Here is a 57671-nt window from a genome sequence, read left to right as displayed (position 1 = left end):
TAATCAGCAGTTAAATGCTGACACCCACAACAATGGTAAATTAGATGTACACAGAATAGTAATGCTTTTGGGTTACAACTTCAACGAAAAAACCCAATTTATTTCGGAACTGGAATTTGAGCATGTAAAAGAAGTATATGTAGAACAAGCTTTTATACAGCACAAACTAAGCAATGCTTTTCAACTTAGAGGCGGTTTGATGCTCATCCCTATGGGCATTGTAAACGAATATCATGAGCCCAACACTTTTAATGGCGTAGAGCGCCCCTTAATTGATAAATACATTGCACCAACGACCTGGCGTGAAATCGGGGCCGGCTTCACCGGCAATATTTTACCAGTATCAATGCGCTATCAAGCCTATGTGGTAGGCGGATTTAACGGCTATGACAGCAGTGGTAAGTTCAGTGGCAAAAATGGCCTTCGCAAAGGCCGTCAGAAAGGAGCTGAAGCCTACATTAGCTCACCCAACTTCGCCGGTAGAATTGAATACTTTGGCATTCGTGGTCTCAACATTGGATTATCGGGCTATTTTGGCAATACACAAAGTACCCTTTACGATGGGATAGACAAAAACGATAAAGATGCCCTTGCCAAAGCAGACTCATCGGTGGTTGGTATGGCAATGATTGGCCTGGATGCACGCTACACTTATGGTGGGCTACAGTTACGAGGCCAATACTACCACACATCACTTTCAAACACGAAACAATACAATGAATTTACAGGTAATGACTTAGGGAGCGCCATGTATGGCTACTACCTGGAAGCTGCCTACAATGTGTTTAAACATCTTGACGGCGTAAAGACTGGGCTGATTCCTTTTGTACGCTACGAAGCTTATGATACCCATAGTAAAACAGCGGGTGATTTGCTACAAAATAATGCCTATGATATTAAGGCAATTACTACAGGATTAACTTTGAAACTAACACAAAATGCAGTGTTAAAAGCAGACATGCAATTTGTTAAGTCAGCTGCAGATAATGAATATGCAAAGACGTTTAATGCCGGATTTGGTGTAATGTTTTAAAAATTATGAAACAGTCAGTATTAGTTATTGCATTATTAACCCTAAGCTTTGCAGCTTTAGGGCGTGGAGATATTAACTACAAGCACAGAGCCATCCATAAGACGCTTGTGAAAAGCTTAAACCTGAGTAATCCACAATTAACAGAATTGACCTTGACGAAAGATGACGCAGCGAGCATGGAAGGTAAGTTTTTTAATATTTCCTGCGACAATCCTGATGCTGAAATTAAATACATGTACATTGGTCGTGTGAACAGCTGCCGTGCAGGCGGCTGCTCCATGCCCAACCCCTTGTCGGAAAATGGCCCCTCGGAGTACTTTGATTACCTGGTGGTATTCAATCGAAACGGTGAAGTTAGAAGTGTTAAGGTCTTCAATTATCAAGCCACCCATGGCCACGAAGTAACTGCTAAAGGGTGGCTTAAACAGTTTATAGGCTATCACAAGGATGATAAGGAATTGGAAGTAGGTAAAACGATCGACTCCATTTCAGGTGCCACCATATCAGCCCACGAAATCACGCGTGACATAAGGGAGAAAACACAAATAATCAGTAAACACCTTCCTTCCTCCTAGTATTTAAAGTTAATGCTCAGCTGTAAGGCCTCAGGCTCCTCATGGGCCTCTTTAAAGTTAGAAACAGTAAGCCCCAGGAGCCGTATCGGTCGGTTTAATGGGGCTTCACTAAGCAAATCTGCAACCAGTGCATCTAACAGCTTCTTATCGATGACATCATCAATCGTTTTTGAACGACTGATCTGTTCAAAATTATCAAACTTCACCTTAAGGGTTAATGTTTTTCCTTGCTTGGCACTTTTAAGCAAACGCCCCAATAAACCTTCTTTGAGCCGACTCAGTTCCATTTGTATCTGCTGGTCATCTACCAGGTCTTTACTAAAAGTATTTTCGATGCCTACCGATTTACGCTCACGATGCGGCCTGACCGGGCGCTCATCTATCCCACGTGCAATATCGTAAAAATATTGCCCGGCCTTCCCAAAGTAATGCATCATACGCGGCAAATCAAAGCGCAGCAGATCCCTGCCCTTATGAATATCGAGCTGATGCATTTTCCAGGCTGTTTTCTTTCCCACCCCAAAAAACTTTTCGATGGGCAACTGCTCAATAAAAGACTGCACACCTCCGGGCTTAACCACAAAAATTCCGTTGGGCTTACGCTGGTCGCTTGCCACCTTGGCCAAAAACTTATTCACACTCACCCCTGCAGAGGCTGTTAACTGCGTTGTGTCAAATATCTTCTGTTTTATCTCACGCGCCACCTGCGTAGCCGATTCAATCCCTTTCTTATTGGTTGTCACATCCAAAAATGCCTCATCCAACGATAGAGGTTCAACTAAATCAGTATATTCAAAAAAAATGGCACGTATCTGTTGCGATACAGCTTTATACACCTCAAAGCGATGCTTTTGAAAGATAAGCTTAGGACAAAGACGCGCAGCTACTTTGGATGGCATGGCCGAACGCACACCGAATTTCCGTGCTTCGTAACTGGCTGCTGCAATCACTCCCCGCTCACTATTGCCACCCACAGCAACCGGTTTCCCTCTTAATTCAGGAAAGTCACGCTGCTCAACGGAAGCAAAAAAGGCATCCATATCGATATGTATAATTTTTCGTTGCAACATCTCTTCTATCCGACGGCAAGTTAATATTTATAATGCGAACCAATGACTCCCATTTGCAGCACTCTTGACCATTGTGAGAAAGCTCACTCAAAAAAAAATCGACAGCATTCCACCAAATAGGTGTATCTTCGCAGCCACTATGAACAAGACGGTTGACTTAACAAGAGGGCCTATTTTCCGGCAACTACTCACCCTGGCGCTCCCCATTATAGGCACCTCACTTATGCAGATGGCTTATAACCTAACGGATATGATCTGGCTGGGTCAGTTGGGTAGCGATGCCGTGGCCTCAGTTGGCAGTGCCGGATTTTATATCTGGCTGGGGATGTCTATTTTACTTGTCACGCGCATTGGCGCCGAAGTGGGTGTCTCACAGGCTATTGGGCGAAAAGAGACAGAGACTGCAGCTCGCTTTGCCCGTCACTCCCTCTTTTGGGCATTGCTGTTATCGACCACCTTAGTGCTTATTGTTCTGGTATTTGCTCCACAACTCATCGGAATTTTTCGCTTATCGGCTATTAAGGTTGAAGTTGATGCCATTGGCTATTTACGCATCGTATCTCTGGGCTTCCTCTTTACTTTTATCAACCCCACCTTCCAAGGTATATACAACGGTGCAGGCAATAGCCGCCTTCCTTTTTATTATTTACTGGTAGGACTGGGACTTAACATGTTGCTCGATCCGCTAATGATATTTGGCATTGGTTTTTTGCCGGCAATGGGTGTGGACGGAGCTGCCTGGGCCACCGTTATCGCTCAGTTGGTTGTATTTATCATCTTCATCATCCGTTTTGTGTGGATGAAAGAAATAATGGATCCGGATTTCAAACGCTTCCGCCTAAACAAAGACATATCGCTGAAAATTTTCAAGCTGGGCACCCCGGTAGCTGCCGAGAGTGCTCTTTTTGCCTGCTTTGCTCTTATACTGGCACGCATGATTACCAAGTGGGGCGATGTGCCCATTGCGGTACAAAGTGTGGGGGCTCAAATAGAAGCCATCTCATGGATGACCTCATCGGGTTTTGCAACAGCCTTGGGTACCTTTACCGGCCAAAACTTTGGTGCCAACAACTGGCATCGCATCAAACGCGGATATTACACCACGCTGGGCATCGGCATTTTCCTGGGCACACTGGTCACCGTTGCATTCATAATTTTTGGCAGGGAAATATTCGGCCTTTTCCTGCGCGAGCCAGATGCCCTGCAGATGGGCATCACCTACCTAAAGATACTGGCTGTTTCGCAGGTTTTTATGATTATTGAAATCATCACTCGTGGGGCTTTCAATGGTATCGGACAAACGGTGCCGCCCTCTATTGTAGGCATCGTATTCACCGGTGCCCGTGTGCCTGCCGCCATGGTGCTATCCTTAGAGAAGTACCTTGGCATGCTCGGCATATGGTGGGCCATCAGCCTGTCAAGCATTGCCAAAGGGCTGGGTCTCATGGCCTGGTACATATCCCTGTTACATCGTCCCACCATACCCCGTAAACCTCGCAGGAAGATGCGCCTGTCGCTCCTACCCACCCGCCAGCGGCAGCAGATAAAAATTGAAGAGATTGATGAACCCTAAAATGGATACAACGCAAAGAACAATGAATAACAACTGGCTAAAAGATAAAACACGACAGGTAGAAATAAAAGTATCGGCAGATGGCTCACACACCTTGTTTGTGCCTGAGCTTGATGAGCATTATCACTCGGTGAATGGCGCTTACAATGAGTCGATGCACGTATTTATTGAGCCTGCTTTGCTCCATTGTAAAAAAACAGATATTAGCATTTTGGAAATTGGCCTGGGAACCGGACTCAATGCCTTTCTTACAGCTCTGCATCAGGGTGAAAAAAAAATCTTTTATCATGCGCTGGAAAAATATCCAATCAGTACAACTGCTGCTACCCAACTAAATTTTGCCAGAGAAGCAGGCGAGCAGCAAATACTCACAAAGCTTCATGAGCTTCCCTGGAATGCAGTAGGGCAGCTAAAGCCACAATTCAGCCTACTGAAAGATGAAGCCGATTTAACCACCATTCAGCTGTGTAGAAAATACGACCTGATATATTTTGATGCCTTTGCACCTGAGAAACAACCCGAGATGTGGAGCGAAGCCATTTTTCAACAACTGTATGACGCACTAAACCCAGGCGGCATACTCACTACCTACTGTGCCAAAGGCGTGATACGACGTACTATGCAAAGCATTGGTTTTACGATGGAGCGCCTGCCCGGCCCCAAAGGCAAACGAGAAATGCTGCGGGCCACTAAACAATAGATGCTGACGACCTGAGACACAATAATAACTTCACCTTTTAACCACTATGGGGCACTACTCCATCGAAAGGGGAAGTGCAATGCCCCCAACCCTTCTGAATTTTAGATGGTACTAATAGGCGGAGTACTCTATCAAATTTTAAATGCATTTACCCCAGAAGATGGTGCACCGCCTACCTTCTATTTCTTCAGTATCTTATGGGTTTCAATCCGTCCGTTAGCATTGATCATCACCAGGTAATAACCTGCGGGCTTCGCCGACAGATCAATCATACTGTCATTCCCTGGCAGCACATTATTATTTTCATATACCTTACGTCCGTCCAGCGACAATACGGTAATACTTGCCTGATGCACCATATCTTTAGACATCACGCGGATAACTCCATTGCTTGGATTTGGTACAGCTTTAAAACTGAAGTCGGCTTTATTTTTTATAATATTACTGGTAGTTGCGGGCTTAAAAATACACACCTGACCGCCACTGGCAGTCAATGCCATTTGAAGTCCCTCACCCGTCAGCCGGTTGCTGCCCAAAAGCTCATCCAAACTGGTTTGCTCCTTGACAATAGTTCCTCCCATCGCATCGCGGTAAATGGTAACATCATATGCTTTGCCGGCATCTAAAAAGTTAAGCGGTACGCTTACATTCCGAGCACTATTATCAGCAATGGTTCCCAGGTACCAGGTGTCTCCTTTTCGGCGTGCCATCGATACAAAATCACCCATGCGTGCCGCAGGCACCTTAAAATCATCCCACACCACAGGCACCTCCTTAAAAAACTCGACCTCTACGGGTACATGATAAATACCGGGCACGGCATACCAAAAAAGGTGCTGTAAGGGACTGTAATACATTACACTTAACGCCAGCTGATGCCCCCGTGTGGTACCCAGCACTTTGGGTCGATTATAATTCGGATCGTTTCCTTTGTAACATATCGTATAATCGGCTGCCCCTGCTAAAAAACGGGTAAACGGCAACAGGGTGGTATGATCACCGGTATTAGCCGTCCACTCATTACCCCGTATTCCCTCTACCGTTAGCAAGTTAGGATATTGAAAAGTAGCACCAGTAAACCTGAACTCATCGTGCACATTAACCACCATTTTGCGGCGGGCAGCTTCTTTGGTAATATCATATACCTGCTGTGTGCCGGTGGCTGAGTAACCATCCATAAAACCCAGCTTCAGCCCCTTGACGCCCCAACTCTCGTAGAGATCAAACATCGTCTGATTATTATAATGATTCCAACCCACCTTATTAATGTATAGAATAACGCCAATACCCTGGCGATCCGCATAGCTGCACACAGCCTCCATATCAATGGCATCAATCACATCCAGCGGATTAGAGCGCGGATCTTTCTCCTTAGACTCACCATATCCCAAGCCATACCACCCGGCATCAAACATCATGTATTGCATATTCATCTCCTTACAAAAATCGATGGAAGCAATGCCCCCCTCCGTAGTTAACTCCCAACTGCGAAACACCTTACCGGGCTTCACCCAATCCCAACTCTGGCCATCTGCATCATCGGGCGATAAGCCATACAGCATTTCCTTATTCTGAAATAAATCTTCAGGTGTGCTGGCAATGACCAGATAACGCCAGGGGCAATCAAAAGGCAGAGTGTGTTTTTTACTACTGCTGAGGAAAAAAGACTGAAGGCGATTATTACCGTGTCCTCTAAGGCCGATGCGCGTATAATTATCATTGTCCGACTCATTGATGCTCACACTCACTTCATCACTAATCAAAGTCAAGGGTATCAAGGTGCGTGAAAAGCCACTTAAAGTAGAGGCCTTTGTGAAAAATCGTTCGTTATAAGGCTCCACATAGGCAGTAAAATGCCGGGCAAAGTTAAACTGCGTTGCCTCTGCACTAATCGATAAAGATGAGAGCGACTCACTCTCGGGGAAAATATAACGAAAAGCCAGCCCCTCGTTAAAAGCCCTGAACACCAGTTCAAAAGAAACACCTTTACTATTTGTCAGGGAAAAAATGGCCTCGTTATAATATTTGCGGTAGCTGCTTTTTTCACCTATGGGAAGCGACAATACCTCATCAACCGAATGACGCTGCACCTCTTTGAGGATCAGGCCACTTGCCAGGCTACCCATGCTACCCATAGTAAGATCCAAAACGGAAGGCTGTATCAGGGGGGATGCTCCAAAATCAGCCTCATACTGAATTTGATCTTTAGCAATATTAATTCTTAGCAGTACCATCCCATTGGGTGATGAAAGCGTATGGGGCTGTTCATCGGCTCCTAAGCTCTTTAAAACAGGAATAAAAGGCACATCAACAGTATGTTGTATCGTATCATCAACGGTATGATGAAGTAATGACGAGTTAGATACCTGAGCAGTGCTTCCTAAGCAAGCGATAATAAACAAGTTAATTGCAATGCTAAATTTTATTGTATCCATAACGTATTAAATATTACACCATCATTAGCGACTATAGCCTTTGAGAATGTAATAATAATAAAACCAAACTGTTAATAAAAACAATTCTACACTATCCTAATTTGAACGATTACTATATTTGTATTTTCTATCAATTAAAACATCATTCAAATTAAGGTACTATGAAAAAGTTATTCTTACCCTTGTTGGTACTTTCAGGACTCATAGCCTGCCAGCCAAAGACCACCTACACGAGTAAAGACCCCAACATCCGGGAAAAAGTAGAAGAATTTATCCCCTTTAAACTAACTACTGATCTATCGGTATTAAGTGAAAAGGAGAAGCAGATGCTGCCATTGCTCTTTGAGGCAGCACAAATAATGGACGATTTGTTCTGGCAACAAACATGGGGTAACAAACAGCAGCTGCTGAACAACACACAGGACGAATACCTGAAGAAGTTTATGCTAATCAACTACGGCCCTTGGGAGCGACTAAACAATAACAAATCCTTTGTTGAAGGTATTGGTGAGAAACCCGAAGGTGCTCAGTTTTATCCGGAAAACATGACCAAGGAAGAATTCGAAGCCTTTGAGCACCCTAATAAATCGGATTTATACACAATTATTAAGCGCGATGAATCGGGTGAACTGGAAGTAGTACCTTACAGCGAAGCCTATAAAAAAGAACTCAAGCAGGTTGCTGATTTATTACGAAAAGCAGCTGCCCTGGCAGAAGACCAAGGCTTGAAGAAATATCTGAGCCTGCGCGCCGATGCCTTGTTAAACAACGAATATCAACCCAGCGATATGGCCTGGATGGACATGAAATCAAATACCATTGACTTTGTTGTAGGTCCCATTGAAACCTACGAAGATGCGTTGTATGGCAGCAAAGCCGCCTTTGAAGCTTACATACTGATTAAGGATAAGGAATGGTCGGATAAGCTAACACGCTTTGCCGCACTGTTGCCACAGCTTCAGGAATCGCTGCCAGTAGATGCGGAATACAAGAAAGAAGTACCGGGCACCGATAGTGATTTGGGTGCTTATGACGCCCTTTATTATGCCGGCGACTGCAATTCGGGCAGTAAAACCATTGCCATTAACCTGCCCAACGATCCGCAGGTACATATCGAAAAAGGAAGCCGAAAGCTACAATTAAAAAACTCCATGCAGGCTAAATTCGACCATATACTGGTACCCATCAGCAAGGTGGTGATTGCACCGGAACAGCAGAAGCATGTTAAGTTTGATGCCTTTTTTGAAAACACCATGTTTCATGAGGTGGCGCACGGGCTGGGCATTAAGATGACTCTGGATGGTAAGCAAAGCGTGCGTGAAGCAATGAAGGAAACCGCCTCATCGATAGAAGAAGCAAAAGCCGATATTCTGGGCCTTTATATGGTGACGAAACTGGCCGAGATGGGCGAGCTGCCCAACAAAGATTTGATGGATAACTATGTAACCTTTATGGCCGGTATCTTTCGCTCGGTGCGCTTTGGTGCTGCCAGTGCACATGGCAAAGCCAATATGATGCGCTTCAACTATTTTAAGGAGCAAGAGGCTTTTAGCTATGATAAAGCCACAGGCTACTACTCCGTTAATTTCGATAAGATGACGGAAGCCATGAACAAACTATCAGCCGAGATATTAGTGATGCAGGGCAATGGCAACTACGATAAAGCTAAAAAAATGCTGTCAGAAATGGGTACTATCCGTCCCGCTTTGCAAGCTGATCTGGATCGCATAGCAGCTGCCGGCATACCCCGTGACATAGTGTTTGAGCAGGGCCCTGCCGTTTGCGGATTATAGATAAATCAAAATAACATAAGCTTAAAAGGGCTTGTCTCAAATTTAAGGTTGAAACAAGCCCTTTTTGAATTTATTCAACAAACGCTTTAGCTACTCAGCCAGCGGTTGAGCTTATGCCAGCTGCCGGCATTGTGCACTTCCGCAATACCCTTTTGCAGCAAGGCACCTTTGGCCGAGGCACTGCGCATACCCGATGCACAGCATACCACAAGGGGTGCATTAAGCTTTTTCAGCTTTTTGATGGCAGCATCACTCAAGCGCTCAAGGGGAATATTCATCGACCCATCGACACTTCCATAGTTAAACTCCTGCGGCGTGCGCACATCAATAATTCTGCCCCCCCGCTCAATGGCATCAAGCACAGCTTCCTTCCTTTTCCCGAATAAAAAATCAAATAAGCCCATAATTCCCTTTTACAGTTACGTTAATAATCCATTAAGCATGAGACATCATGGCCGCAATACCACCCCCGTTTCTAACATTGGTATAACCCCGCTGTTGCAGCACCTGCATTGCATACGCCGAGCGGGCACCTGAAGCACAATACACAATTATTTCACGATCGGTAGATCCCAAATCACCTTTACCGGCCATAATATCATCCAGCGGAATATTCACGGCATCAGGGAAAGCACCCGTTATAAACTCACCGGGTGTGCGCACATCCACCACTAGGCGTGCAGTCTCATCGCGATCTATACCCTGATTACTTTCCTGCTCCAAGGCTTCCGCTCCTACCTCAAGACTCTTAGCTTCCAGAGGCAAGATACTTACTTCAATATTTTTAAAGCCAACAGCCATGGCATAACGCTGCAAAGAGGTATGTCCCCCTGATATATTATAGACCGCATCAAAACCGGCACCTTTCAAGGTACGCAAGGCCTGATGACCTTTTTTACCCAGCTCATCATAGACCAGTATGCTTGCCTCTTTGGGAATGGCATGCAGGTGCTTCGACAGCATTTCCAATGGCAGGTGGTGCGCCCCCTTCAGGTTACTTTTCTGAAACGAGAATACATCGCGCACATCCAGCACTACCAGCGGTTTATCCAATACAAAATCATCAAGCTCCGAAGCCAGCAGACTAGGACTGTAGCCCGACATCTTATTTTCAGCTGCATAAGCCGCCATGTTCATAGCATCGTTGGCCGTACCGATGGGCGGCGAATAGGCAAAATCCATATCGGCAATTTCACTCACCTTAATTTTAGCCGCTGCCGCTGTTGCCAGCACATCCAAACGCTTGTCGGCTCCCTTATAACCGGCTGTCTGTCCACCCAGCACCACACCTGTCTGACGATCATAAATCATCATCACACTAACGGTTTCAGCACCCGGATAATAAGCCGTATGATGTTCCTTATGCACCACCACTGCATCGGCGTCAATACCGGCGGCTCTGGCCTGCTTCAGCGACATACCGGTAATACCTGCTACCGCCTCAAACACACGCACCACCGAGGTGCCAATGGATCCTTTATAGGCATGTTGGCCACCCAGTGCATTTTCAGCAGCAATACGTCCCTGCCGGTTGGCTGGCCCGGCCAAGGGGATACGTACTTTCCGGCCACTCACACGGTGCTCAATCTCCACCATATCTCCTGCAGCGTAAATATCGGCATCCGATGTTTGTAGATACTCATCAACCAACAAACCGCCCGCTTCACCAATCTCCAGACCGGCATCGATGGCTAGCTGCAAGGTAGGACGCACACCGATGGACAGCAGCACCATATCGGCCTCGAGGCTATTCCCGTTATCCAGCTCAACAGAACTATCGTTAATCTTAATCACACCGGTTTCTGTATGTACCCCCACACCATATTCTTTTAATTCGCGGGTGATAAAACCAGCAGTTTCGGCATCCATCAGCGACATAACGTGTGGCATCTTTTCCACCACATGCACTTTCAGGCCGCGCTTCACCAATGCTTCCACCATTTCAAGGCCAATAAAGCCACCTCCCACAACCACTGCTGTTTTAGGTGCTTCATGCTTCAGGTGATGATCAATCCGATCCATATCACCAAGGGTCCACAGACTGAAAACATGATCAAGACCCGCGCCCGGCAGGTCAGGCTGTATGGGGCGTCCGCCCTGCGCCAGAATCAGCTTGGTATATTCATATCGCTTTTTGCTTCCATCACGCGTGTCCTGGGTGTACACCATGTGCCCCTCTTTGTCGATGGCAGTAACCAATGTGTGGACATACACATCCACGTTGTATTGTTCCTTAAAACTTTCAGGACTTTGCAGAATGAGGCTGGAGCGATTTTTTATATCTCCGGCTATATAATAAGGTAATCCACAGTTGGCAAATGAAACATCGGGACCGGCCTCCAGCATAGTAATTTGTGCATCAGGCGATAAACGCCTTGCTTTTGCTGCCGCAGTGGCACCGGCAGCTACCCCTCCGATAATTACAATTTTTTCCATTTTGATGACTATTTAAGTTTTTTGTTTCCTGTTATTAACAGGGGCAAAACTAATGTCATCAAAAAAACTGTTTTGTGCCTATTGTCACATAGCTCCGCACAGAACACAGGCAAGGGGTTAAATCACAACTTAAGCAGTTCTATTTTATTGCGCGACAAACGTACCTTACCCAGGCGTTCCAGCTGCTTGAGCAACCTTGACACCACCTCGCGCGAGGTATGCAAATCATCAGCTATCTCCTGATGGGTACCCAGCAAAGTAGTGGTATTGCGCTCCTCAGATAACTGAATCAAATATTCCACCAACCGCTCATCCATCTTTTTAAAAGCTATACTATCGATGGTTTGCAGGAGTTCTTCAAAACGAAGGCGATAGGATTGCATGATAAAACTGCGCCATCCTGCATATTTACGCATCCACTCTTCGAGGCATCGGATAGGCACCATCAGCGCCGTTACTCGCTCTATCACGGTAGCACGCACCTCGCTCCGTGCCTGCTCCATACAGCACGACAAGGTAGAAGCACAAGTGTCACCGCCATTCAGGTAATATAGTAGCAGCTCATTACCGGCATCATCCTCACGCACTACCTTTATTACTCCTTCGAGCAGCAAGGGCATGGCCACCACCTGATCGCCTATCTCAATAAAATTATAGCCGGCCTCCAGAGTTTTTGTTGTACAGTAGCGCTCCATCTCAGCCAGTAAGGCCGGATCTATCAATACCGGAAAGTTATTTTTTATGGTTGCTTCAATATTCATCAAATCCGTATTAGTAAGGGGTGAAGATAAGTGTCAGCACACAAACCCACAAGAGGGCACCATGCTGTATGAACTATGGATACGATGCTTATCATTGAAATTAAAATCATATTATTCCAATTATTGATTATCTAATTTATAAACCGTCAGGCGCCCCTGCCCCCCCTTTCCTTCCGATGCAATAAAAAGATCGCCATCGGGCGAAAAGCATATACCCTCGGGTTGAGGCAGCAATCTCACATCGAGGAAAACCAGATAGTCGGATACTTGGTTTTGCCCCATCACCAAAAGCAGACTGCCCCGTGCCGACAACACAAAGTATTGCCCTGTATGCGGATGCACGGCAATGCCCGATGGCGCGAATCGCTGTAGTCGCCAAAGCAGATCAGCCTCAATTCCGTCTCTTTGTGCACGAACATACAAATCCTCCACATCAATAATCAACGCCGGATCGGCATCAATTAGCCTAGAATCCAGATCATAACGATAAACCTCCTTCTTACCTTTTCCGCTCAGGGCTTCTCCTTTGGCTGCAATCAACAAGCTACGGGTTGCCTCCTCATAGCACAAACCTTCAACATCATTCTTAGCATAGAGTATAGTTTCAATGGCCTTCATCTCTGCTTTCTGTCGATGATAGCGATACAACTTGCCATTACTCTTCAACACATAAATACACTCACCGGCGATAGCCACGCCTTCATAATCTCCTTTTTTATGAAAATTATAGAGCGAATCGGTATGCCCCGTGCTCTTGTTAATCTGATAAATTACCCCCTCCTCATCATTCACTGCCAATAAAGCATTCTGTGTTGTATCATATTCGAGCCCCGATATTTCATTGAGTACTTTTGGCAAAAGCCAATGATCGGCCGGACGTTCAAAAGCACTGGGGAGATGCGCATCCGCTTGTAATTTCCATACTTGACTACCAACCTGCGAACAGGCAGTAAGAAGGAAAAGAGCAGGCAAAATTTTTAGGAGAATAGTCATGATTAGTGTCATTGTTTTCCTTAGAAAGATAAGAATTACTTGCGAAATGCAAACACCTTGCGCGACGACAGCCCTTATCCATTACATTATTTTCTCAAAAATCATTTTCATCCTTACTATCGTAGTAAATCTTGCCTAACTTTGCAGGCCCAACAAGGCATCTATTTAATTACAATCAATCAATGCAAATTCCGCAACAATACAAATTTATCGTAGAGCTGGGAAAGGCTTTACACGTCTATGGCGTTCCCTCATATAAGTCAGAGATGTACCTCACGGAGATAGCCGAAAAAAAGGATATAAACGGCAGCTTCATGGATTTACCAACATGGATTAACTATGTATTTTATGAAGATGAGGAAAACACCTATAACCATGTTGAGCGAGTTAAACCAGGTGAAATTAACCTGGGCGGTTACTCGCGTGTCGTTGAAATCACCAATGATGTGATTGATAATAAACTCAGTTTTGCCGAGGCCAGCTTAGCCATCAAAAAGCTTAACAAAGCAAAGATTGGCTATAATACCTTTATTGAACTGATTGGCTTTATGATAGCCGCCGCTTCATTCTGCATTATCCTTAACACCAACTGGTTGTCGGTAGCCGTATCGGGTGCTTTGGGCGCTATTGTTTATGGCATAACCGTCTGGTCGCGCTACTCTAGTTATCTGCATAGCACGGTAGAGTCTATGATCTCGTTTATGGCTACCCTAACCGCCGGCCTTTTATCCAAGGTGCTGCCCGACCTGAACATTTCCATGACGGTACTATCGTCCATCATCATTTTTGTGCCTGGGTTATCGCTTACCACAGCCCTTGAGGAAATCACCTCGCGCAGCCTGGTATCGGGCACAGCCAAGCTGTTCGACGCATTGGTATCCTTATTTAAACAATTTTTTGGAGTCGTGCTGGGGCTGGCAATCCTTCCCCTTTTCACCGACCTGAACCCACACATCGAAGCCGGTAACATTCCCTCTGGGGTTAATTACATTGCCATCCTGTTTTTTGCCATGGGGCTAATTCCGGTGTTTAAGGTGCGCGCCAAGGATGTACCCCTGGCGGTACTCACCGCTTTTATCTGCTTCCTCACCACTTCGCTATTAAACTTTACCGGGCTTGTCGTAAGTATCTTTGTGGGTACCATCGTAGCTGTGGCCACCAGTAAGCTCTTTGCACACCTCACAAAAACACCCCGTCTGGTATTTCTTATACCGGGCATTTTTATGCTGGTGCCGGGTAGTAAAGCCTTTATCGGCCTTAGCACTCTTTTTATTGACAAACAGGTATCAGACACATCCATGGGTGAGCAGGTGTTATACATTTTTATGGGCATTATTGGTGGACTCATCTTCTCAGGCACTTTTATGGATAAAAAACTAAAGAAAACAACCCAGGAACAGCTTGAACAACTGCAATAGACAGAGCCTGCGCGTTAAGAAATGTAAAAGACCGCTGAAAATGAGAATCTGAATGGCGTGTTTATATTAAGTTTCGTAACTTCGCGCCCTATTTTCTTCTGAAAGAAAAAGAACAAGGGGAAAGCAATGATAACAATCTGTTATTAAAAGGATAGCAGACTTTAAAGGATTTATTGAAAAACGCATTCGCATGAAATTATTAGTTAAAACCTTTCATGGTTTAGAGGAAGTCTTGGCGGAAGAATTATCGGCTATTGGGGCACAAGACGTTAACCTGTTAAAAAGGGCGGTGAGCTGCACAGGCGACAAGGAGGTATTATACAAAGCGAACCTCCATTTGCGAACAGCCTTGCGCGTACTGGTGCCGGTGCTTACGTTTAAAGCGCAAACGGAAGACGATCTTTACCAGAATATCTATAAGTTTGACTGGTCGGCCTACATAACCGAAGAAAACACATTCGCCATTGATGCGGTTGCTTTCTCTGATTTTTTCAAGCACTCAAAATACCTGGCATTGAAAGCCAAAGATGCCATTGTTGATCAGTTTAGAAATAAAAACGGGCAACGACCTTCGGTTGATACCGAGAAGCCTGATCTGCAAGTGAACATTCATGTATCACACGACCAGTTTACCGTATCTTTAGACAGCTCAGTAGAGTCGCTGCACCGCCGCGGATACCGCAGCCCCCACCATAAAGCACCCCTCAACGAAGTGCTGGCCGCCGGAATGCTCAAGATTGCCAAGTGGCACAAAGACATCCCCTTGATTGATCCCATGTGCGGCACAGGCACCATCCTGATGGAGGCAGCCATGATGGCATGCGATATGCCACCGGCCTACAAACGCAAGCATTTTGGCTTTATGAGCTGGGCCGACTATGACAAGGCACTATGGGAAAAAATATATAGCGAAGCAGAAGCCAAAATTCGCTACCCCAAGGTGAATATTGTAGGAGGTGATAACAATGCACAAGCCATTGACATGGCCAAAACAGCATCACTCGATTTCCGCCTTAACCGACAAGTGCGTATCGTGCGCTCCAACATGGAAGACCATATGCCTCCGGCACCCCGCGGCATGATGATTACCAATCCTCCATATGGCGAGCGCCTTACCAAAGACAATATCAACGAATTCTACAAGAAGATTGGCACACACCTGAAACGTAACTACACCGACTGGCAGGCATGGATTATTACCTCCAACACCGAGGCCTTGAAGCATGTTGGCTTGCGTCCCGACTCGAAATACACGCTATACAATGGCTCGCTCGAATGTAAATATGTAGCCTACGATATGTTTGAAGGGGAGATGAAAGCCTTTAAAAAGAAGGTAAACCGAACTAAACGACGCATAAATAGTTAATATAGGAAGTCGATTTATTGATTTCTAATTATTAAAAGATGCAAAACAGAATAACACAGCTTTTCAACATTGATTATCCCATCATACAGGGTGGCATGGTGTGGTGCAGTGGCTGGCGCCTGGCCTCGGCGGTGAGCAACAACGGCGGCCTGGGCCTGCTGGGTGCCGGATCGATGTATCCCGAGGTATTGCGTGAGCACATACAAAAGATGAAAAAAGCCACGGATAAGCCTTGGGGTGTTAACGTACCCCTGCTCTATCCCAACATCGATGAGCTGATGAATATCATTGTTGATGAAGGTGTTAAAATTGTGTTTACCTCAGCTGGTAACCCTGCCAAATGGACCGGTTTTTTAAAGGAAAAGGGTATGACGGTGGTGCATGTAATTGCCAATGGGCGTTTTGCCAAAAAATGCGAGGAGGCCGGCGTTGATGCCATCGTAGCTGAAGGCTTTGAGGCCGGTGGCCACAACGGGCGGGAGGAAACAACCACCCTTACCCTGATACCGGGCATTCGTAAACAAACCACTTTGCCACTGATAGCTGCCGGTGGCATTGGTACCGGAAGCGCTATTTTTGCTGCGATGGCACTGGGCGCCGATGGCGTGCAGATTGGCTCGCGCTTTGCCATCACAGAAGAATCATCGGCACACGTGGCATTTAAGCAGCTGGTAGTAAATACCGGAGAGGGAGGCACTCTCCTTTCATTGAAAAAGCTGGCTCCGGTACGCCTCATCAAGAATGCCTTTTTTGAGCAGGTACATGCCGCAGAAAAAAATGGTGCTTCAACGCTCGACCTGCAAAAACTACTGGGCCGCGGACGAGCCAAGAAAGGAATTTTTGAAGGCGACCTGGATGAGGGTGAGCTGGAAATTGGGCAGGTTGCCAGCCTTATAAATAACATACCACCCGTACACGAGGTGTTTACTGATTTACTTAGCGAATACCGCAGGGTAAAGGAAGAAGCCACCACTGATCAACGATTTGTATTTTAATGATTAACATACACAAACAAACACTTGCCAACGGCTTGCGTGTTGTTGTCCATGTGGATAAAAGCACACCCCTAGCAGCCGTTAATATCCTATATCATGTTGGCTCTAAGAATGAGACACCCGTCAAAACGGGTTTTGCTCACCTTTTTGAGCACCTCATGTTTGGCGGCAGTAAAAACATACCATCCTACGATGCCCCCCTTCAAATGGTTGGGGGCGATAACAACGCATGGACAAGCTGCGACATCACCAATTATTACCTCACACTGCCGGCTGCCAATCTGGAAACGGGTTTTTGGCTGGAGTCTGACCGAATGCTGGAGCTAAATTTTTCGGAGGAAAGCCTGGCGGTGCAGCGTAAAGTGGTAATTGAGGAATTTAAGCAACGATACCTGAATCAACCCTATGGAGACATTCCTCTTTTGATCAGCCCCATGGCCTATAAGGTGCATCCCTACCGATGGCCAACCATCGGTAAGGAGATCGCCCACATTGAAAACGCCACCCTGGACGATGTAAAGGATTTTTTCTATCACCACTACGCCCCCAACAATGCCGTGCTTAGCGTTAGTGGCAATGTGGTACCCGACGAAGTATTTAAACTGGCCGAGAAATGGTTTGGCGACATACCGTATCGCTCCCTAAGTAAGACCACCATTCCCAAGGAACCGGAGCAAACAGCAGCACGTCAGCAGTCGGTTGAGCGCCCTGTGCCGGCCGATATGATTTATAAGGCTTTCCACATTGGCGGACGTATGGATAATGACTTCTATGCGGTTGATCTGTTATCCGACGTTCTATCCAACGGCCCCTCATCCCGACTGATACAGTCACTGGTGAAGGAACAGCAACTGTTTAGCGAAGTAAATGCTTACATTTCTGGCGACCACCATCCCGGCCTGTTTACTGTTACCGGAAATCTATTACCGGGCATCTCTATGGAGCAGGCCGAAGCAGCCATTAACGTAGAGCTGGATAAGATAGCGACAAGTGCCGTTAGCGATTACGAGCTGCAAAAGGTGAAAAATAAAATTGAGTCATCACTGGTACTGTCCGAAATCAGCTTTTTAAACAAGGCCATGAATCTGGCATCCTTTGAGCTGTTGGGGCAGGCCGAAGACATCAATGACGAGATTCATAAATACCGCGCCGTAACAAGCCACGATATTCTTGACTCAGCACGGGCTACCTTCCGTCCCGAAAACGGATCCACTTTGTACTACCACGCTAGCAAGTAAATAATGCACATTAACAGAACAGAAGCACCTGAATACAAAAGCATTGATACCTTTGAGTTACTGCCCATCAACACTTTCTGCCTTGACAATGGCATTAAGGTACATGTAATGCAGGCCGGCTCACAAGATGTTGCCAAACTCGACTTCCTTTTTCCGGCTGGCTCGGTGCAGGCCAACAAACCCCTACTGGCATCTATCACCAACAAGGCATTAACGGAGGGTACCCATCACCTTAGCGGAGCCCAGCTGTCAGAGAAAATAGATTTTTACGGTGCATTCATCGGACAGCAGGCCCATTTTCACCACTCCATTGTTACCCTGGTAACCTTGAGTAACTTCTTACCCCAAACACTGGAGATACTGGAAGATGTGGTGAAAAACCCCAGTTTTAAACAAAAAGAGATTGACACCCTGCTAAACAAGCGCAAGCAGGAGTTTCTGATTGAAGGCAGTAAAGTGAGAACCCTTGCCACACGAGCCTTCACACAGAACCTGTATGGACAAAACCATCCCTACGGTAACCACCTGACGCTTGAGGATTTTAATGCCCTTACACGAGATGATATTGTCCGTTTTCACCAAAATGCCTACATCCCCAAGGGTACCCATATTATTGTTTCGGGACAACCCGGTGATGATCTGAAGACCTTACTAAATAAGCATTTTGGACAAGTATGGTCCGATGCAGAGCCCCTGCCCGATCCAAAACCGACAATGATTGACAAACCCAAGCGAGAACTCATCATCAAAAAAGACGACGCCTTGCAGTCTGCCATTAAGATTGGTATACCCCTTTTTAATAAAGAGCATCCCGATTTTCATGGAATGCAAATACTAAACACCGTGTTGGGCGGATACTTCGGTTCGCGCCTGATGACCAATATTCGTGAGGAGAAAGGACTGACTTATGGGATATCATCCTTTATCATGACCTATAAACACAGTGGTTTTCTGATGATTGGCTCCGACGTAAAAGCAGAGAACCGCCCCCTGGCTGTTAAAGAGATATTTAGCGAATTAAAAAAACTGCGTGAGGAGAAATTGAGCGATGAAGAATTAACCCTTGTCAAAAATTTTCTGATTGGCGATATGATCCGCAACTTTGATGGACCTTTTGCCACCTCCGATAATTACCGCGGCCTCATTGACCTCAACCTGTCAAGCGATTATTTCCATATCTTCTTTAACGAACTAAAGAATATAACAGGAGAACGGCTCCAAGAGCTGGCACAAACCTATTTTAAAGAGGAGAATTTCATCACGGTGATTGCGGGTAAATAGAGAGTACATAAATCAAAAACAGCGCAGCACGCTGCTATGATGACCCCCCAAGCCTTATTTTCCTTTGCTTCAATGAAAGTAAATAAGTATTTTAGACACTTTAAGGAGACGGTGTATGTCAAAATTGGATTGGGAAGAAGAAGATAAAATGATAAGGGAGCGGTTTGATGCGCTACTGGCAGTTTGTCCGCGCTGTCAGATGCCTGATAATAAAAAGCTAGTTACCAAAGCCTTTGAATTGGCGCACGAAGCACACCGCGGCATGCGCCGTAAGTCGGGCGAGCCCTACATTCTGCATCCCATAGAAGTAGCTCGCATAGCTGCCGAAGAAATTGGCCTGGGCTCCAAGGGAGTGATTGCCGCCATATTGCACGATGTAGTGGAAGATACCGACTACACGGTGGAAGACCTACAGAATATTTTTGGCGAGAAAATAGCATCCATTGTTGCAGGGCTCACCAAGCTGGAGGGCGTTTTCGATCAATCATCATCGCTGCAGGCCGAGAACTTCAGGAAGCTGCTGCTTACTATGGTTGAAGATGTGCGCGTGATACTTATCAAACTGGCCGACCGCCTGCACAATATGCGGACGCTTAAATCAATGCCTGACCATAAGCGCCTCAAGATTGCCGGTGAAACCTTATATTTTTATGCGCCACTGGCCCACCGGCTCGGCTTATATTCCATCAAAACAGAGCTTGAAGATTTAAGCCTTAAATATGAGCTGCCCCAGGTTTTTAATGAGATAAGCCAAAAGATACAGCTCAGTGAAAAAGACCACAACGAATTTATCCGACATTTTAAAGCTCCCATCGAGCAACGCCTGGAGGCCGAAGGCTATGATTTTGATGTGGTAGGACGACACAAGTCTGTTTACTCCATTTGGAGTAAGATGCAGAAAAAGAACCTCCCTTTCGAAGAAGTGTATGATGTATTGGCCATTCGGGTGGTATTTACGCCACAGAGCCACCTGCCGGAGAAGACACAATGCTGGGCCATTTATTCCATGATCACCGACATATACAAACCCAAGCCCGACCGCCTGCGCGACTGGGTATCAACGCCCAAAGCCAATGGTTATGAGGCATTACACAGCACGGTGATGGGCCCCGATGGCAAGTGGGTAGAGATTCAGATACGCACAAAACGCATGGATGAGATTGCGGAGCGTGGCTTTGCTGCCCATTGGAAATACAAAGGACAGCAGGAAAAAGAATCGGAGCTGGACAAATGGCTGGAGATGATTAAGGAGCTTCTGGACAACCCCGATGCCGACTCACTGGAGTTTCTGGACGACTTCAAGCTCAACCTCTTTGCCTCGGAAATTATGATTTTCACGCCCAAAGGTGAGGTGCGCGTGCTACCCAAAGGAGCCACGGCCCTTGACTTTGCCTTTGACATACATACTGACATTGGCTATAAATGCATTGGTGCCAAGGTTAACTTCAAATTGGTGCCCCTTAGCCATCCCCTAAAAAGCGGCGATCAGGTGGAAATTATTACCTCTGAAAAGCAACAGCCCAAATACGACTGGCTGAGCTTTGTAACGACGGCAAAAGCTAAAGCACGCATAAAAAATGCCTTTAAAGAAGAACGTAAAGCAATTATAAGCAAAGGCGAAGAGATTCTGGAGCAAGAGCTGCACAAGAAAAAACTAACCATTAACTCCCGTATACTTCGAAAAATACTGGACTTCCATAAGATTGAAAACCGCGATGAACTGTATTTTAGAATTGGAAGGGGTAACTTACAACTCAACAACCTGAATAAGGTGCTTAGCACCAAATCAAGTAATAAATGGATACGCTACTGGCGCTTAAACTTTGGCAAGGCACAGCAGGAAAAGGAAAAAGCAAAGCCTAAGGGTAAAAAAAGTAAGCAGGTAGTACTATCGGATAATGAAGAACAAAACCAGTTTACTATTGCCCATTGCTGCAATCCTATCCCCGGTGATGACATACTGGCCATGCTGGATGAAAACGATCAGCTTATCCTCCACAGTCGCAAGTGTCCGGTGGCTCTTAAGTTAATGTCGAGCCAGGGGAACCGTATTGTCTCGGCACAATGGGAATCGCATAAAATACTCTCCTATCTGGCACTGATTAACCTGTCGGGCATCGATCAAATGGGAATTGTCACAAAAATAACGAAGGTAATATCAGAAGACCAAAACGTGAACATGCGATCCATCAATTTTGAGAGTCATGATGGTGTTTTTGAGGGCAACATCTATCTTTACATACACAACACAGAGGATTTGAATAACCTCATTATGAATATTATGAAGATAAAAGGGGTTCATAATGTAACACGCCAGGAGCGTATTAAGGCTGATCTATAGAATTACGCTTAGTTTAAATAAAAAAAATACAAAGATCCCGAAAAAACGGGATCTTTGTATTTATATCTATCTATTGATCATACCTTTAAAGATAAAGCAAGGGTATTAAGTCCCTGTTATACCATTTGAAGAATATCCCATACAAAAGCTTTCACACCCACTTCGTGGTTGATATTATCAAGCTTTTTAACGGCATCTAACAGTACTTCAACTTTGCTATCTTCAACAATGGCCATCACAGCCGAGTTCATTTCTGGCCAGGTATGTGTTCCCATGCGCGGCTCTCCACTGTTGCTACCGCGTCCTTTCACCTCATCCCACATGGTAAAACCTCTTATCTGCAGGTGATCCAGCATATACTCTACACGTTCGGTATTTGCCTGATTATATACTATAAAAACTGATTTCATTGTAAATCTCTTTTAACGGTGTACCATTAAACCTATCAGCCAGCCATTGCAAGCCCGGAGGCTTGCAATCAGCTCACTAATTTTACTTATCCAGGAATTTGAATTTTTTATAAACCTGTGCTTTTTTATTCCTACTGCCCTTCACTGCCATTAAGACATAAACCGACGGAATAATAATGAGCGTAATAATCGTTGAAAACAGCAAGCCGCCAATTACGGTAATACCCATCGGTGCCCACATCTCAGAGCCTTCGCCCACGCTCAATGCCATTGGTAACATACCCAGCACCGTGGTCATAGCAGTCATTAAAATGGGGCGCAAGCGGCTCTTACAAGCCGTTACCACAGCCTCGTGCAACTCGATACCCCTTTCGCGCAGCAAATTGATAAAGTCGATCATTACAATACCATTTTTCACCACAATACCCACCAATAGGATCGCTCCTAAAATAGCAACCATGGATGCTGTGGTATTGGTCAGCAGTAAGGCGATAATTACGCCTGAGAAGGAGAAAATAATGGATGTCATAATAATTAAGGGCATGGCCAAAGACTCGAACTGTGAAGCCATCACCACAAATACCAGCATCACAATAATAAGGAATAACAAGCCCAAATCGGCGTTGTTCTCCTGCATGTCTTTGTAAGCACCCCCAATTTCAATCGATACGTTATTGGGTATTTCAATAACTTTTAACTCAGCTGTTACCGCAGCGGCCACATCTGATAGCACTTTGCCCTTGGCAGGTGCTGCTGACACCGTTACAATGCGCTGACGCGTTTTTCGCTCAATAGTTGGCGTGGCCCAATATTCTTCTACATGCCCTATTTCAGTAAGCTTAATCAGGCGGCCTGTTAATGGGCTTTGTATGCTAATATTCTCAATATCGGCAATAGAAGTTCTGCTGGCATCGTTATACCTCACTACTATGTCGTATTCTTCACCCTCTTCTCTAAACTTTGAAGCGGTAAGACCGCGAATGGCATAGTTCACAGCCGTGGAGGCCGAGGCAGTTGTCAGCCCATATTCGGCCAGTTTATCCTGATCAAATACGACTTGTAACTGTGGCTTTTCCCGCTCACGCGAAATGGAGATATCCTCAGCACCTTCGAGTGTTTTCAGGCGTTCGGCAATCTGATTGGCAAAAGTAGTGGTGGTCTGAAAATCGTAACCATAGATTTCTACATCCACCGTATTGGAAGCACCCATACCCTGCGATTGGGTGGAAACATTGTAACTTACAATTTCAGGCATCGATGCCATCTTTGAACGAATCAGGTCGGCCAGCTCCCATATCGATCGCTCTCGTTCTGCCAAATCGACCAGTTTAACACGCATTTCCACAACGTGACTTCCCGATGCGCCGAAAATGGCTGATATTCCCCCATCTTCATCAGAACCGGATGAGATAAAAGTCATCTTCAACTCATCATCCATTTCACTAAGAATATATGACTCTACCTGCTCGGCTACTTCATTTGTTTTTTCAACCCGCGTACCGGTTTGGCATTCGAAATTAATCGTCATCATACCCAGATCCTGCTCAGGCATATTTTCAAACTTCACAAAGCGAGCCAATACCATTGTTCCAATAAATACGAGCAGCATAGAAGGAATAATGACTTTTTTATGGTAAATACTCCAACGCACAACCCTTCCGTACAGCTCATCAATTTTATCCAATACCGGTATAATGCTACGATCGTACCATGATGTTTTACCGTTAACTTTTTCTCTCAGCCTAAGCATTTTTGCACTCAGCATAGGTGTTAGCGTTACCGCTGCCAAAGTGGATGTAACAACGGTTATTGTAACAATCCAGCCCAGTTGCTTAAAGAGTACACCTGGCTGACCGCCGACTAATGTTAAGGGGAAAAATACAGCTACCACAACAAGGGTAGTTGCTATAACCGATAACCATACTTCTTTAGTAGCATAAATAGCCGCTTCGCGGGGCGAGCTACCCCGCTCAATGTGCTTAATAATATTTTCAAGCACAACAATGGCATCGTCCACCACCATACCAATGGCGATAGAAAGCGACGACAGAGAAATAACGTTAATCGATCCTCCCGAAACATAAAGGTAGATAAATGCCACAATTAGCGATATGGGAATGGTTAAGGCAATAATAAAGGTGGCCCTCCATCTTCCTAAAAACAACAGCACCACCATCACAACAAATATCAAGGCAAACATAAATGTTTGCGACAGGTTGTTGATAGATTTCTGAATATCATTGGAAGAGTCATATAGCAAGTGAAATTTAACATCAGCAGGCAAGTCGCCAGCGGTTGCTTCAATCACGCGCTTTACCTCGCTACCAACTGCAACCGTGTTGGCGCCCGACTGCTTCATAACCATTAAGCGCATGCCATCGCTGCCTTTAAAGCGGTTAATCATTTCCACTTCGCGCCCTTTGTCATTAACAACTGCAACATCCTTAATTTTGATTGTTTTACCATTAACGCGGCTCACAACCAGGTTTTCGATAATGTCAGAATTTCTAAATTCACCCTCGATGCGCAGCTGATAATCAAAGTTACCCATTTTAATATGCCCCGAAGGCATGTTAAGGTTTTCAGCAGCAATGACTTGTCCAATTTGAGCGGTTGACAGGCCGTAAGCTTCTAACTTTTGCGGATCGCAATCCACATAAATGCGGCGCCCCGGGGCTCCCAGCACACTCACACTACCAATACCATCTACCCGGTTAAGCGTATTGATAAGCTTTTCATCCATTATCTTTTCGAGCCCGCTAAAGCTCTCATCAGCACTTACGGCATAGAAGAGCACCGGCATCATACTGGTTGACATTCGGAAAAGCAATGGGGTATCCGCACCATCGGGCAGCTGATCTTTTACCGGATCCAGTGCATCGCGCACATTATTCATGGCTTCGGTAATATCAATCTCCCAACTAAACTCCAGCGTTACAATCGACATATTATCTCTTGACACTGATGATATCTCTTCCAGATCATCCACTGAGTTCAGGCCATCTTCAATGGTCTTGGTTACGTTGGTTTCTATTTCTTCTGCGTTAGCCCCTGCGTAAACCGTCATTATGGTTACGTAAGGTGGATCCACTTCGGGATACATATCAATTGGAAGATATTTTAGCGAATAGAACCCGAATAAAATAACGGCCACAAATATCATGACTGTCGTTACCGGCTTCTTAACCGCAGCACTATATATTGACATAGTTTGATTTTTTTATGAACAGGCAGAACAGTAAGTAGATGGCGATATCCACCTTCTTTGGCACAAAAAGAAACACTGGCCTTTGGTATTTGAATCAAAAAGCCATTTTTGTAAATCTCTTTGCACCGATTTGGCCAATGGCTCAAATAGAGCTAGCAACCTAAGTAGAAGTTTGACATACGCGTATTTTACTGCCCGCTGCCTTTATTAATTTAAATTAGAAAAGCTGTGCCCATTTAGCTTTTAACTTCAACCAGATCTCCATCATTAAGGTTAACCTGCCCGGCCACCACCAGATTGTCTCCTTCATTGATCTCATCTGATAGTATTTCCAGGCGATCATCAAAACGGGCTCCAACATCTACCTTCACAAATTTTGCAGTTCCGTTTTTCTCCACAAATACATAGCGCTGATTGGTGCCATCAAGTATCATTACGGTTGAGGCAGGTACTACTATGGTTTCTTTTTCGCCCAGCTTCACATCCACTTTTGAGAACATACCAGGCCGCAACTTACCTTCATCATTGGGGATGGTAATCTCCACCGTAAAAGTTCTTGTAGCCGGGTCGATGGTGGGATAAACCAATGATACTTCACCCTGAAATTGTTCGTTGGGATAAATATCAGTTGATAAGGTCGTTTTCAATCCTCTTTTTACAACCGGAAAAAAGCGTTCAGACATATTTATTTCAACTTTTAAGCGGTCGATAGATTCAATCGTCACAACTGCCGCCTTACCATTTGCAATAGGAGAACCGCTGTAGATCTCGTTGTCGTCGTAATAGCGACCCGTAACAATCCCTGAAAAGGGAGCATTAAGCACGGTATTTTCGCGCAGGTTATTAAGGCTGGCTTTGGCGGCATCATAAGTAGCCTTTGTTTGGTCATAAACCTGTTGAGAAATGGAGCCATACTTAATAAGGGTATCCATGCGAGCCATTTCCTTTGTAATATTGGCAAAATTAACTTCCTGCTGAACGAGCTGCGTATCATCCATATCAATCACACGCTGACCCTTGCGCACGTAATCATTCACCTCCACTTTAATATCTTTGATACGACCCGGAGTATTGGGCGCCAGATATACCTTATCATAAGCGTTAATGGTTGCGGTATAATTTTCTTCAACCTCAATGGTTTTCCGCACAACAGGTGTTGTCTTAATTGGTTTTTTCATCACTGCAGCGCCTGTATCGGCAGTCTGCTCTTTTGTACCGCAAGACGCGATGAGCAATGAAGTAACTCCTAAAAGCAAAATCTTTCTCATTATATTCTAATGTTATTGTTTTAATAATTAGATGTTGTTATAAAATCGCTCCAACTCAACAAAGGCCTCTAACACGTCAAGCATTGCCTGTATATAACTGGATTCGGCATTTAAATAGTTGGTGTTGGCCGTTGTTAAATCTAAGCTCGATACCATGCCCGCTTCATATTTGCGGTCAATATTATTAAATACACGCTTGGCCACTTCCACATTCTTCATTTGAGCATCATACTGATCAAGGGCTGTTTTCAGGTTCGTTTTAATGGTGCGGTCTTTAGCTAATAAAGCATCGTTTAACTGCTGCATATTATTTTCGGCAGTTTCCAAATCAATTTTTGCCTGCTTAACCTTGGCCTTACGCTGTCCCGATGAGAAAATTGGGATATTCATATTGAAGGTGAGCGTATTCTTAGGATTCATATTGAACTTTGGTGCCAGTATTTGTTCCAGGTGGTTATAGGCCGCACCTATAGTAGGTAGGTATTCCATTTTGGCAAGCTTCACTTGCTTATCCGACACTTCAACCTGCTGATCTGCCAACTGATAATCAACATGCTCCTCTACATTAAATGCGCGTAGCAACGATGAATAGAAACTTTCAGGCTCAAAAAAATCATCAATACTTTGGGTTAATTCCACCTTGGCATTGGGCGTAATACCCATTTGCAATTTTAATATATCATAGGCAAGTGAAGTGTTTCGGGCCGTTGTTCGAAGAGAGCTTTCCAGCATGGTTACCTGAATGGATAGCTGATCTACATCGGTTGATTCGGCCACCCCCGTCTTGTACATCATTTCTGTCTTACTGCGAATCTCCATTACATTCTCGAGGTTTTGCTCCAGAATATCTTTTGTCTTTTCAGCCAATAGAATGGCATAATAGGCATTGGCCACCTGCTGCTTCACATCCAACTCCGATTTTTCGGCAGTTTTAGCCACCATTTCTTCATACAGCTTTGCCGCTTGCAAGCCCACAATATAAGCGCCACTAAAAATTAGCTGCGAAACCGTTGCATTTAAATTGCTCGTGTTATTAAAGTCGATAGTAGTGCTTGCCCCAGGAGCCATTTCTATTGTATTAGAAGCACCAAAGAAAGTAGTGTAGTCAACCGTGGCGTTAACTTGTGGTAAGCCCTGAGCAATGGCCTCCCACATGGCAGCGTTGGCTTTATCAATGGATAAGCCTGCATTTTTCAGGGTTACATTGTATGTCAAAGCCAGGTCTTTGGCCTCCTCCAAACTCAGCACATATGATTCTTTCTCATCGTTCTCAATACTCTCATCGACCCATCGCCTTTCGCCATGATTAGCGGCTATGGTACTAAATCCCACGGCCAATAATGCCGAGCACATCCACAATCTTATTCTCATTATGTTATATTCTTTTATTAGCTGTTACACATATTCATTAAGCACGCTTATTCAAAAAAGCGTTTCAACTCCTCAATCCCTTTGGGTGTGCAAATACCCCGAAAATGATATTTATAGATTTGATTTATTAGATAGCGATCAACTATATCAGGACCCTTAATCATATCGTTGGACGGGTCAAATAAATAGTTTTGAATCACAATTTGTAGATTAGAAATAACATCTGAATCAATATCTGAGCGGTAAAACCCCTCCTTTTTCCCTTTTTCAAGATTAGCAACATTAGCAGTATGTATCAGGCCTTGCACCTTTTTATCTGCCTTAGCCAATAAGGCAGGGTAAAACTTACGCAAATCATAATGCATCGATGGGTTAATCTTTGGAAAATGAGCATCGATACCTTTGGTGTACTTATGAAACTGCTCAATTGCACTAAACCCATCGTTATGAAATACTTCCAATAATTGGGTGAATAACTCAATATTATATTGTAAAACACTTTCTACTACATCAATTTTATCCTTAACAAATTGATATAAGGTTCGCTTCGACATGCCCAATTCTCTGGCAATATCTTCCATGCTTACACTCTTGATCCCATATTGATGAAACAAAGATGCAGCGCACTGAATTATTTCTTTTCGTCTTGTTTCCATGGCACGACAAATATATAAAACCGGCATCACCCAGAAAACTTAAAATGCATTTAAAGTTTTCTAGTTTTCATCTTTAACTTTTTTTTAGAAGAATAAGTTACCTAGACACACCCCATCCCCATTTTTGATGTCCCAACCTACAACATCCCTCTTCCTTTTAAGCCGATTAATCCCTAAAGCATTAATAGCAATATATTTATTACGCTTAACTTTGGATACCCAGGAAGTTGAATGACGATTAATCCGATCAAGTATTTTTTAATCACCCGATTTTAATTACTTTTAGGCTCTATTTTAATTGAGACTGCATATGAATAAGGTCGAAGCCAAAGATGTGGTAAAACAGTTATTCACGGAATACCTGCAGCGCAACGGTCACCGAAAGACACCGGAGCGCTATGCTATTTTAGATGAAATTTATAGCCGTGAAGGGCATTTTGATATTGAGTCACTCTATATCTTCATGAAAAATAAAAACTATCGGGTAAGCAGGGCCACTCTCTACAACACCATTGATTTACTGCTCGATTGTAAATTGGTTATCAAGCATCAGTTTGGCAAAAATATTGCCCAGTTTGAAAAAGCCTTCGAGTCGAAACAACACGACCACCTGATATGTACGAGCTGCGGCACTGTCATCGAATTTTGTGACCCGGGTATTCAAACTGTCCTAAACAATGCAGCCAGCTTCCATAAATTTAATGTGTCGCACCATTCACTGTATGTTTATGGAACGTGTAGCCAATGTCAGGAGAGCGAAACAGATGAAAAAACCTTCTCCTAAAAAAATTACACTTTGCAATAGCTTTTAAAGGTATAATGTGTATTTTTACAGATCGGAATTCTGAGCAATTGGAAGTCCGATTTTTCATGTTAAGACCTTTTAGCACACCACTTAACACCCTTAAAACCCGGCTATACACCCGGTTTTGCATTATAGACAACAGGCTCGTTGAGCATAATTTAAAAGATAAGAGAATGAAGGTTGATGTTTTACTAGGACTCCAATGGGGGGACGAAGGCAAAGGAAAAGTTGTTGATGTTTTAACACCAAAATACGATGTCATCACCCGTTTTCAGGGAGGTCCGAATGCTGGTCATACACTAGAATTTGATAATTTCAAGCACGTCCTGCACAATATTCCATCCGGAATTTTCCACAGCGACAAAGCAAACATTGTAGGCAATGGCGTAGTGCTTGACCCCATCACTTTCAAAGAAGAGATTGATTCCTTAAAAGAAAAAGGTTTTGACATTAGTAAAAACCTCTACATCTCTAAAAAAGCACACCTGATTCTACCCACACACCGCATCCTGGACGCTGCCTCAGAAGCCTCAAAAGGAAAAACCAAGATTGGTTCAACACTCAAAGGCATTGGTCCCACATACATGGATAAAACAGGACGTAACGGTCTGCGCGTGGGCGACATATTGCATAACTTCGAAGAAAAATACGCAGCCTTAAAGGAGAAACACCTCAAAATGCTGGAGATGTTTGACTTTGAGTATAACGTAGCTGATTACGAGAAGGGTCTTGACGAAGGCATCGAAGCATTACGCAAGTGTATTCTGATTGACAGCGAGCACGAAATCAACAAATACATGAAGGCAGGCAAGTCTATTCTGGCCGAAGGGGCACAAGGCACACTGCTGGATATCGACTTTGGCTCTTATCCCTATGTTACTTCATCCAATACTATCTGTGCCGGTGCTTGTACAGGCATGGGCGTAGCTCCCAATAAAATTGGCGAGGTATATGGTATCTTTAAAGCCTATTGTACACGGGTAGGTAGCGGTCCCTTCCCCACCGAATTGTTTGATGAAAGCGGTGAAGCACTTCGCAAAGCGGGTCATGAGTTTGGCGCAACAACCGGACGTCCGCGCCGTTGTGGATGGATTGACCTGGTAGCACTTAAATATGCGGTAATGATTAATGGTGTAACCCAATTAATTATGACCAAGGGCGACGTGCTTAGCAATTTTGAGACAATTAAAGCAGCCACAGCCTACAAACTGCCTGATGGCACAGTTACCGAAGCTTTTCCCTTTGAGCTTACCGATTATGTGGAGCCCGTTTATACTGAGTTGAAAGGCTGGAAAGAAGACCTAACAGGACTTAAGTCGGAAGATCAGTTTCCACAAGAGCTGAAAGACTATATAGCTTACCTGGAAAAGGAATTAGAGGTACCCATTAAGATTGTTTCTGTGGGACCCGACAGAGATCAAACAATTGTTAGGAGTTAATTATTAATATTCAGAAAGAGCCGGTTCAAAAGAGCCGGCTTTTTTTTTACAACCTGAAATTCAACCATATCGCGCAAAAAATTATTCCGGTGGCATTCACTATCTTTGCAACAAACAACACTGCAATGCTTACACAACCCACACTATTGCTCAACAAAGAAAAGTGCCTTGCCAATATCGAGCGCATGGCGAACAAAGCCAGAGAATCGAAGGCTGTTTTTCGTCCTCACTTCAAAACACATCAATCAGCTACTATTGGTAATTGGTTCAGAGACTATGGTGTAGAGTGCATTACGGTTTCATCAGTGAAAATGGCCGTTTATTTTGCTGAGCAGGGCTGGTCCGATATCTCCATTGCCTTTCCGGCCAATATACGGGAGTGGCCGGTCATCAATATGCTGGCAGCAAAGATCAACCTCAACATTGTAGTTGAATCACAAGAGACCATACTCTTTCTGGAAAAACATCTGAGTCACCCTGTGGGTACTTATATCAAAACAGATACGGGCTATGGCCGCACCGGCATTCCAGCGGAAGATTATGCAGCTATGCAAGCTCTTCTGAAGCCCCTTAAAACCTGTAAGAATTTAATATTTATAGGCTTTCTATGCCACGCCGGCCATACATACGAAACTTCATCACCATCCGAGATTCAAAGTATTTTGGACTCCTCACGCCAGCAACTACTCGCCCTTAAAACGTTTATGGCCCATGATTTTCCTTTAATCCAGTTATCGTACGGCGATACGCCTTCCTGCTCCATCGCCAACAATTTTGAAGACTTTGATGAATTACGCCCCGGCAACTGCGTATTTTACGATGACACTCAGGCATCACTGGGTGCCTGCTCAATAGATGATATTGCGGTAGCCATGGCCTGCCCGGTGGTGGCGCTGCACCCCGAAAGACACCAGGTAATTGTGCATGGCGGAGCGGTTCATTTCTCAAAAGACAGCCTGACAAAAAATGGAAAAATACATTACGGTACTGTAATACGCCTAAATGACTTGCATTGGGATACCGGACAAACCTTGGGCCATATCACAAAACTATCGCAGGAACACGGCACCATCACGCTATTGCCCGAACACATTAATCAGGTGAAAATAGGGGATATGCTGGCCATATTGCCTATTCATTCCTGCCTTACTGCCAACCTAATGAAAGGCTATACAACTAATACAAACGAAAAACTCTCTATGATGCCTTAAGGCTTACTAGAGGTAGCTAAAAGTCGCCCCACCAACAAGGCCATGATAGTAACCAGGTAAAATTGTCCACAAAGTGTAATCATTAATGCCAGGGATTTGGCGGCCGGACTCACCGGTAAAAGATCGCCATAGCCCAAGGTAGTCATCGACACAAAAGTGTAGTACAAAGAATCATAAACATGCGACACAGAGTCGTTAATATGAAAGTTAAAGGCTCCGGGAAACTCAGCTGAAAACATATTCACCAAAAGCGCAAAGCCAACGCCAATTAGCAGGTAACCGTTAATGGCCCCCACAATCACTGTAATGCTAACATGCTCTTTAATGGAGAGCTGACCAACAAAACGAAATACACGCAGCATAAAAAACACTACTAACCACAAGGAAGCCAATAAATGAACATAGTGCAAATTCGCTACACGCGATATCCAAATAGCAAGAATAGAAAGCATCACCTGTATCATTACCTTGCGCTTGCGCTTACCCTCTTCACTAGTTGCCAGCGATGAAAGAATAACAATAAGCGTAATAAAGATTTCGAATAAGCGAATTTTAACAAACAAAGTAATAATAGGCAAAGCAAAAATAGTAAACACCAAAAGCATAAACAACCCCCAATTACTCATCAACTGTTTGAGATTATGCTGCTTATTCAAATGTTTCATTAGAGCCATAAAGTTGTCAATGAGTTATATCATATTCAAATCTAAAATAAATCCCAAAAATACGGAACACTTTTGCATGAATCACGTTCAAGAATCCAAAATTTATTAACGCATAGTATTTATGAAACGATTGATACCATTTTTGATGGGTATTCTATTGCTCACTTCGTGTGCAAGTAAGCGCAATTATAACAAAGCTCAGAAGTTTGACGAAGCCGGCCTATACGCCGATGCCGCAGCATTGTATTACAAATCGCTTAAAGCCAACACCAATAACATCGATGCCAAACTGGGTCTGCAACGCACCGGTCAACTAGTACTTGAAGACAAACTGGAAACATTTCAGGCACAATACAATAACGGCACTATTAAGTCCGCAGTATATGCCTATAAAGAGGCCGAAAAGTATCACCATCAGCTATCGGCACTAGGCGTTAAACTGATGATGCCCGACGAACAAAAAGCCTATTACAACGATGTGAAAGACCGCTACCTTGATCAACTCTATCAGAAAGCTTCCAAAGCACTTACACTGGAGGAGTTTGTTCCGGCTGAGGCAACCTTCAGAGAATTACTGGCCCTCGACCCAAACTTTAAAGACGCACAGAGCCAATGGATTATAGCAAAATACGAACCGATATATCGCCGTGCCCTGCAAAACATGGAAACCCGTCTTTACAGAAGCGCCTATACCGATCTTAACACCATCAACAAGGCCACTAAAGGCTATCAAAACAGTGTAGCGCTGCAGCAAAAGTGCCTCGAGGAAGCTACCGTAAGCATTGCTGTTCTTCCATTTACTTACACCTACCGTAACGACCGCCACTATACAGCCCCTATGAAAGAGCGGGTTGTCAATGAACTCTCGCAGTTATCATCACCTTTCTACACAATTATCAGTGATGAGGCTATTCGATCGATACCGGGCTGGACACAAAGCAAAGATCCGGCTACAACAATCAAATATGCGAAACAACAGGCGCAGTACTTTGAAGCCAAAACAATCCTTTCGGCGCGCATCAACAGCTACCACAAACAAAAAGGACCCCAAAAAAAAGTGGAGAAAAGAGCCTACCTGAAGCAAACTGTGGAACAGATAAACCCGGATACAAAACTAAAGGAGCAAAAAATTATTTATACCAAAGTACGCTACTACGAATATACTCGTGAGAATAAGGTAAGCCTGTCGCTAAGCTTTGACCTGGATCGTGTTGACAAAGATGAAAAAGCCATTGCCGATACCTATACGGGTGAGCAGCACGACCGTGTTCATTTTGCCCGCTTCGAAGGCAGCCACAAGCAACTTGTACCCGGCACTTGGCAACACATTGATAAGGACAGTGAAGCCGATCAAATATATGACTCAGAAAATGCCACTGGAAAATTACATGCCCTTTTTACTGCAAGGCACGAAATTACGAGCATTGACAAGCTGGAAAGCCAACTACTAAACACCTGTGCTCAACATGTTAGCAAAAGCGTAAGCAGTTACCAACCCGAAAACTAATTTCAATGAGACTATTCTTAAGTATCAGTCTAATAGTCATACTCTTGACCGGATGTTCCACCCAAAAGAAAGAAGCTGAATTACTGGAATTAAGCAAGCCACAATGGCTTAAAGAGCGTCCTGTTTCAACAAGCTATTTTTACGGTATTGGCATATCGCCCAAGGTGGGCGGACAAGTGTACTACGAGGAACAGGCCCGCGAAAAGGCCTTAGCAGATATATCCAAGCAAATTAGCACCCAAATAAAGAGCGATCAGAGTTACTATCGCATGGAAGACGGCACCGGGGTGTATGAATACATCCAAAGCAGGGTGCGTGCCACTTCCGAGGAGTTTCTGGAGGGATACGAACTGCTGGATGAATGGGAAGACCTGAACAACCGATTTGCCTTTTACCGGCTGTCGAAAAGTGAATTTTATGCGCGCAAAGCCAAGCGAAAGGAAGAGGCCCTGCAACTAGGATTCCAGAAGTACGAATTGGCGCAGGAAGCCCAACAGCGCAATGATATTATTACAGCTCTTGAACAATATGCCGCCTCCATTGATGCCGTAAGCGGTTATATGAATGAAGCCACAATAATACAAACAGGACATGATTCCTTCGATGTGTATGAAAGGGCAAAAGAGGGACTCACATATCTGCTGTCCTGCCTGCAACTCAGCTACTCTCAATCAGAAGTCAGGGTTGAACACAATAGCAACCTTCATGAAGGAACCACTGTATTACGGGTAAGCAAATTCAATCAGCTCATATCGGGTATCCCGGTTCGTTTTCGCTACAGCGGGGGTTTTTTGGCAAGCGATAAATACAAAAGTGATGACAAAGGCATGATTACCACCCCTTCTCTTTCTTTTGGCAATAAACCAACAGAAAGTCTCAAGGCCGAACTCGATCTCCAGACCGTGGGACGGCAAATCAGTCGAAACCTACTGGTTCGTCAGCTGATTGAAAAGCAAAAGCCGGCCACTGCCACCCTTTTGCTTAAAGGCATAGAATAAGCCAAGGAAAATGAATCAACACTTATCGGATGACTAAATACAGAACAATCATTTAGTCATCCGATAAATATAAGCTCACTACATACTATAGTGCAGCACGCCCGTAGGTCCCAGCGGTAGTCCGGTAAAGAGCCACACGGCCAGTAAAATCATCCACGAGATCATAAAGATAATGGAATAGGGCAGCATGGTGGAAACAATGGTGCCAATACCGGCATTCTCGTCGTATTTCTGAAAATACACGATAATAAGTGCAAAGAAGCTCATCATGGGAGAAATAATATTGGTAGCACTGTCTCCTATCCGATAAACAACCTGCGTTAACTCCGGCGAATAACCCAGCATCATAAACATGGGCACAAAAATAGGCGCCAACAAAGCCCATTTAGCCGAGGCACTGCCCATCACCAGATTAATCATGCCGCAAAACAGAGTGAACAAAAGCATTAAAGGAATCACGCTCAGATTGAGGGCATGAATCAGGTTGGCGCCGTTAACCGCCATCACCAAACCCAGGTTACTCCAGTTGAAATAAGCCACAAACTGGGCGGCAAAAAACACCAGCACCAGATAAGGACCCAAAGACTTAGCTGCCTCGCCCATGGCACCCATTATTTCTTTATCATTTTTGAAAGTTCCCGTTATCCTTCCATAGACAACACCACAGGTACCGGCCCACACAAACAGCACGGCTACCACTCCTTTAAGCAACGGCGATGTTAGTAAACGGCCATCGGCACCCCGCAAGAAACCATTGGCTGGCAAAAGCCCCCATACAATAATGGCCAAAAAAGCCAAGGAAACGATACCCACCCAGCGTAGTCCTTTCTTTTCAATAACACTGAGTTTATCCAATCGGGTCTCCTCCTCCGACACCTCACCTGTGTACTCTCCAAAACGGGGTGCAATTATCTTTTCAGTCACCCAGGTACCCACAAGCGCCACCATAAATGTGGAAACCACCATAAAATACCAGTTACTCACCGGATTTACTGTATAGGTCTTATCGACAATACGCGCCGCCTCTTCAGTAAGGCCGGCCAGCAAAGGATCAATGGTACCAATGATCAGGTTGGCACTGAACCCACCCGAAACACCGGCAAAGGCGGCAGCCATACCCACCAACGGATGACGCTTGGCCACCAGAAAGATAACTCCGCCAAGAGGCACCAGCAGCACATATCCCACACTGGATGCCACATTGGAAATTACGCCCGCCAATATAATAACGAAGGTAAGCAAGCCCTTGGGAGCCGCCAATACCAACTTACGGATTAAAGCACCAATCAGATCTGATTTTTCTGCCAATCCAATCCCCAGCATAGCGACCACTACAATACCCATGGGGGCAAAACCGGTGAAATTTTCCACCATCCCTGTTAGTATCTGACGTAATCCTTCAACCGATAAGAGGTTGATTACCTCAATGGATTCGCCGGTGGCAGGATGTGCGGCGCCAGCTCCCATCCAGGCAAACACACCCGACAGCAATAATACGATAACGGCAAAGATGCCAAAGAGCAGTGCGGGATGTGGCAAGATATTGCCTACGCGCTCTACACCATTTAAAAACAGATCAACAAGAGATTTCTTCTTTTTGGGGGACGTATTCATACAATGAGAGTTTTACTATTATGAGAGGTCGAAAATATAAAAAAAAGAATACCTGCCCATAAAAGTATTACTATCATGCAAGTGTTTTATAACATAGCCCTCTCAAATGCATACCATTAGAGACCCAGTCAAGACGGAAGCAAAAAATACTGAAGTATTAAAAACACCGAGTAGTTAAAAAGTAGATGAGCTGACAATGAGCATGATAACTAAATTCCAGAACCACTGAACCAACTCTTAAAATGCGCCACCTTATCGCGACTCACAATTACTTCTCGCTCAAACACCTGCTCGAATTGAATTTTCAAACGGCTGTTGGAATGAACGAGCACATCCTGAATATGATTGATATTGACGATAAATGACCGGCTGATCCGGTAAAAGGAAGCCGGATTCAAGAGCTCCTCCAGCTCTTCCAGCTTATAATCAATAATATATCTATTACCCTTGGAAGTGAGGATAAAGGCATTGCGCCCTTCGGCATAGAACAGCACAATTTTATCGGTGGTAACTGACTTTATACGCTCTCCCAGCTTTACCATAAAACGTTCTTTATAAGTTTTTCGATAATGCAGCAATGCTTCGTTCAGCTCCTCAAGTTTAATACGCTGACTGGCCGATGACAGATTCTCGCGCAGACTCTCCAACTTCTCCATACTATGAAACAAAGCATCGTAATCCAATGGCTTCAATAAATAGTCAATACTGTTTACTTTGAAGGCCTGTATGGCATACTCATTATAGGCAGTAGTGAAAATAACGGGAAGATTAAGCTGCGTCTTGCCAAAAATCTCGAAGCTAAGCCCATCGCTTAGGTGAATGTCCATAAAAACAAGATCCACCTTATTGAGGGGGCGCGAGAACCACTCCACACTGGCAGCCACAGAACTTAAAACATCTACAATTTCAATGTTTTCATCGTAACGCTTCAGTAGGTGGCTCAGGTTATCCACCGCCGGCTTTTCGTCTTCTATAATTAATACTCTCATTGGGTTTAGCTTATTCTTCCTCTATATCAAACAGCGGAATGGTGATGTGTAAATATTGATTATGGTAGGTAACTTCAAGTTGTCGCTGATCGGTAAAAAAGGCATAAGCCTTATTAATTAATGACAGATCCCATTCTCCATCACCATTCAGTCCTATTTTAGGATTATGGTTACAGGATAGTAAAAGCACATCATCGCGTTGCTCCACTCTGATACACAGAGGCTGATAAGCGTTAACAATAGAACGCCTTACTACCTCCTGAATCAATGATGAAAGGGTGCAGGGAATAATCTGACGCCCAAGGCATTCATCTGATAATTGATGGCTAAAGCTGATGGCCTTGTGATGTTTAATATTCAGCAAATGCAAAAGACAACGACTCAGCTCCAATTCCTTGGCCAAATCAACAAGTTCGGCATGACGGTGATCAAGATTATAGCGATATATCTTTGACAGTTGATTCACAAACTGCTCTGCCATACGCGGCTCGGCATGTACAATCGATATTAAGCTTTCAAGGCCATCATAGAGAAGTTGCGGATTAATCTGCATTTTAAACTTCTCCAGGTCAGTCTCCATACCTTTGCGCAGCTCCTTCTCCTGCCTGTAGTGAATTTGCTTATGCACCGCTAAAAAAGAGTTACTCACATGTATAATGGCATATAAGATGGCCACTACACCATAAACTCCATTAAATACAATCAGCTCGGTACGGTAATCGCTAATAAGCAGTACAAAAGAGTAATACACGCTAACCAACAGGCTAATGATAACAATAGCAATAAGCAGAGCCAGGAGAGGAATCAGGTAAATACGCAAGGACTGACTTGATACCTTAAACACATTAGTCTGCTCGTCATCTCGGGCCATGGTCAGTGCCAAGGGGTAGCGGCGCTCAATGGCATTGAGGGCAATACGCAGTAGCTCCATAAGAATAAAAGAAAACAGAATGGTAACCACCACTTCCTGGCTAAAAAAATTAGCTCCCAACTGATCGAGAGTATCAAACACCAGCAATATCATAACGTAAACCACCATTCCAACGGGAACAGGCAGTAGAAAACGGAGCCATTTTTGCTGCTTACTAAGGACGACTGCTTTCATCAAACACTTACCGTTTTATTATTCATCAGCAGTGGCAACACTACCGAGAATGATTCATTTTTAGCAATTTCCACTTCCTGCTTGGTGAAATAGGCGTATCGTTTTTTAATATTTTCCAAACCAATTTTGTGCGATACATGGCGCTCGGGCTTTTTCAAAAGCTGATTATCCACTTCAATAAATCCAGGCTTTCGTTCAAAGTTATTTACAACTTCAATACTGTGGTTTGCCCTTGAACGGATACATATTTTGAGAGGCTTATCCTCCGAAAAATGATTGTGTTTCACTGCATTTTCAACCAGCAGTTGAAGTGTCATGGGGGGAATATAACTACCTTCACTCACGCCATCCAACTGCAAGTCAAGCTCCAGGGCTTTTTCAAAACGTATTTTAAGCAGGAAGTAGTATGCCATAATAAAATTCACTTCCATACGCACAGCCACCAATTCTTTCTGATGGCTATTGAGAATATAGCGAAAGGTTTGTGCAAATTTACGGATAAAACTTTCGGTGGTGGCAGCATCGCGATGAATCAGCGAAGCGATGGTATTGAGTGTGTTGAACAAATAATGCGGACTAAGCTGGCTTTTGAGGATTTCATACTGCAGCTTAAGGCGCTCACGCACCATCTTCTCGCTCTCTATATTGGCCTGTATAAAACTGGTAAAAGAATACTGATAGAGGTTTACAAGGATCAGCACCAGGTTAGTAAGCATAAAAATAATGAACAGTTTAAGCGTAACATCACCCTTTTCAGCCATAAAAACACTAAATGCCACGTTATCGTATTTAACGGCAATCAACAGCTTTACACAAAGCCACAGAAAAAAAGTAGCTACTAGCGTATTCAACACAAATTGCAGCGTGAAACGCGATAGCATTCCTTTAATCCAGGGATAAAACACATTGAGAGCACGGGTTACCAAACTCAGAATGCCGAAAATCAGCCATGAGGTAAGCGTGAAAAACGATAGCGAATCAACATGATTAATCAAAACTGGTAAACGGGCGTTTTCGCTGTAAAACAAATAAAGAAAGACGAGTACTCCATACAGGGTACTGACTAAAAGTTGTGTAAGAAACTTTTTCGATGAATATAATTGGGTATTGGCTATCATGGTCTCACTAAGTTAGGACATTCTATTGTTTTTACGCAAGAGCTTTCAATAAACAATTAAGATGAGGTAGTCTTTTTTAACACTACCTCATCCTTTTTAACTTAGTTAAGTGTTTTAAGCACGCGGTTCTCCTCGTACTCCGACTCAAGATCTTTGGCCATCGACCTGTAAATATAAGCCAATGATGAACCGCCTTCGGTGATGTACGGACTCAATCGTACCAATACAGCTGCCCTTTCCACATCAACATCAATCTGTTGGGTACATTCGATCACTTTAACAGCCAGCTCTGAATTCATCGACGGACTATCAATAACATACCGCAGCAGCTCTTCAATGGTACTGTTCTGATCCATGCGGTTAATCAAGCGGAAGAACTGGCTATAGCCATTGTTCGACAAAGGAAACTGGCTTATCACCTCGCGCATTACAGCACCGGCAGCATGCTGATAATCATCTACCAGACGATCGAGGGTGCGCAAAAGACGATACATGGCGGGCTCTTCAAGTGTATTCTTACGCAACAGATCGAGCATTACATTATACATCTCCATCTCGCTATCCAGCCCGTTTAATACTTCGAAGTAAGCATCCACAACGCCTTCATCATTCATAAACAAACGGTTGGCCTTTCGTAGTATCTGACCACGCTGACTATTAGATGAGATATCCCGTGCTGTATTCAGATAATTAATCAACACATCTTTATCGCCCTTTGAATTGCCCGAATCAAGCGCTGCATCAAGCAATGCGGTTGTCACTTCTCCTTTCAGAATATAATAACTGTCAGACATATGATCCAGTACATCACGGTAGGCCGTCATCACCTCATCGCCCTTCGGCATAAAAGGAATCAGATCGAGCAGCAAAGCACCTTTCTCGCGCTCCGATGAAAAATCATCAATGGTCTGAAACATGCTAATCCAACTGTTGTTGGACAGCTTAGTGTTGCGTACCAAGTGTTTCAGCACATTGCCTTTCTCGGAATTTATCTCCATGGCTTCAATAATATCGAAATAACGCTTCCGAATGGTAAAGTCATCGCTATAGAAAGCGTTGAAGATACGAAGCGTTGAACCTCGCTCTGTGTTGTAATCGAGTGTTGATGTGGCATCGAGCAAGGCTGCTAATTGCTCCGTATTCAACCTATAATTAGTAAGTATGTGTCGCAGCAAGGTTCCCTTTGTACTATTTGAGCGAACTTCAGATATTACCTCCAGCACCGGAATAACATCGGCATCTTTCAATTTATTATCAAAAACAAGGGTCTTGATAAAGGTATTTTTTGAGGCACTGCTACCCGATGAACGCGATGTTGTTTTCAGCGAGAACACGCTCCATTCAGTTGTGTAGCTGTAGCCTGATGAAGCAGGTATCTCCTCCAACGCATCCAGCACACCGGACAATCCTTTGGTGGCATATAAATGACGCACGCGCGACTCCACACCCAGATCGCTGCGCTTAACAATATCGGGCAGTATCTCACCCAACCACTTTTTACCTTCCGGGTTAAAGGCCGTTTCCGTTTTACCCACGAAATACTCATAACGAATAGTACCTTGGTCGTCGGCATGAATAAAAAGACGACGATTATTACCGAAGGCCGTCTTATTAATTTCAACAAAGCCATTGGCCGAAATACCGTTGATCATTTTATTATCAGACGACAGTTCTACAATACCTTTGTACTTAAGGCCGAAGGGGAAATCAGCACTGGCCGCCATCGCTTCCACCCGCTCAGCATTGCTCAACTCATACTTCACTTCTGCCAGCACATTATGAACTTCTTCCCTTACCTGATCAACTACCTGCCTTACTTCGGCACGTTCGTTCCACTTGACACGCTGTGGTTGACCGGGCTTTTCGTCAGCCCATGCCACAGGTCCGGCAAGCATAGCGGCTGCAATAAGCACTGCAACAGTTATCCGCTTCCTTAGCGTTTGTGTAAATATTGTTCTCATAGCTCATCCTTTTTTAAGGTCTGCAAACACGATTTCATAATACAATAATAACACAGGATAAGCGCTAAGAAAAACGAAAAGTAGTGAGTTGTTGAATAATTGTAGTGAACCGTTGACGGTGTGCACCGGGGCACTACACCAACCAACAACTCAGACATAATCAACCCCTTACCACAGGATCGCAACAGTTATCGATTCGCTTCAGCTCCTCAGCCGAGAAACTTAGGTTATCCAGTGCATTGATGCTATTGCCAAGCTGCTGTGCCGAGGATGCCCCAACCAAAACCGAGGTTACAGTAGGATTATTTAACAGCCAGGATATGGCCATCTGCGCCAGCGACTGTCCACGCTGCTGTGCAATGGTGTTCAGACCAACAAGGGCTGTCCGTTTCGCTTCGGTGAGTGCAGAAGACTTGAGAAAATGAGCCTTTGCCATACGAGAGTCTGACGGGATATTTTTGAGGTAACGATTACTAAGTAAGCCTTGTGCCAAAGGCGAAAAGGCAATACAGCCAATACCCCGCTTGTCCAACACATCGGTTAAACCCTGCTCCACCCATCGGTCGAACAGATTATAACGGGGCTGATGGATAAGGCAGGGAGTCCCCAACTCACGCAAGATAGACTCCGCCTTTTGGGTGTCGGCAGCTGAATAATTGGACAAGCCCACATATAAAGCCTTCCCCTGGCGCACAATCTGATCGAGGGCCATCATGGTTTCTTCCATCGGTGTTTCGGGATCGGGACGGTGGTGATAAAAAATATCAACATAATCGAGTCCCATGCGCTTAAGGCTTTGGTTGAGGCTGGCCACCAGATATTTTTTGGATCCCCAGTCGCCATAAGGCCCCTCCCACATAGTATAACCCGCCTTAGTCGAAATAATCAGCTCATCGCGGTAGGCTGCCCAATCCTGCTTCAACACCCTACCCAGTGTCTCTTCAGCCGAACCCGGCACCGGTCCGTAGTTATTGGCCAAATCAAAATGCGTTACACCCCGATCGAAGGCGTATAGCAATATCTCGCGGGCATTACTAAAAACATCCTCAGAACCAAAGTTATGCCACAATCCCAGAGAGATAGCCGGTAATTGTAATCCACTGCGCCCACAGCGTTGATAAGTCATTGTTTCGTATCGCTTTTCAGAAGCTAAATAGTTCATATTCTACTCGTTTCTATCGGTTAAAAAATATATCATTCGTGTTATTGCTGCCTGACAGGCTTCACAAAAACCACTTGCCTCATTGCTTTTCATTCGACAATTAATGGCAGGACGATAAACCCCCTTGGCCACATATCCCCCGCCTTCGAACACTCCGGTAACATTGGCATAAGCCTCATTAGTCGGCGTGGGTATAGGCGTATTTTCAGCCAACAAATGCTTCCACTTAGCCTCAAAATTAACCATGGTGGTAATATTGGGCTGCCAGGGTTCCACCTTTAAATCAAAAAAGTTTTGATAGGCTACATCCGAGGTGTAATATTCATCGGCCAGACCGGCAAAGCCATGACCTATTTCGTGTAACATCACTTCTTTCGACAGCGCGTGATGGGCGGTACCAATGGAGAAATGATTATAAATACCACCGCCCCCATACTTATCGGAGTTCACAAGCACACATACATGATCGTAAGGTGCACAGGCAGCTATATCGCGAATAGACAGCACATCGTTAGTTTCAAGATAACGATCGATATAAAAAGTATTGAAACTTGCATTTACGGCGGTTTTAGCCCATTCATCCTTACGCGGGTTATCGGTGCCGGCATCCAACGACGGGGAACATACTGCCCAGAAGTTAAATTTATCTCGATGCTCTTTATAAGGCGACTGCGATAAAATATAATCGGCCATTTCGGCCACATCCGCTTTAAAAGTAGCCATCTCGGCCAGTGTATAGCCTTCAGCAACAAATACCAGATCAACATGCGTAGTCTCATCCCCATTGTCCACTACCTTCACCACCTCGTAATGCTGCACCCGCTCTTTTCGTATATTCGTGTCAGACGGATCAATATCCATACTCATCAAGGGCTGGTAGCTGCCATCCTTTTTACGTTCCTCTAAGCAAAAGGTAACTTCCGCTTTGGGATATGGGAACGTAAGCGATTGATAGAAGGCCTTATTCAAGCTTTGTGCCTCGGCGGTTGTGCGCCACTCTTCAAACAAAGTGCAAAACCCACGGCTGTAGAGTTTTCGACCGCTATCCTTATCCTTCAGCGAAAAGCGGTATTCGCCATACCCCAAGCTATCTATCAGGTTGTGATGTGCTCCCCCCCAATAGGGTTCCTTGCGCAACTCCAACAAATAAGCCGACTGTTCATCGGCATTGCCTGCCAGCACGAAATCAACCCTCATTGATCCCCTGTCAAAATACTGCTCAAATAGCGTCTGCGCGCGCATGCAGGTTGTTAAAGTCAACAAAACAAACAAACTAAGTGCTAGTGTTCTCATATCTTTGATCCTTACTTTTATTTCACAAGCCTAATATTACATCAAAAAGGCCAATAATCTACCGCGTTAATACTATTTTTAAGCTTTGTGATTTACATTTGCTATTTCATGTTAACACAGCATATTATTATGGAGAACCTTGAACTTAATGAAATTAGTAAACAAATACAGGAATACCTAATTGATGCAGGTATTAACGCACACTCTGCCAATTATCTGCTCTTAATCTTTTGGATACTAGTAACCGCCCTGATTGTATGGATTACTAACCGCATTACTAAGCACTACTTGCTGCGTATTGTTGAGCGCCTTGTGTACCGCACCAAATCAAAATACGACGATCTGCTTATTAAACGGCAGGTATTGCGACGCTTGACAAACATACTACCCATGCTGGTGATCTATTTTATGTTAGACACTATCTTCAGTTCACTGATGGGCCAGACCTATGTTGAAACGGTACAACGTATCCTAAGTACTACCATCGTATTTGTTATTTTATGGGCGTTCATGGCCTTATTGGGGGTTGTTAAAGATATATATGACACGTTTCCTTATGCCAAGGATCGCCCCATCAAAAGCGTGGTACAGGTCATACAAATAGCAGCATCGTTTATTGCAGTGCTGGGAGCCATATCCATCCTGTTTGACATTGATGTAACCAACATTATGACCGGACTAGGTGCTACAGCCGCCATCTTACTACTGGTATTTAAAGATACTATTTTGGGATTTGTAGCCGGCATCCAACTATCAGCCAATAAAATGGTGAGCGCTGGCGACTGGATTACCATGCCAACCTACAAAGCAGATGGTACGGTTATTGACATCACACTAAATACTGTTAAGGTTCAAAACTGGGATAAAACCATTACCACCATACCCACTTACAAAATGGTGGAGGACTCTTTTATCAACTGGAAGGGAATGGAGCATTCAGGAGGTCGTCGCATCAAACGCTCGTTTAATATTGATGTGCGCTCGGTGAAATTTTGCTCAGCAGAAATGCTTGAACGCTTTAAAAACATACGCCTGCTAAAGGACTATATTGTACAGAAAGAAGAAGAACTAAAAATTCATAATCTACACAAAGAGGGCGAATCGGCCATGGTAAGTCTCGCCAACGGAAGACATCTGACCAACATCGGCGTGTTAAGAAAATATTTGCAGGAATACCTGAAAGAACATCCCATGATAAGCAATGAGATGACCTGCATGGTGCGTCACCTGCAGCCCACCGAGAAGGGGCAGCCCATCGAGATATACGCTTTTAGCAAGGATCAGGAATGGCTTAACTACGAATCCATACAGGCCGATATTTTTGACCACATACTGGCGGTTATCGAGGAGTTTGACCTGCGCATCTATCAGCTGCCCAGCGGTAGTGATTTTCATCCGATGCAAAGCAACCTTGCTTCTTTAAAACAATTATAAATTGAAGCCATATAAATAAAAACGAGCCATAAAACACGCATAACACACTATTATTAAGTGTATTCTATTAAATTCGATTTGTTTGAACCAATAGCAAACTGAGTCGACAATAGCACTATGAGGTGATTTTATCGTTGGATATTAACTATTATTGTTTTATTTTCGTAGCAAACTATAAATAAAATAGTTTAATAAGTTACGAATCCTAACATTTGTCATATACAATATGGAAAGCAATTTACAGATTGATAGTCTCGATAAGAAAATCTTATCACTGATCACGAAAAACGCGCGCATCCCTTTCCTGGAGGTTGCCCGCGAGTGTAAGGTATCCGGTGCAGCCATTCACCAGCGCATTCAGCGACTTATGAACATGGGTGTTATAAAAGGTTCAGAATTCATTATTAACCCGGCAAAAATCGGTTATCACACCTGTGCTTTTATGGGTATTTTTCTTAAGAAAGCCAGCCTGTTCGATAAGGTGGTGAAAATGCTTGAGGAAGTACCGCAGATTGTGGAATGCCACTACACGACCGGTCAGTATGCCATCTTTATTAAGATCTATGCTAAGAGTAACGAGCATTTAAAGCGCATCCTGCACGATAAGCTACAAAACATTGCAGGTATCTCGGCCACCGAGACCATTATTTCGTTGGATGAAAGTTTCAAGCGACAATTGCCGATAGACTGAGTCTTAGCAGGTAAGAGTTATACAAAGCGGCTGTCTGAAAACCTTGTCTTTTCAGATAGCCGCTTTTGTTATAAGGCCATATTGCCATCGATGATGGCTAATAATACAGGATTAAACTTCGCAAAGGCATTTTCTAACACCTTATACAATCGTGATCCCTGAACTTCGGCAGGTGTACAATGAGACGCCCGCAACAGGCCCTGTTCATAGCGCTCATTCTTATCGTTCAACACCAGGTGGGGCAAGGTATTTACGGTAGCCGCCACAGGATACTCTTCCGCAGCAATTACCCCTTGCTTAATCAGTAGTGGATGTGCCTCAAAAAAGTTGAAGGTGTTATCCCCCAGGTAAAGATGCACATTAAGTCCCAGGCTAAGGGGAATGGCATAGTAAAAAAGAAACTTCTTACGCGGATCTTTCAGCGAGATAATCACGCCATTGGCCGATCGATTCACCGGCGAGTACTTCACCTTCCACTCCAGGCGTTGATCGCCCAGTAAGTCAGCCATAGCGGCAATTATTTTTAAACGCGGCAGGGCAATGCTCATAAAATGTGCATCCTGCGCAAACTTCTCTTCCAGCGTTGATAACGCTTCGCAGCTTAATAAATATGTATCAGACATGGTAATTAGAATTGACCAAAGCTACGGATTTTTTATCATCCTGCCTTAACTCAATATCGATGCGCCCCAGATAAATACCGCCCCAGCCGGCCTGATTAACGATTACTTCCTGGTCATTTTTATTCTTCACACGCGCCGGCTCATCCAAAAAAGTATGAGTATGGCCGCCCAGAATTAAATCAATATTCTGCGAATGCTGTGCCACCATCACATCTGACACCTTATCATCATCATAGCGGTAACCCAGATGTGAGAGAGCCACCACCACATCGCAGCCATTCTCACTCTTCAGCATGGCCGCCGTACGATTGGCCACTGCAATGGGATCCCTGTATTTAGTTCCTTTGTAGGCGTTAGGGTTAACCAACCCCGACAGTTCAATACCCAATCCCAGCACACCCACCTTCACCGGCCCGCGCTCAAAAATCTGATAAGGCAAGGTAATACCATCCAGGGCAGTGCCCTTCACATCGTAATTACTGCATACAATTGGAAATTTTGCCCTTTTCAGATTGCCAGCCAATGCATCAATACCATTGTCAAACTCATGATTACCAAGCGCAACAGCATCATAAGCCATCTTATTCATCAGGTCAATCTCCAGCTTACCTTTATAAATATTAAAATAGGGAGTCCCTTGAAAAATATCACCGCAATCGAATAGTAGCACATGCTTTTGCTCAGCCCTTATCTGCTCAATCAACTTTGCCCGGCGTGCAAAACCACCCAGGTTGGCCCAGCGTGAATGATTGGAAGGGAAAGGATCGATGTGACTGTGCACATCATTGGTGTGCAAAATAGTGATCTTAACACTTGACTTGGCACAGGCTCCCATAAGCGGCACCATCGTTAATGCACCAAGCCCAAGCGCGCTTTTGTGTAAAAATTTTCTCCTGCTACTCTGCATAATATATACGTTTATCAAGTTCACTATTGACCGATTGTCCCTGGGAACTTAGCTTTTTAATATGATCAATAATTAAATCCCGGATTTTAAGCCCAGAACCTTCACGGGCAAGTGCCTTTGTAAATACCTCAAAATGATCACCTCCATCGGCCAGGTAATCAGAAGTAGCCACCCGGTAGTTCCGATCTTCCAGGGGACGACCAGCTACCCGAATATTCATGGCCTTTTTGTCTTTTATCCCAAAAGAGGCTCCGGCCATTCCTTCCCCACCACATCCGGCAATAAAATCAAATAATTCAACCATCTGTTGACGAGATAAGGTGAGCAGCACCACCTCATTCTCGAAAGGCATCAGCTGATAAATATTCTCGACCCGTATATCTCCTTTGCTAATGGGAACGCGCAGTCCTTTTATATTAATCACGCTCACATCAATAAGATGATCATCCGCAACAACATTACACTCCTCCAGCACCAAATCCGTAACAAAATTAGTGAGCAAGCCTTCGGGTAAGCCTCCATATAACTCCTGTTCAGCATAACCAATCACCTTTTGCATGGCCATCTGCAAACTATCGCGGTAAGGTTGAATATAATTTTCTACAGATGGGCTATAACCGACTGAACTGTCGATTAAAAGATAGTGGGCATTTGTATCTCTCAGCTTATAGCTATTGGTATTACAAGCGGCTAAAACAGACACAAGCAGGACACAAACACTGAGAACATGCCATTTACTATATTTCATTTCGCTTAATATTTTTGAGGTCTAATTATACATATAAGCTACAAGAATACAAAAAGGTTTTTGAGGAGCGGCAGAAAAAATCAGGCAAATATAAAGCCTTATGAAGGCCATATTGAACAACTTGACATACAGCAAAATGCATCGTCATCCATAGACAACGATGCATCAACTCTAACTATGTCTGCTGCAAGCCCCTTCCCGACCCACAGCCTTACTTAATTCGCTCCAGGTATAATTTACGAACGTCCATCAGGTACTCGCGGTCGATATTAGGATTATAGATCCTTACCATATCCACAATGCCAAAGCTTTGGTGGAAATGTCCAATGGCCGCATCAAACGCACTGTAATCCCAGTTATTCTTAACCCTGCGGGTTAAATCCTCAAAATATTTCCACGGCAGCTTATCCGGAATGGCAAAGTAACCATGATCGAGCTCATCCATATCGAAATATACTCCCTCATCTATTTCCTCCAAAGTAAAGAATTTTTTTAGGCGTATAATAGCCTTACCTTTCAGGTCTTTAGGCTTTTTCTTGAACTCAATGCCTTCATCTATATAACCAGCTTGCAAATCAACGATCTGATTGAAGGAATCGAGGTGGCGTACCCGAATTACGTGATACACTTTATTATACATATGTACTACACCGGCTGCCGCATTAAAATTAACATCAAAATATTTTTTAATATTTTGTGTGGCGCGGGTTACCTCTTCCAAGGTGTACAAGCGCTTCAATACAAAGTAAATGTACAAAGGCTTGGTATCCAAGGGTATCTCACTGTAGTAATCGAAGAAACCGGGGAAAGGCTCTGGTGCTTCCAGCACAAAGGTATTGGGCAATATTTTATCCTGCATCGTAACCAGCGATTCCTCTTTCAGGAGGTTACCATACCTTTGTAAAATAATTTTTTTAGCACTCATAAGATGTGTGTTTAAAGTTATACCTCCGCTTTTCGTTTTCAAAAGTTATTAAAAAAAACTTACGGAATCAACCTGGCTCACACAAATGAGTGATTATTTATCACGCACAAATACCAATTGCTTATCATCGGACAAATCGGCCTTAAAATAATATCCCTCCTCATTAAATGCCAGCAGGTCGTTGGGTTGCGTCAACTGATGCTCAATAATAAAGCGGGTCATCAAACCGCGGGCTTTCTTAGCATAGAAACTCACCACTTTGTAGCCGTCGTTTTTCCAGTCTTTAAACACAGGAGTAACAATGCGCTTGCTAAACGCCTTTGGGTTAATCGCCTTAAAATATTCATTGGAAGCCAGATTCACCAGCACCTCACTGCCCTGCTCCTCCATATCAGCCTCCAGCTGTCGGGCAATGGTATCGCCCCACAAGTCATATAAGTGCTTTTGGTTACCTACCGCTAACCGTGTGCCCATCTCCAATCGATAAGGCAGGATGCCATCCAAAGGACGCAACAGCCCATACAGCCCCGATAATATCCTTAACTTTTTATGGGCATAATCGATGGCCGTATCGTTAAGTGAGTAGGCATCCAGACCGGCATACACATCGCCCTTAAAGGCAAATAAGGCTGCCTTGATAGCTGCGGCATCAAAGGGATAAGACCACAGTTGAAAACGATGATGGTTAAGCTGTGCCAGCGGGGCACTTATCTTCATGAGGCTCATTAACTCATCGGGTTTCATCTTGCGCAGCTTGTCGACAATTTGCTGTGCCTGCTTGGGAAAACGAATGTTTGTCTTGGGCTGTGCCGGTGCCGGCGTTTCGTAGTCCAGAGATTTGGCCGGTGATAAAATAATATGCATAATCCTTTTGTTTTACTCGGTTATGATAACTTCAACACCGGCATTCAATAAATGTTCTTTGTCTTCAGCGCTAATGCCACCGTCGGTGACCACCACATCAATGTCTTTCACCTGACCAATTACGGCCAGACTCCGCTTTTTAAACTTACTGGAATCAACCACCAGTATTACCTTTTTAGCCATCTTTAACATGGTCCGGTTCAGGGCGGCCTCTTCAAGGTGCGGCGTACTAAAACCCAGGTGAACATCAATACCGTCGGCTCCAATAAACAGCTTATCGCAGAAAAAATCTTTAAAATTATTTTGAGCGATCGATCCTACCAGCGACAAGGATTTCTTGCGCATCACGCCACCGGGCATAATCACGTTAATATGCTCCAGCTCAGCCAAAGGGCCGGCAATATTCAGTGCATTGGTAATCACCGTCAAATTTTTAAACTTCCCCAGGTGATTGGCTACTTCTTTGGTAGTGGTACCACTGTCAAGCACAACAGTATCGCCCTCCTCAATCAGGCGGGCGGCCCTGCGCCCAATCATCTCTTTCTCACGGGCGTTTTTCACCTTTTTATCCGCCAGCTTCATATCCAGGGTTACCTTATCGGTTTTTATGGCTCCTCCTCTTGCTCTTATCAGCAGGTTTTTATGCTCCAGCTGGGTGAGATCATTACGGATGGTTACCTCACTCACATTAAACTGATCACTCAGGTCATGAACATTCACCTGCCCTTTAGCATCCAGCATTTTAAGTATCAAGCCTCTGCGGCCAACGGTAGTATTCGGATCAAAGTCATTCATAGTTGAAAATATGCTAGTGGGAAACCTCCTCCCATGTTTGGTTCTACATTATTTTGCAAAATAAGCAAAAAATATCATCTGCAAGCCTTTGAAAGTACTTATGTTATATATCGTTAACATTAAGGGGCAAAACCAAGGCACAAATCCTTTTGTATCATTACACAATAGTCTGTTTTGTAAGTCTCAAAGCCTTGCATTTGAAGCTTACGAAAGACAAACACAAATACACTTGAATCACATTAGTACCCTGCACCAAATATTTACTTACTTTGTGGCACTGACCCAATCCAAACCTTTTCAACAATGCTGTCAACAGGGAAAGAAACATTAACCAATGAAGAATGATTGTTATACACCGGGTGATTTTGATGCCGTAAAGAAAATAGATGCTCATCTGCACTATTACACGGACAACCCCGCTTATCTATCTGCGGCGCAAGAATGCAATATGCACCTGGTATCCATCAATGTAGATTTTCGTGAACAAGGCTGGATGCCCCTAAGCGAACAAGAAAAGCTCAGTGCCAGGCACCGGCAGGGAAAACCCGGGGCTTTTTCATACATCGGTGGTATTCCGCTGGATATAACGCTCCAGCCCGACAGTATACAGGGCACTATCCCCAATATTGACAGAGAGATAAAACAGGGTGCCATCGGCGTTAAGCTATGGAAAAATGTGGGGATGCGCATGACCTACAAAGATAATTTGGTAATGATCGACCATCCGATTTTTACTCCTCTGCTGGATCACCTTACTCAGCATCAAGTGCCGCTACTGGGTCATTTTGGAGAGCCCCGTAACTGTTGGCTGCCCCTTGAGGAAATGACGCTTCACTCTGATCGCCAGTACTACGCTACACACCCGGAGTTTCATAACTATCAGCAAACCCATCAGCCCGGCTACCAGCAACACATTGATGCCTGCAACCAAATGCTTGCCCGGCATCCGCAACTGCGCTACGTGGGGGCCCATCTGGCCAGCAGCGAATATGATATTAATATCATCGCCCAAAGGCTGGATGCCCATCCCAACATGATGATGGATCTGGCAGAACGCGTCTGTCACCTTCAATACCAGGCAGCCACACAACACCGCGCAGTGTACGACTTTATGGTAAAATACCAGGATCGCTTGATCTATGGTTCCGACATGATATTTACCGATACACAAGGGAAAGATGAGCAGCTTGCCGAAGTGAAGCGACGCTGGCACAGCCAATGGTGCTTCTTCACCCAAAATGATAAGCAGCAAACGCCCGAGATTGAACCTTCCTTCAAGGGTCTGGGTCTGCCCCGTGGTGTCGTTGACAAAATCTATTATCACAATGCCCTAAAGGCTTATCCTTCCCTGGCACAACAAGTAAAATAATACCCATGCAATACTTCCTGGCGCCCTTACAAAGCTATACTACCGTCTTTTACCGAAAGGCACATGCCACGGTTTATGGCGCAATGGATAAGTACTTTACCCCTTTCTTTGAGGAAACCGGAAAGGATATTGACACCCTTTCAACACACCACGAACTGTCGACCACACTCAATCATCACCTTAACACCATACCCCAGCTGGCTGGTAACGATGCCGATTATCTGCTTGTCTTTGCCCGTAAGGTAAAGCAAATGGGTTACCATAGCATCAACATCAATATGGGCTGCCCCTTCCCAATGCTGGTGAAACGTCAGCGGGGCGGTGGCATTTTGCAGCATCCGAAAAAAATAGCGGCTATGCTGGACGCTTTTTTTACGCAGACCAGTGGCATTGGGCTTTCGGTAAAAATGCGCCTGGGGGTGGACCACCCCAGGCAAGGACAAGAGACCCTCAGGCTGCTAAACGACTACCCTCTTGAGGAAGTAATTATTCATCCCCGCCTGGTGAATCAAAAATATACGGGAACAGCCGACTGGGATGCCTTTGAGGAAATGGTAGCCATCAGCAGGCATCCCCTGGTGGCCAATGGCGATATCAACACTCCGGAACAAGCACAGAAATTGACACAACGCTTTCCGCACTTGAAAGCCCTAATGCTGGGACGCGGTCTGCTGTCATCACCCTCCTTACATAAGCAGCTATTGGGTCATCCAAATAAAGCTGACATCCTACAGCTACACGATGCCTACCATCTGCTCATACGCGATTATTATCAGGACTGGAACCGATACTTTAACTTTCTCCAGACCTTTTGGCATTATCCCCTCCAGGGCAGCACTGCATTAAAACGCCACCTACGGCAGTTGAAAAAACACAACAAGCCCGATCTGTACAAAAAATGGCTATCAGCACTGACGCAGCATTGGGGTGAATAAAAAGATCCATACCCAGGTTGAGCAGCCCCACAATGCTTAGCAGCTATTTTTCAGCAGGATGACTTTACTCAAACCATATTCCTATTTAAAATGATACCTTTGTAGGCTAAATATTACAAGCATGGTTTTAGAAGAAATAAAAAACATACTACAGCACGAAGCACAAGCTGTTAGCAATATCCCTGCCACCGATGATTTTATTAAAGCAGTGGACATCATTAATGATTATGTGCATGAGAAAGGTGGAAAGCTGATTACATCAGGCATGGGCAAAGCCGGACAGATCGCTATAAATATGGCCACCACTTTTAGCTCAACGGGCACACCATCGGCCTTTTTGCACCCTAGTGAAGCACAGCACGGCGACCTGGGACTGATACAAAAAAACGATGTACTTCTGATGATTTCAAACTCCGGCAAAACACGGGAAATTGTTGAGTTAATTGACCTGGCACGCGGACTGCGCCCCAACATTCCCATCATTGTTATCACGGGCAACCCGGAATCGGTACTGGCACAACAAGCCAATGTATGCATTAGCACAGGCAACCCCAAAGAAGTGTGCACCTTAGGACTGACGCCTACTACCTCAACTACTACTATGACAGTGATTGGCGATGTGCTAGTGGTACTGCTGATGAAGAAAATCAATTTCACCAACGCCGATTATGCCAAGCGTCACCATGGTGGTTACCTGGGGCATAAATCACGCGAAGCAGCCGGACTAAACAAATAATAACTATGAGTTTTAACTGGAAACAACTACAAAACGGTTCTGACATACGCGGCGTAGCACTCAGTGGCATGGCCGGTCAGGCAGTTAATCTGGATACAAAAATTGTTGCCCAACTGGGTACGGCCTTTGTGCAATGGGTTCAACAGCGCAATACAAAAAAACAAGTTACCATTGCCGTAGGTATGGACTCTCGCCTCTCTGGCCCTGCCCTCAAATCGGCTTTTATAGATGCCTTGGTAGCAGCGGGCGCACAAGTGTATGACTGTGGCATGGCCTCTACACCTGCCATGTTTATGACCACCATCACCGAGCCATACTGTGCCGATGGTGCAGTTATGCTTACTGCTAGTCACCTACCTTTTAACCGCAACGGCCTAAAGTTTTTCACCCCTAAAGGAGGCCTTGAGAAGCAGGATATTACCGACATCCTAAAGCTGGCTGAAGCAGGTACTCAAAACAATGCAGCAGCACCGGGCAAGGTCACAGAAGTACCTTTTATCGATGTATACTCACAACTATTAGTCGATAAAATACGACGCGAAGTAAACAGCCAAGAAAACTATGAGCTGCCGCTCAAGGGCTTTAAGATTACAGTAGATGCCGGCAACGGCGCCGGTGGCTTCTATGCCCAAAAAGTACTAGGCGTGCTGGGCGCTGATGTTAGCAGCAGTCAGTTTCTGGATCCCGATGGTCATTTTCCCAATCATGTACCCAACCCCGAGGATGCGGTAGCCATGCAATCGATATGCGAAGCGGTAAAGAAAAACACGAGCGATCTGGGCATTATTTTCGATACGGATGTTGACCGGGCCGCCATTGTTGACGAAAAAGGAAATCCCGTTAACCGCAATGAGCTGGTGGCACTATCGGCCGCCATCGTTAACGAGGAGCACCCCGGCGCTACCGTGGTTACCGACTCCATCACTTCTGATGGGGTAGCCTGGTTTATCAACGATGTACTAAAAGCGCGTCATCACCGCTTTAAGCGGGGCTATAAGAATGTGATTAATGAAGCCATCCGTCTCAACGAGAAAGGTGAAGAATCGTGGCTGGCCATTGAAACATCAGGTCATGCCGCCCTTAAGGAGAACTACTTCCTGGATGACGGTGCTTACCTGGTCACCAAATTCGTAATTAAGATGGCACAGCTGAAGACAGAAGGCAAATCATTGACCTCACTCATCAAACAACTGCCTGTGCCGGCTGAGAGTGAGGAGTTCAGGATTAACATCAACAAAAGTGACTTCAAAGCCTATGGCAAAAAAGTCATTAGCGAGCTGGGGCATCTGGCAGCCAACAAGAGTGGCTGGGAGTTGGTGCCCAATAATTACGAAGGTGTGCGCGTAAGCATCAACACATCCACCACCAAGGGCTGGTTCTTATTACGCCTGTCGCTACACGACCCCGTAATTCCCCTGAATATAGAGTCGGAAGCAGTCGGTGGAGTGAGCATCATTGCACGTGAGCTAACTACTTTCTTCGAAAACTTTAGTGAACTGGATTTAAAATCATTAACAAACCGATAAGATGAGACTATTAAAAGAGAACGCAATTGGCGTGGTAGTTGATATTCAAGAACGCTTATTTCCGCATATTGATGGCCACGAACAACTGGAGAAGAATACTAAAACATTGGTGGAAGGCCTGAAGGCTCTTGGCGTGCCTTTTTTAGTTACTGAGCAATACAAAAAAGGTCTGGGAGACACTGTGGCAGGCATTGAAGCGTTGGTGCAGGATGATCCCCACATGGAAAAGATGGCCTTTAGCTGTTGTGATGAGCCCAAATTTATGGAGGCACTGGAAACAAGCACCAAGCGCACCGTTATACTGGCGGGCATGGAAACACATATCTGCTTGTTACAAACAGCCATCGACCTTAAAGAACGGGGCTTCACACCCGTGGTAGTGGAAGACTGTGTTAGCTCGCGTACAAAAGACAATAAACGCATTGCCCTGGAGCGCATGCGTCAGGAAGGTATTATTGTAACCAGCTACGAATCCATCCTGTTTGAATTATGCCGTGTGGCTGGCTCCGACGCATTTAAAACCATCAGTAAGTTGGTGAAATAAAAGAAAATACATATTTTGTAGGCCACTCTTCACAGAGTGGCTTTTTTATTTGGGAACGATAGAACAGAGGAACAGACCATGAGGCGAGTATTTGGGATTGGCGAGACGGTGCTAGACATTATTTTTAAAAACCTCCAACCGGTGGCAGCCAAAGCTGGCGGCAGTGCATTAAACACCCTGGTATCCTTATCACGCGTTGATGTACCCGTAAATTTCATCAGTGAGATAGGACGCGATAAGGCCGGCGATAATATTATGCAGTTCCTGGAGGACAATCAACTCAACACCGAGTATATTTGCCGATTTGAACAAGGTAAATCAGCCATCGCCCTGGCCTACCTTAACGATGAAAATGATGCCGAATACGAATTCTTCAAAGACTACCCCCAACAACGCCTACAAGGACCTCTGCCCCATTTCAAGGCTAATGACATTGTGCTGTTTGGCTCCTATTTTGGTCTCAATCCGGCCATACGGCCTCGTTTGCTGGAATACCTCTATGCAGCCCGGCAAAAAGGTGCTTTAATTATCTATGATCCCAATTTTCGCAGTCATCACCTGAAAAACAGAGAGAAACTAAGACCTGTGATAGAAGAGAATTTTAGGTTGGCCGACTTTGTACGTGGCAGCGATGAAGACTTTTATAATATCTACGGCCTTTCCTCGCCCACCGATGTATACGCACAGGTGGCTCCCCATTGCAATAACCTTAGGCTATAGTTTAATAATGCGTTGTAAAACCGATTAGTTGTTGATAACATAGGTCTATTTTCAAAAACCTTTCCT

General features: G+C 44.5%; 49 protein-coding genes (1 of these 49 running past the window's edge). 24 read left to right on the top strand and 25 right to left on the bottom strand.

All coding sequences use genetic code 11. The annotated features are described in order from the left end of the window. Positions 1 to 1033, top strand: the 3' portion of a protein-coding gene (locus ACRD7A_RS05760) for a porin family protein (RefSeq protein WP_430810183.1). It extends 158 nt beyond the left edge of the window; only the last 1033 of its 1191 coding nucleotides appear in the window; its start codon lies beyond the left edge, outside the window; the stop codon is at positions 1031 to 1033. A 5-nt stretch (positions 1034 to 1038) separates the two neighbouring features. Further along, positions 1039 to 1608: an FMN-binding protein gene (locus ACRD7A_RS05755; protein ID WP_430810182.1), complete on the top strand. Its 570-nt coding sequence runs from the start codon at positions 1039 to 1041 to the stop codon at positions 1606 to 1608. Here ACRD7A_RS05755 and dinB read toward each other — a convergent pair. After that, positions 1605 to 2678: a DNA polymerase IV gene (gene dinB, locus ACRD7A_RS05750; RefSeq protein WP_430810181.1), complete on the bottom strand. Its 1074-nt coding sequence runs from the start codon at positions 2676 to 2678 to the stop codon at positions 1605 to 1607. The genes ACRD7A_RS05755 and dinB overlap by 4 nt on opposite strands. Positions 2679 to 2817: 139 nt before the next feature. On the opposite strand from dinB, the gene ACRD7A_RS05745 reads away from it, so the two are divergent. Beyond that, a complete protein-coding gene (locus tag ACRD7A_RS05745; RefSeq protein WP_430810180.1) occupies positions 2818 to 4251 on the top strand; it encodes an MATE family efflux transporter in 1434 nt (477 codons plus the stop codon). A gap of 22 nt (positions 4252 to 4273) precedes the next feature. Beyond that, the gene (mnmC2, locus tag ACRD7A_RS05740) at positions 4274 to 4951 is read left to right on the top strand and encodes a tRNA (5-methylaminomethyl-2-thiouridine)(34)-methyltransferase MnmC2 (protein WP_430817933.1); all 678 of its coding nucleotides are present in this window, start codon (positions 4274 to 4276) and stop codon (positions 4949 to 4951) included. 179 nt (positions 4952 to 5130) lie between these two features. On the opposite strand, the gene ACRD7A_RS05735 is transcribed toward mnmC2, so the two are convergent. Further along, entirely contained in the window at positions 5131 to 7386 is a 2256-nt protein-coding gene (locus ACRD7A_RS05735) for a glycoside hydrolase family 97 N-terminal domain-containing protein (protein ID WP_430810178.1), read from the bottom strand. A 161-nt stretch (positions 7387 to 7547) separates the two neighbouring features. On the opposite strand from ACRD7A_RS05735, the gene ACRD7A_RS05730 reads away from it, so the two are divergent. Beyond that, positions 7548 to 9179: a dipeptidyl-peptidase 3 family protein gene (locus tag ACRD7A_RS05730; RefSeq protein WP_430810177.1), complete on the top strand. Its 1632-nt coding sequence runs from the start codon at positions 7548 to 7550 to the stop codon at positions 9177 to 9179. A gap of 86 nt (positions 9180 to 9265) precedes the next feature. Here the strand turns inward: ACRD7A_RS05730 and ACRD7A_RS05725 are convergent, their stop codons facing one another. From ACRD7A_RS05725 to ACRD7A_RS05710, 4 genes are all read right to left on the bottom strand, one after another. After that, positions 9266 to 9583 carry a rhodanese-like domain-containing protein gene (locus ACRD7A_RS05725; RefSeq protein WP_430810176.1) on the bottom strand — a complete coding sequence of 106 codons (318 nt, stop codon included), beginning with the start codon at positions 9581 to 9583 and terminating at the stop codon, positions 9266 to 9268. Between the two features lie 31 nt (positions 9584 to 9614). Further along, positions 9615 to 11615, bottom strand: coding sequence for an FAD-dependent oxidoreductase (locus tag ACRD7A_RS05720; protein WP_430810175.1), 2001 nt, complete (start codon positions 11613 to 11615; stop codon positions 9615 to 9617). A 122-nt stretch (positions 11616 to 11737) separates the two neighbouring features. Further along, the gene (locus tag ACRD7A_RS05715) at positions 11738 to 12376 is read right to left on the bottom strand and encodes a Crp/Fnr family transcriptional regulator (protein WP_430810174.1); all 639 of its coding nucleotides are present in this window, start codon (positions 12374 to 12376) and stop codon (positions 11738 to 11740) included. 120 nt (positions 12377 to 12496) lie between these two features. Beyond that, on the bottom strand, positions 12497 to 13369 hold the full coding sequence (locus tag ACRD7A_RS05710) for an SdiA-regulated domain-containing protein (RefSeq protein WP_430810173.1): 873 nt from the start codon (positions 13367 to 13369) through the stop codon (positions 12497 to 12499). A gap of 182 nt (positions 13370 to 13551) precedes the next feature. On the opposite strand from ACRD7A_RS05710, the gene ACRD7A_RS05705 reads away from it, so the two are divergent. The 6 genes from ACRD7A_RS05705 to ACRD7A_RS05680 all read left to right on the top strand — a co-directional run bounded on the left by ACRD7A_RS05705 (position 13552) and on the right by ACRD7A_RS05680 (position 22008). After that, positions 13552 to 14787 (top strand): threonine/serine exporter family protein, encoded by a 1236-nt coding sequence (locus ACRD7A_RS05705; RefSeq protein WP_430810172.1) that lies wholly within the window; start codon positions 13552 to 13554, stop codon positions 14785 to 14787. 190 nt (positions 14788 to 14977) lie between these two features. After that, positions 14978 to 16153 (top strand): THUMP domain-containing class I SAM-dependent RNA methyltransferase, encoded by a 1176-nt coding sequence (locus ACRD7A_RS05700; protein ID WP_430810171.1) that lies wholly within the window; start codon positions 14978 to 14980, stop codon positions 16151 to 16153. 38 nt (positions 16154 to 16191) lie between these two features. After that, the gene (locus ACRD7A_RS05695; protein ID WP_430810170.1) at positions 16192 to 17148 is read left to right on the top strand and encodes an NAD(P)H-dependent flavin oxidoreductase; all 957 of its coding nucleotides are present in this window, start codon (positions 16192 to 16194) and stop codon (positions 17146 to 17148) included. Beyond that, positions 17148 to 18386: a M16 family metallopeptidase gene (locus ACRD7A_RS05690; RefSeq protein WP_430810169.1), complete on the top strand. Its 1239-nt coding sequence runs from the start codon at positions 17148 to 17150 to the stop codon at positions 18384 to 18386. Before ACRD7A_RS05695 ends, ACRD7A_RS05690 begins: the two co-directional genes overlap by 1 nt. A 3-nt stretch (positions 18387 to 18389) precedes the next feature. After that, entirely contained in the window at positions 18390 to 19667 is a 1278-nt protein-coding gene (locus ACRD7A_RS05685; RefSeq protein ID WP_430810168.1) for a M16 family metallopeptidase, read from the top strand. A 115-nt stretch (positions 19668 to 19782) separates the two neighbouring features. Next, on the top strand, positions 19783 to 22008 hold the full coding sequence (locus ACRD7A_RS05680; protein ID WP_430810167.1) for a RelA/SpoT family protein: 2226 nt from the start codon (positions 19783 to 19785) through the stop codon (positions 22006 to 22008). Positions 22009 to 22124: 116 nt separating this feature from the next. Here ACRD7A_RS05680 and ACRD7A_RS05675 read toward each other — a convergent pair whose 3' ends face one another. The 5 genes from ACRD7A_RS05675 to ACRD7A_RS05655 form a co-directional block, all read right to left on the bottom strand. Continuing rightward, entirely contained in the window at positions 22125 to 22418 is a 294-nt protein-coding gene (locus ACRD7A_RS05675) for a PG0541 family transporter-associated protein (protein ID WP_430810166.1), read from the bottom strand. Between the two features lie 82 nt (positions 22419 to 22500). Further along, positions 22501 to 25626, bottom strand: coding sequence for an efflux RND transporter permease subunit (locus ACRD7A_RS05670; RefSeq protein WP_430810165.1), 3126 nt, complete (start codon positions 25624 to 25626; stop codon positions 22501 to 22503). A gap of 236 nt (positions 25627 to 25862) precedes the next feature. Continuing rightward, entirely contained in the window at positions 25863 to 26894 is a 1032-nt protein-coding gene (locus ACRD7A_RS05665; protein ID WP_430810164.1) for an efflux RND transporter periplasmic adaptor subunit, read from the bottom strand. 27 nt (positions 26895 to 26921) lie between these two features. Then, positions 26922 to 28265 carry a TolC family protein gene (locus ACRD7A_RS05660; protein ID WP_430810163.1) on the bottom strand — a complete coding sequence of 448 codons (1344 nt, stop codon included), beginning with the start codon at positions 28263 to 28265 and terminating at the stop codon, positions 26922 to 26924. 47 nt (positions 28266 to 28312) lie between these two features. Further along, positions 28313 to 28921, bottom strand: a complete 609-nt coding sequence (locus tag ACRD7A_RS05655; RefSeq protein ID WP_430810162.1) for a TetR/AcrR family transcriptional regulator — start codon at positions 28919 to 28921, stop codon at positions 28313 to 28315. Positions 28922 to 29231: 310 nt separating this feature from the next. On the opposite strand from ACRD7A_RS05655, the gene ACRD7A_RS05650 reads away from it, so the two are divergent. The 3 genes from ACRD7A_RS05650 (at position 29232) to ACRD7A_RS05640 (ending at position 32376) form a co-directional block, all read left to right on the top strand. Next, positions 29232 to 29705 (top strand): Fur family transcriptional regulator, encoded by a 474-nt coding sequence (locus ACRD7A_RS05650; protein WP_430810161.1) that lies wholly within the window; start codon positions 29232 to 29234, stop codon positions 29703 to 29705. A 194-nt stretch (positions 29706 to 29899) separates the two neighbouring features. Beyond that, positions 29900 to 31165: an adenylosuccinate synthase gene (locus ACRD7A_RS05645; protein WP_430810160.1), complete on the top strand. Its 1266-nt coding sequence runs from the start codon at positions 29900 to 29902 to the stop codon at positions 31163 to 31165. 125 nt (positions 31166 to 31290) lie between these two features. Then, entirely contained in the window at positions 31291 to 32376 is a 1086-nt protein-coding gene (locus ACRD7A_RS05640) for an alanine racemase (protein ID WP_430810159.1), read from the top strand. Here ACRD7A_RS05640 and ACRD7A_RS05635 read toward each other — a convergent pair. Then, the gene (locus tag ACRD7A_RS05635; RefSeq protein ID WP_430817932.1) at positions 32373 to 33050 is read right to left on the bottom strand and encodes an ion channel; all 678 of its coding nucleotides are present in this window, start codon (positions 33048 to 33050) and stop codon (positions 32373 to 32375) included. The two genes, ACRD7A_RS05640 and ACRD7A_RS05635, sit on opposite strands and share 4 nt — an antisense overlap. A gap of 112 nt (positions 33051 to 33162) precedes the next feature. Between ACRD7A_RS05635 and ACRD7A_RS05630 the strand changes: the two genes are divergently transcribed. Then, on the top strand, positions 33163 to 34548 hold the full coding sequence (locus tag ACRD7A_RS05630; protein WP_430810157.1) for a tetratricopeptide repeat protein: 1386 nt from the start codon (positions 33163 to 33165) through the stop codon (positions 34546 to 34548). 5 nt (positions 34549 to 34553) lie between these two features. Beyond that, positions 34554 to 35546, top strand: coding sequence for an LPP20 family lipoprotein (locus tag ACRD7A_RS05625; protein ID WP_430810156.1), 993 nt, complete (start codon positions 34554 to 34556; stop codon positions 35544 to 35546). Between the two features lie 78 nt (positions 35547 to 35624). Here the strand turns inward: ACRD7A_RS05625 and ACRD7A_RS05620 are convergent, their stop codons facing one another. The 7 genes from ACRD7A_RS05620 to ACRD7A_RS05590 form a co-directional block, all read right to left on the bottom strand. After that, complete coding sequence (locus tag ACRD7A_RS05620; protein WP_430810155.1) at positions 35625 to 37160, bottom strand: AbgT family transporter; 1536 nt, start codon at positions 37158 to 37160, stop codon at positions 35625 to 35627. A gap of 209 nt (positions 37161 to 37369) precedes the next feature. After that, positions 37370 to 38149 carry a LytR/AlgR family response regulator transcription factor gene (locus tag ACRD7A_RS05615; protein ID WP_430810154.1) on the bottom strand — a complete coding sequence of 260 codons (780 nt, stop codon included), beginning with the start codon at positions 38147 to 38149 and terminating at the stop codon, positions 37370 to 37372. A gap of 10 nt (positions 38150 to 38159) precedes the next feature. Next, positions 38160 to 39254, bottom strand: coding sequence for a histidine kinase (locus ACRD7A_RS05610; RefSeq protein ID WP_430810153.1), 1095 nt, complete (start codon positions 39252 to 39254; stop codon positions 38160 to 38162). After that, on the bottom strand, positions 39254 to 40372 hold the full coding sequence (locus tag ACRD7A_RS05605) for a sensor histidine kinase (protein WP_430810152.1): 1119 nt from the start codon (positions 40370 to 40372) through the stop codon (positions 39254 to 39256). Before ACRD7A_RS05605 ends, ACRD7A_RS05610 begins: the two co-directional genes overlap by 1 nt. Before the next feature lie 101 nt (positions 40373 to 40473). After that, complete coding sequence (locus tag ACRD7A_RS05600) at positions 40474 to 42333, bottom strand: hypothetical protein (protein ID WP_430810151.1); 1860 nt, start codon at positions 42331 to 42333, stop codon at positions 40474 to 40476. 160 nt (positions 42334 to 42493) lie between these two features. Continuing rightward, positions 42494 to 43495 (bottom strand): L-glyceraldehyde 3-phosphate reductase, encoded by a 1002-nt coding sequence (gene mgrA, locus ACRD7A_RS05595; RefSeq protein WP_430810150.1) that lies wholly within the window; start codon positions 43493 to 43495, stop codon positions 42494 to 42496. 3 nt (positions 43496 to 43498) lie between these two features. Then, positions 43499 to 44788: a M64 family metallopeptidase gene (locus ACRD7A_RS05590; RefSeq protein WP_430810149.1), complete on the bottom strand. Its 1290-nt coding sequence runs from the start codon at positions 44786 to 44788 to the stop codon at positions 43499 to 43501. Between the two features lie 129 nt (positions 44789 to 44917). Between ACRD7A_RS05590 and ACRD7A_RS05585 the strand changes: the two genes are divergently transcribed. Further along, a complete protein-coding gene (locus tag ACRD7A_RS05585) occupies positions 44918 to 46222 on the top strand; it encodes a mechanosensitive ion channel family protein (RefSeq protein WP_430810148.1) in 1305 nt (434 codons plus the stop codon). A gap of 226 nt (positions 46223 to 46448) precedes the next feature. Then, complete coding sequence (locus tag ACRD7A_RS05580) at positions 46449 to 46913, top strand: Lrp/AsnC ligand binding domain-containing protein (RefSeq protein WP_430810147.1); 465 nt, start codon at positions 46449 to 46451, stop codon at positions 46911 to 46913. 68 nt (positions 46914 to 46981) lie between these two features. Here ACRD7A_RS05580 and ACRD7A_RS05575 read toward each other — a convergent pair whose 3' ends face one another. The 6 genes from ACRD7A_RS05575 to agaR form a co-directional block, all read right to left on the bottom strand. Next, entirely contained in the window at positions 46982 to 47536 is a 555-nt protein-coding gene (locus ACRD7A_RS05575) for a hypothetical protein (protein ID WP_430810146.1), read from the bottom strand. Continuing rightward, positions 47529 to 48443: a bifunctional metallophosphatase/5'-nucleotidase gene (locus tag ACRD7A_RS05570; protein ID WP_430810145.1), complete on the bottom strand. Its 915-nt coding sequence runs from the start codon at positions 48441 to 48443 to the stop codon at positions 47529 to 47531. Before ACRD7A_RS05570 ends, ACRD7A_RS05575 begins: the two co-directional genes overlap by 8 nt. Beyond that, the gene (locus ACRD7A_RS05565; RefSeq protein ID WP_430810144.1) at positions 48433 to 49191 is read right to left on the bottom strand and encodes a 5'-nucleotidase C-terminal domain-containing protein; all 759 of its coding nucleotides are present in this window, start codon (positions 49189 to 49191) and stop codon (positions 48433 to 48435) included. Before ACRD7A_RS05565 ends, ACRD7A_RS05570 begins: the two co-directional genes overlap by 11 nt. A 211-nt stretch (positions 49192 to 49402) precedes the next feature. Next, positions 49403 to 50116: a hypothetical protein gene (locus ACRD7A_RS05560; RefSeq protein WP_430810143.1), complete on the bottom strand. Its 714-nt coding sequence runs from the start codon at positions 50114 to 50116 to the stop codon at positions 49403 to 49405. Between the two features lie 93 nt (positions 50117 to 50209). Beyond that, positions 50210 to 50980: a peroxide stress protein YaaA gene (gene yaaA / locus ACRD7A_RS05555; protein WP_430810142.1), complete on the bottom strand. Its 771-nt coding sequence runs from the start codon at positions 50978 to 50980 to the stop codon at positions 50210 to 50212. Between the two features lie 12 nt (positions 50981 to 50992). Continuing rightward, on the bottom strand, positions 50993 to 51775 hold the full coding sequence (agaR, locus tag ACRD7A_RS05550) for a transcriptional repressor AgaR (RefSeq protein ID WP_430810141.1): 783 nt from the start codon (positions 51773 to 51775) through the stop codon (positions 50993 to 50995). A gap of 334 nt (positions 51776 to 52109) precedes the next feature. Here agaR and ACRD7A_RS05545 point away from each other — a divergent pair, with 334 nt between their 5' ends. The 6 genes from ACRD7A_RS05545 to ACRD7A_RS05520 all read left to right on the top strand — a co-directional run bounded on the left by ACRD7A_RS05545 (position 52110) and on the right by ACRD7A_RS05520 (position 57605). Then, on the top strand, positions 52110 to 53144 hold the full coding sequence (locus ACRD7A_RS05545) for an amidohydrolase family protein (RefSeq protein ID WP_430810140.1): 1035 nt from the start codon (positions 52110 to 52112) through the stop codon (positions 53142 to 53144). A 5-nt stretch (positions 53145 to 53149) separates the two neighbouring features. After that, the gene (locus ACRD7A_RS05540; protein ID WP_430810139.1) at positions 53150 to 54079 is read left to right on the top strand and encodes a tRNA dihydrouridine synthase; all 930 of its coding nucleotides are present in this window, start codon (positions 53150 to 53152) and stop codon (positions 54077 to 54079) included. Positions 54080 to 54200: 121 nt separating this feature from the next. After that, on the top strand, positions 54201 to 54815 hold the full coding sequence (locus tag ACRD7A_RS05535) for an SIS domain-containing protein (protein WP_430810138.1): 615 nt from the start codon (positions 54201 to 54203) through the stop codon (positions 54813 to 54815). Between the two features lie 5 nt (positions 54816 to 54820). Beyond that, positions 54821 to 56341: a phosphohexomutase domain-containing protein gene (locus tag ACRD7A_RS05530; protein WP_430810137.1), complete on the top strand. Its 1521-nt coding sequence runs from the start codon at positions 54821 to 54823 to the stop codon at positions 56339 to 56341. A gap of 1 nt (position 56342) precedes the next feature. Beyond that, entirely contained in the window at positions 56343 to 56885 is a 543-nt protein-coding gene (locus tag ACRD7A_RS05525) for a hydrolase (RefSeq protein ID WP_430810136.1), read from the top strand. A 78-nt stretch (positions 56886 to 56963) separates the two neighbouring features. Then, the gene (locus ACRD7A_RS05520; RefSeq protein WP_430810135.1) at positions 56964 to 57605 is read left to right on the top strand and encodes a PfkB family carbohydrate kinase; all 642 of its coding nucleotides are present in this window, start codon (positions 56964 to 56966) and stop codon (positions 57603 to 57605) included. The last annotated feature ends 66 nt before the right edge of the window (positions 57606 to 57671 follow it).

Origin of the sequence: Carboxylicivirga longa, assembly GCF_050589825.1 — a bacterium.
Lineage (GTDB): Bacteria > Bacteroidota > Bacteroidia > Bacteroidales > Marinilabiliaceae > Carboxylicivirga > Carboxylicivirga longa.
This window is presented reverse-complemented; position numbering and strand designations above follow the sequence as displayed.

Bases quoted from the DNA above. Each gene is read 5' to 3' on its own strand.
- ACRD7A_RS05530 (WP_430810137.1), top strand. From the start codon at position 54,821: ATGAGTTTTAACTGGAAACAACTACAAAACGGTTCTGACATACGCGGC.
- mgrA (WP_430810150.1), bottom strand. From the start codon at position 43,495: ATGAACTATTTAGCTTCTGAAAAGCGATACGAAACAATGACTTATCAA.
- ACRD7A_RS05625 (WP_430810156.1), top strand. From the start codon at position 34,554: ATGAGACTATTCTTAAGTATCAGTCTAATAGTCATACTCTTGACCGGA.
- agaR (WP_430810141.1), bottom strand. From the start codon at position 51,775: ATGAATGACTTTGATCCGAATACTACCGTTGGCCGCAGAGGCTTGATA.
- ACRD7A_RS05705 (WP_430810172.1), top strand. From the start codon at position 13,552: ATGCAAATTCCGCAACAATACAAATTTATCGTAGAGCTGGGAAAGGCT.
- ACRD7A_RS05745 (WP_430810180.1), top strand. From the start codon at position 2,818: ATGAACAAGACGGTTGACTTAACAAGAGGGCCTATTTTCCGGCAACTA.
- ACRD7A_RS05545 (WP_430810140.1), top strand. From the start codon at position 52,110: ATGAAGAATGATTGTTATACACCGGGTGATTTTGATGCCGTAAAGAAA.
- ACRD7A_RS05600 (WP_430810151.1), bottom strand. From the start codon at position 42,333: ATGAGAACAATATTTACACAAACGCTAAGGAAGCGGATAACTGTTGCA.
- ACRD7A_RS05730 (WP_430810177.1), top strand. From the start codon at position 7,548: ATGAAAAAGTTATTCTTACCCTTGTTGGTACTTTCAGGACTCATAGCC.
- ACRD7A_RS05525 (WP_430810136.1), top strand. From the start codon at position 56,343: ATGAGACTATTAAAAGAGAACGCAATTGGCGTGGTAGTTGATATTCAA.
- ACRD7A_RS05655 (WP_430810162.1), bottom strand. From the start codon at position 28,921: ATGGAAACAAGACGAAAAGAAATAATTCAGTGCGCTGCATCTTTGTTT.
- dinB (WP_430810181.1), bottom strand. From the start codon at position 2,678: ATGTTGCAACGAAAAATTATACATATCGATATGGATGCCTTTTTTGCT.
- ACRD7A_RS05715 (WP_430810174.1), bottom strand. From the start codon at position 12,376: ATGAATATTGAAGCAACCATAAAAAATAACTTTCCGGTATTGATAGAT.
- ACRD7A_RS05575 (WP_430810146.1), bottom strand. From the start codon at position 47,536: ATGTCTGATACATATTTATTAAGCTGCGAAGCGTTATCAACGCTGGAA.
- ACRD7A_RS05710 (WP_430810173.1), bottom strand. From the start codon at position 13,369: ATGACTATTCTCCTAAAAATTTTGCCTGCTCTTTTCCTTCTTACTGCC.
- ACRD7A_RS05735 (WP_430810178.1), bottom strand. From the start codon at position 7,386: ATGGATACAATAAAATTTAGCATTGCAATTAACTTGTTTATTATCGCT.
- ACRD7A_RS05695 (WP_430810170.1), top strand. From the start codon at position 16,192: ATGCAAAACAGAATAACACAGCTTTTCAACATTGATTATCCCATCATA.
- ACRD7A_RS05725 (WP_430810176.1), bottom strand. From the start codon at position 9,583: ATGGGCTTATTTGATTTTTTATTCGGGAAAAGGAAGGAAGCTGTGCTT.
- ACRD7A_RS05670 (WP_430810165.1), bottom strand. From the start codon at position 25,626: ATGTCAATATATAGTGCTGCGGTTAAGAAGCCGGTAACGACAGTCATG.
- ACRD7A_RS05635 (WP_430817932.1), bottom strand. From the start codon at position 33,050: ATGGCTCTAATGAAACATTTGAATAAGCAGCATAATCTCAAACAGTTG.
- ACRD7A_RS05560 (WP_430810143.1), bottom strand. From the start codon at position 50,116: ATGAGTGCTAAAAAAATTATTTTACAAAGGTATGGTAACCTCCTGAAA.
- ACRD7A_RS05650 (WP_430810161.1), top strand. From the start codon at position 29,232: ATGAATAAGGTCGAAGCCAAAGATGTGGTAAAACAGTTATTCACGGAA.
- ACRD7A_RS05610 (WP_430810153.1), bottom strand. From the start codon at position 39,254: ATGAAAGCAGTCGTCCTTAGTAAGCAGCAAAAATGGCTCCGTTTTCTA.
- ACRD7A_RS05570 (WP_430810145.1), bottom strand. From the start codon at position 48,443: ATGCAGAGTAGCAGGAGAAAATTTTTACACAAAAGCGCGCTTGGGCTT.
- ACRD7A_RS05690 (WP_430810169.1), top strand. From the start codon at position 17,148: ATGATTAACATACACAAACAAACACTTGCCAACGGCTTGCGTGTTGTT.
- ACRD7A_RS05700 (WP_430810171.1), top strand. From the start codon at position 14,978: ATGAAATTATTAGTTAAAACCTTTCATGGTTTAGAGGAAGTCTTGGCG.
- ACRD7A_RS05640 (WP_430810159.1), top strand. From the start codon at position 31,291: ATGCTTACACAACCCACACTATTGCTCAACAAAGAAAAGTGCCTTGCC.
- yaaA (WP_430810142.1), bottom strand. From the start codon at position 50,980: ATGCATATTATTTTATCACCGGCCAAATCTCTGGACTACGAAACGCCG.
- ACRD7A_RS05520 (WP_430810135.1), top strand. From the start codon at position 56,964: ATGAGGCGAGTATTTGGGATTGGCGAGACGGTGCTAGACATTATTTTT.
- ACRD7A_RS05535 (WP_430810138.1), top strand. From the start codon at position 54,201: ATGGTTTTAGAAGAAATAAAAAACATACTACAGCACGAAGCACAAGCT.
- ACRD7A_RS05720 (WP_430810175.1), bottom strand. From the start codon at position 11,615: ATGGAAAAAATTGTAATTATCGGAGGGGTAGCTGCCGGTGCCACTGCG.
- ACRD7A_RS05660 (WP_430810163.1), bottom strand. From the start codon at position 28,265: ATGAGAATAAGATTGTGGATGTGCTCGGCATTATTGGCCGTGGGATTT.
- ACRD7A_RS05565 (WP_430810144.1), bottom strand. From the start codon at position 49,191: ATGAAATATAGTAAATGGCATGTTCTCAGTGTTTGTGTCCTGCTTGTG.
- ACRD7A_RS05615 (WP_430810154.1), bottom strand. From the start codon at position 38,149: ATGAGAGTATTAATTATAGAAGACGAAAAGCCGGCGGTGGATAACCTG.
- ACRD7A_RS05685 (WP_430810168.1), top strand. From the start codon at position 18,390: ATGCACATTAACAGAACAGAAGCACCTGAATACAAAAGCATTGATACC.
- mnmC2 (WP_430817933.1), top strand. From the start codon at position 4,274: ATGAATAACAACTGGCTAAAAGATAAAACACGACAGGTAGAAATAAAA.
- ACRD7A_RS05630 (WP_430810157.1), top strand. From the start codon at position 33,163: ATGAAACGATTGATACCATTTTTGATGGGTATTCTATTGCTCACTTCG.
- ACRD7A_RS05645 (WP_430810160.1), top strand. From the start codon at position 29,900: ATGAAGGTTGATGTTTTACTAGGACTCCAATGGGGGGACGAAGGCAAA.
- ACRD7A_RS05680 (WP_430810167.1), top strand. From the start codon at position 19,783: ATGTCAAAATTGGATTGGGAAGAAGAAGATAAAATGATAAGGGAGCGG.
- ACRD7A_RS05665 (WP_430810164.1), bottom strand. From the start codon at position 26,894: ATGAGAAAGATTTTGCTTTTAGGAGTTACTTCATTGCTCATCGCGTCT.
- ACRD7A_RS05620 (WP_430810155.1), bottom strand. From the start codon at position 37,160: ATGAATACGTCCCCCAAAAAGAAGAAATCTCTTGTTGATCTGTTTTTA.
- ACRD7A_RS05605 (WP_430810152.1), bottom strand. From the start codon at position 40,372: ATGATAGCCAATACCCAATTATATTCATCGAAAAAGTTTCTTACACAA.
- ACRD7A_RS05580 (WP_430810147.1), top strand. From the start codon at position 46,449: ATGGAAAGCAATTTACAGATTGATAGTCTCGATAAGAAAATCTTATCA.
- ACRD7A_RS05675 (WP_430810166.1), bottom strand. From the start codon at position 22,418: ATGAAATCAGTTTTTATAGTATATAATCAGGCAAATACCGAACGTGTA.
- ACRD7A_RS05540 (WP_430810139.1), top strand. From the start codon at position 53,150: ATGCAATACTTCCTGGCGCCCTTACAAAGCTATACTACCGTCTTTTAC.
- ACRD7A_RS05755 (WP_430810182.1), top strand. From the start codon at position 1,039: ATGAAACAGTCAGTATTAGTTATTGCATTATTAACCCTAAGCTTTGCA.
- ACRD7A_RS05585 (WP_430810148.1), top strand. From the start codon at position 44,918: ATGGAGAACCTTGAACTTAATGAAATTAGTAAACAAATACAGGAATAC.
- ACRD7A_RS05590 (WP_430810149.1), bottom strand. From the start codon at position 44,788: ATGAGAACACTAGCACTTAGTTTGTTTGTTTTGTTGACTTTAACAACC.